We start from the raw sequence: 57,671 nt of genomic DNA, 5'->3' as shown, positions 1-57,671 counted from the left end.
TTAATAACCGCTTCCTTTACTCATAATGCTATCTAGTTTTTAGGTTGCACACGACCAGATTTTCTGTCTTCGCCTCTGCCGATTAAATAACCGCCACCAGCACCAACTAAACCACCGATAATGGCACCTCTACCTTTTTTCTTATCAATTAAGGCACCACCCACGGCACCTGCCGCACCACCGATTACTGTACCTTTTGCGGCATCACTCCAGCCTTTTTTCTTTGCTGTAGGCTGAGTACCACCATAGGAGCTGGAGCTTCCACCTGAACTGCGGCCGGTACTTGCATATGACCTTGTGGATCTTGATGATCTGGCACCTGCAGCTCTTGCTGCAGCCAATTCTGCCTGATGTTTAGCTTCTTTTTCTGCTTCAACCTTGGCTACTTCAGCCCTTTTAAAACTATCCAAACGTAAACTGTCTTTCACGGCTTTTACCGCCAGTTGTTTTTCAGCTTCCTTTTGTTTTAATTCAGCTTCTTCTTTTGCCTTATTGTTACAAGCAAACATTACTGAACTTAATGCGATAACTACAAATATCTTTTTCATAACGTTTTCCTTTAAATGAATCTACTCTGGTACCCTAACCATACAAGCAGGTTTCATTGATGTGTGTGATTTAGTTAATTACCAGTACTTAAGAAAAAATGATGCCAAAAATTTTGCATACACCAATTTACTATACTAAATCAATATACCAGAAGCCAGAAACGGCAGGCTTGGCCTTTGATGCGTGGGCAGCATCATCTTTCTGCACTGGTGCAGGATAAGTTCTGAATACTTTATCTCCAAGGCTAAAACTGATTTTATGGTGAAAGATGGGTCCCTCAAAAGCAAAAGTATGGAACTCTCCATTTTCTCCGCAAGGATCAACGGCTGGCGGAAGTGCATCAATTACGCTACTGGTGATTACTGCTCCACAGATCTTTTCAAGATTGCTTTGTGTACAAACAATGATGGTTTTATAGGTCAGCTGTAAGAATTCTGCAATCAACTCGCTTGTATTTCTCTTCCAGAGTGGAAAGATGGCGTGCAGGCCAACTTCCCTTAGCTTGCTTTCACGGTAAGTACGAAGGTCTTCCAGAAAGATATCGCCATAAATAGCATGTGTAATGCCTTCTCTTTTAAATTTTTTGAGGTGAATTGCCATGGTGGTATCGTAGGTTTCCATATCCGGCATCTCTCCTAAGCGAATTTGATACAGCGGAATACCAATGCTTTTTGCCTGGGCGATCAGCAAAGCTTCCCTCACCCCATGCATGGAAACCCGGTTATATTTTTCGGTTAGTGTAGTCACCAGGTAACGGATTTCGATGGAAGGATCCTGCAAAGCATAATGCAGGGCCAGTGTGCTGTCTTTACCACCACTCCAGTTAAAAATACAGACTTTCTTATCCACCGGCTAATATGGCGTTAAGCATATTCATTCCTGCTACGGCACCTTTCTCAATGGTGACCACATTTTGATAGCGACTTACATCAGGTATTTTAGGATCAATAATGTATTTAGTGGTACCGGCAGGAACAAAATCAATTAATCCGGCTGCTGGATAAACGGCCAGGGATGTTCCAATCAGGACAAAAATATCAGCCTGCCGGCAAATTTCGGCCGCAACTTCAATCATAGGTACAGGCTCGCCAAACCACACCACATGCGGACGCAGCTGAGCCCCGTGTTCGCAAAGTTCGCCCATTTTTATTTCCGCACCCCGAATGGGATACGTAAGGTGGGGTACCCGATCAGACTGAGACCTGGTGATCACGCCATGCAGATGCGTCACTTTGGTCGCACCTGCCCTTTCATGCAGATCATCGATATTTTGGGTAATGATTTCCACATCATAGTGGTGCTCCAAGGCAGCCAATGCCAAATGAGCGGCGTTAGGCTGTGCCGCAAGTACCTGACGCCTACGCTCATTATAAAATTGCTGTACCAGTTCAGGATTTCGCTTCCAGGCTTCGGGCGTAGCTACATCATATATGTTATATCCTTCCCATAGGCCATCACTATCCCGGAAGGTTTTTAATCCGCTTTCTGCACTGATCCCTGCCCCCGTTAACACGACTAATTTCATAAATAAATTTAAACTGGCTGATGAAGAAACACAGCACTGCTGAGGTTAATGAATTTACGGCTGATTTGTTCATTAGGAACAAACAAATCAGGATGAAACATACACGCTAAAGCCTCAATGCCTTCAACCAGCGTACCTATACTGGGTTGGGTAAACATATCAAAATCAGCAAGGTAAACCTGATTTCGTTTTACGGCTTCGAGGTTTTCCCATCCGCTTTTGGAGGTTAATAAATCCATTTCTTCCCGACTTCTGCTGATATCAAAACCACATGGCGCAATAACCAAAACTTCAGGATTATATTTTAAGATCTTATCCCAGGGGGTCACAATAGAATCTCCCGCCGGGTTGGAAAGCATATCCACGCCACCTGCAGCTGCAATCTGAAATGGAATCCAATGTCCGCAATTGTACACAGGCTCAATCCATTCCATCAGCATCACCCTTTTCAGTGGTGCTCTGTTTGCCCTTAAGGTATCCAGAATGGCATCGGTTTTTTGCTGAAGATTAGCCAGGTAATGCAAAGCCACCTCTTCTTTACCAAGCGCTTTGGCAATGGTTATGGCACATTCATAAACGTCTTGCAGGTTGTTCGGTGATAATGGAACCAGCGCAGGTTGCTTGCTGAGTTTCATCACTGCTGTTGCTGTACAAACGGTATCGATATTACACACCTCACAGATATCCTGAGTGAACACAATATCTGGTGCAATGCTTGCTAACAGTTCATCATCTACCCAATACAAACTTTTGCCCTGGGCTTTGGACGCCGAAAAGATCCGGTCGATCTCGATACTGGTATAATTTTTACCTTCCAGGATGCACCGCACAATTTTGGGCTGATCAGCAGCTTCTTTCGGACACTCGAAGGTGACGCCGTAAAGATACTCCTGTAAACCCATATCATAAATCATTTTAGTGGCAGCAGGTAAAAAAGAAACAACTTTCATGGTGCAGTATGTTTAGCGTTAGGATGATGATGGAATTGCTTTTTACAGTTGATCAAAATTCAAAAAGCGAAAAGTAAAGATAAAAAAAATCCTCTTCTGACCGGAATCAAAAGAGGATTTATCAATAAAAATAGGTTTAATTATAACTTTTGCGTTTGTAATCTTAATACCGGGAATTTTGATTTTAATATTTCATAGGCACCAAAAAGAAGCACGCCATAGATTAATGTACCTTCTAAAAACCTGATTTCGAAAGGAATGGCTCTTTCTAAGCATAACCAAAAACCGGCAACATCTTGTGTATAGGATGGGTTTTTAAACCAAACACCAAAATCGGTGACGATCCAGTGAATTAAAGTAATGGCAAGAGTAGAACCTAGTAAGGATACCGCATTTATTTTACGTAATAATACACGGCCAACCAATACCATTAAAGCGAAGGCAATGTACGTCCAGTACCAACCTTCGTAAAGAAATCCATTACTGTATTGTTTAAAAATCGTATTCGCCAAAATGAAATCACTTAAAAATAAACTCAGCAATGGAAATGCAAATGCTTTTACATGGTCTTTAAAGTACGCACCGCCAAACAAAGCCACAGCGCCTATAGAAGAGAAGTTGGCAAACTGAAGTGCGTCAGAATTAAAGGTGATCAGCAAACGCAAGGCCGTAATGACCAATATCATGAGCAATAGGATAACGTTGCGGGGATTAAATTTTAAGTTAGACATTTCGTTTATGGTAAATTAACAATACAAAGTTATATTTTCTTACCGGATATTAAAAGTTACCCCGGTATTAAAGTTGAAACCTAAGGTGTTATAACCGATAATTTCATTGTATTTTTCGTTTAAGATGTTTTTGGCATCAAAGAAAATTTTCACCCTTCTTTTGGCTAAGGCATATTCAGCATAAGCACTCAGTAATTTATAACCCGGTAAATGCTCTACCGCATAGGTGGCGAAATTTCCATCGGTACGGGTGCCAAAATACCTGAAGTTAGCATTTACATACAGGTTTGAAGTGGCCTGAATGCCTGTTGTTAGCCCAAAAGTATGTTTAGGTCTTCTGAACAAGAAGTCTTCAACTTTGCTGTTAATGCTATTGAACTCGTTCCCCTCTACATAGGAATAATAACCATTGATGTCAAGTTTCCAGACCTTCACGGCTGGTTCAATTTCAAAACCTTTAACCTTTTGACTTTCCTGGTTGATGTATTGAGCAGGCGTATAAATAATGGCATCAGTTAAGTCTCTTTTAAAGCCAGCTACACGTAAAGAAAATTGATCATCTGCAAAGCTGAAGTTTGCGCCTGCTTCGTAATTCTGTGATTTTTCAGGTTTCAGGTCTAAATTTGCGCTATACTGCCCGAACAGCATATTAAGCGTTGGAATTTTAAATGCTGTTGAAACGGTTCCGAATAATTTAATTTCTTTGATGATGTTGATGCTCGGGGTAATGGTATAGGTATAGTTTTCGCCATATTGTTCATGTTTATTGTAGCGTCCGCCAACTTCCAGGTTAAAAACACTCAAATCATGTAAAAATAAAGAGCCATACGCGGCAAAAATGTTAGTTTCAGGGCGGTTGGCACCAGAAGTTAAATGCATTTCCCTGTTTTCGATTCCGGCCAACAGATTTAATTTCTCACCCAGCTTCTGGTTGTAAAATAAATCAATCAGGCTGATACTGCCGGAACCCATGCTGGTGTAAGGAAACCCACTAAAGCTGCTTAAAGTATTATTGGAGGTGTTCTGATAGCTGTAGTTCAGGTTAATTTTACCGGAGCCAAAATCGTATTTGGTATTCAGTCCGCCGCTGAAGTTTTTAAGGGTGGTGTTATTTGCGGCTAATCCGTCAGCAAAAGCACCCTCGTCAATTTTGTAATTTCCTCTGTAATAACGTATAAAAGGATTAACGGAGAAGTGTTTATCCAGCTGTATTCCGAAATTGGCACTTACACCATCCGTTTTATAACCATCCTTGTCAAATTCAGTATTGTTTCCTGCAGGGGTAGCCGCTTCTGAGATGCCATCACTTTTTTGGTGTGTATAATTTACATTATAAGTAAACCCGTCAACGGCACCGTTTAAACCAATCGTTCCTTTATAGGTTTCATAACTTCCGGCACTGGCTACGCCATAAACCGTATTCCCTTTGGGGCCACCCTTTTTAGTTACAATATTGATGACTCCGGCAATGGCGTCAGAACCATAAATTGTAGACTGGCCACCTCTTAAAATTTCAATATGATCGATCTGATCAATGGAAAATAAACGTAAATCAAAGGCACCGCCGTTTCCTGAAGGATCATTCTGCACGATACCATCAATCAGCACCACCGCATAGGCACTTCCTGCCCCTCTGAAAAATACCGATTTGTTTAATCCCGGGTTACTTCCTGAACCGGCTACAATGATACCTGCCTGTTCGCTGATTAATTCAGGGAGTGATTTTCCATTGCTGCGGTCTAAAGTTTCGCGACTGATAATGCTGACCACTTTACCTGTTTGTGATTGTTTCTGATCGTTTTTAGTTGCAGAAATAACCACATCCTTTAGTTTTAAGGTGTCCTGGGCATTGGCTTGGCCAATACCAAATTGCACAAGGCCAATGCCTGCCGCAATTAAAAATTTTGTTTTGTTCATTTGATTGTGAGTTTTGCCCACAGCCAACAGATAGAAAAGGAAATGAAAATACGAAACCGTTAAGTACTCCAATCCTAGCTTCAATCCCCGAAAGCTATGAAATTATATACTTGTGGCAGGTCTTCTGACTTACTCCCGGTTATTTAGCCTTCCCATTCAGTTAAAAACAGTGGCATAGAATTAAAAACCGTTACAGAGCTTACAGCTGCGGGACAGTTGCAGAATTACACTGCATTCCCTTTTAATTCCGGCACAAAACGCCGGAAACCAAAAGCGCTGCAAAAGTAGTAAAATAAAGCTATTCGTAAAACAGTAAAATTGAGGCTGATTAATTCTTATAAGTGTTCAATGGTTAGTTCACTATTCGGCCATTAAAATCGATTTCGTTTCAGCTAATTTAGCTTTTTCTTCTTCGCTTACTGTTGGTAAATCAAGGTTCAGTTTTTTCAGCTTGTCTAAAATGATTTCGCTGATGGCTAAGCGGGCAAACCATTTTTTATCAGCCGGAATAATATGCCAGGGCGCACTTTCCGTACTGGTTTCATTAATAGCTTCCTGGTAAGCAGACATGTAATCATCCCAGTGCCCTCTTTCTTTAATATCGCCGGATGAAAATTTCCAGTTCTTAGTCGGATCTTCGATCCTTTCGAGGAAGCGTTGTTTCTGCTCGGCTTTACCTACGTTTAAGAAAAATTTCAAGATGACTGTTCCGTTAGCACAAAGGTGTGACTCGAAATTACGGATACTTTCATAACGTTTTTTCCAGAAGTCTTTATTTACTTTTTTCACCTCTTCCATGCCAGGGATTTTCTCATTCAGGATATACTCCGGATGGACTTTACAAGCCAGTACATTTTCGTAATGAGAGCGGTTATGGATCCCAATCCTACCCCTTTCTGGCAAAGCCAGGTAATGCCGCCATAAAAAGTCATGCTCATATTCTTTAGCGGTAGGTACTTTGAAACTAAATACCTGGCAGCCCTGAGGATTTAGCCCGCTCATGACATGTGCAATGGCACTGTCTTTTCCTGCCGCATCCATGGCCTGAAAAATGATTAAAACGGAGTGTGTGCCGGCTGCATACAGTTTTTCCTGCAGGTGGCTGATTTCAATTTTAGTTTTAACCAGTTCATCTTTTGCCTTTTCTTTATTAAATGTGCCTGTATAATCGGTTTCTACCTTCTTTAAAGAAAATTTTTTATCTCCCTGTACAATTAGCGCTTTAAATTCGTTTTTCATTCTTATGTATGTTTAAGATAATTCAGTGTATCCATTTTTTTAAATATAGAACTAAAAAATAAGTAAATTAAAAACGTTAATTTGCATATAGAGTTTTTTATATTTAACGCCCATAGCATTTATCAAATACCATCTTAGCCAATATGTTTAAAGAGATAAAAAACAAGTACTTACGTTATTCTGCAATATTTGTATTCTTTATAATAATTTTCTTTTCTGCGCTTCAACTTAATTTTTTATGGCTATTTGGTTATTCTCCAAGTACAAAGGATATAAAAATGCCTACCCTGCGTGTAGGATCTGAACTGTATACCGCAGATGGTAAACTCATCGGCAGGTACTTTAAAGAAAACCGGACACCGGTCAATTTCAATGAAATAGCACCCAGTGTGATTAATGCCCTGGTGGCCACGGAAGATGTTCGCTTTTATAAGCATTGGGGGGTAGATGCACAGGCGGTTGGCCGTGCGGTGATCGGCTTAGGCGAAAAAGGTGGTGCCAGTACCATCACCCAGCAGCTGGCAAAAAATCTTTACCGCACCAGGTACAATAAATCGCAGGGGCTGCTTGCAAAAGTCCCGGTTGTCCGGACCGTGATCTTTAAATTGAAAGAATGGATGACTGCCGTTAAGATTGAATCGAATTACTCTAAAAATGATATCATCACCATGTATCTGAATACGGTTTCGTTCGGTAACAATGCTTATGGCATTAAAACTGCCAGCAGGATCTATTTTGATAAGGATGCCAAAGACCTGGGGGTTACGGATGCAGCCATGCTGGTGGGCATGCTGAAGGGGACCACCATGTATAACCCAACTAAAAATCCGGAACGGGCACTGGAACGGAGAAATGTAGTGTTAAGGCAAATGAACAAGTATAAATACTTAAGTAATGATAGCTTAACAGCATTGTCAAAGGAACCGGTTAAACTAAAGGCAGGTGAACTGGAAGATGGCAGTGATGGTGATTCATACCTGAGGGCCGCAGTAGCCAAATACCTGGAAAAATGGTGTACAGACAATGGATATGATTTATATGAGGATGGGTTAAAAATATATACTACCATTGATTCTAAGCTTCAAAAATATGCGGAAGAAGCTGTTGCAGAACAAATGAAAACCCTGCAACGCAGGTTTTATAGTGTTTGGGGAAATGAAGACCCATGGTATGACTCTGAAAAGAATAAAGTAGATTATCCGGAAAGGGCCATGAAAAACTTACCGGTATACAGCATGCTGATGAAGAAATTCTCCAGTCAGCCTGATTCGGTTAAGGCTTATTTCAACAGGAAAAAGCGCATGAAGATTTTCACCTACAAAGGTGATCGCGATACTTCCTTTTCAACTTTGGATTCGATCCGTTATTATGGAAAGATTTTAAATACCGGAATGATGACCATGGAGCCAGCCAGTGGGAAAATTAAAGTGTGGGTGGGTGGCATTGACCATAAATTCTTTAAGTATGATCACGTTAACCAGGCAAAACGCCAGGCCGGATCTACTTTTAAACCCTTTGCATACCTGACTGCTTTAGAGCAAGGCATGAGCCCGTGTGATAAATTTACTGATAAACCGGTTAAAATTAAATACCAGGATAAGGGAGAAACCAAATACTGGGAACCTAAAAATGCCGATTACAGTGTGACTTATCAAGACATGAGCCTGCGCTGGGCCATGGCCAGATCTGTGAATACCATTACGGCCCAGGTGACGGAAAAAGTGGGTTGGGACAATGTGGTTAAGTCTGCACATGAATGCGGCATTGACAGTCACCTGGAATCAGTTCCTTCAGTGAGCTTAGGTTCAAATGATGTAACCGTTTATGAAATGGTAAAGGCATACAGTACTTTTATGAATAAAGGGGTTAAAACTGATCCTATCCTGGTTGAAAAAATTACCGATCAGGATAATAATGTGATTGATGAGTTTAAGCCAAAAACAAAGCGTGTACTCACCGAAGAAATTGCCTGGTTAATGACGTATATGTTTCGTGGTGGTATGGAAGAGCCAAGAGGAACCTCTCAGGCCTTATGGGAGTGGCCAGATTTATTTAAAAAGAACAACCAGATTGGTGGTAAAACAGGTACTTCATCTGATTATGTAGATGCCTGGTATATGGGTTTAACAAAGGATTTGGTTACCGGTGTTTGGGTGGGTTGTGATGAAAGAACTGCACACTTTAAAAACGGAGAACAAGGCGAAGGATCAAGAACAGCCTTGCCAATCTTTGCTAAATTTATGGAAAAGGTATATTTAGATCCATCCAGTGGATATTCTTACGGACCATTTCCAAAAGCAACTGTAGAAATTACCAGAAGTTATAACTGTCCGAGCCCGCAATATGTAAGAGATACCACCTCAGTAGATACTGCCGCGGTAGATTCTACTCAATTTGATGTACCAGAAACGGCTGATCCTGTTAATCCGGTAACGCCTACTGAACAGGAAGTGAAAAAAGAGGAGAAGAAACAAGATCCGGATCCTGCTCAGCCTGTACAAACGGTTCCCTTAACCAGAAAAGAAGAACGTGAATTGAAAAGAAAACAACGCCAGGAAGAAAGAGAAAAGAAAAAAAACGAGAATAATTAAGACCAGCCTTGCCTAATCAAGCCTGATAAGTTGCTGAAATGTTAAATAAGAAATAATATTTTAAAGATTAACTATTTTTGATGCCGGAATTTTGATAGATCAATTTTCTGCATGTTAAACCGACATTCACTAAACATATATATGAAAAAAGGCTCTACTTTAATAAGGAGGTACCTTCCCCTGTTGTTCTTACTTGTAATTTCTTTTTCGGTTCAGGCACAGTATTTCGGGCAAAATAAAGTAAGGTATAAAAAGCTTGATTTCAAGGTTTTGCAGACACCGCATTTTGAAATTTATTATTACATAAAAAATGAAGCCTTACTAAAGAAATTTTCTCAGGAGGCAGAAACCTGGTATAAGATGCATCAGGAAGTATTCAGGGATACTTTCTTAAAGAAAAATCCAATCATCCTGTATAACAATCATTCTGATTTTCAGCAAACGACTGCCCTTCAGGGTGAAATCGGTATTGGTACCGGTGGTGTGACAGAAGCACTTAAAAACAGGGTAATTATGCCGGTAATGGAACTAAACAGTCAAACACGACATGTATTGGGGCATGAACTGGTACACGCTTTTCAATACCATACGCTGCTGGAAAAAGATTCGATCAGTCTTGAAAATGTGGGTCAGACGCCGCTCTGGATGGTTGAAGGAATGGCAGAGTATCTTTCTATCGGGAAAAAGGATGCCTTTACTTCCATGTGGATGCGCGATGCCATGCTGAACCGGGATATCCCTTCATTGAAAGACCTAACCAATTCCAATAAATACTTTCCTTATCGGTATGGTCAGGCATTCTGGACGTATATTGGATCTCAATATGGTGACACGACCATTGTTCCCTTATTTAAGAACACGGCAAAATATGGCTATGAAAATGCCATTCGATATACTTTTGGTTATGATGACAAGACGCTATCCGGCTTATGGAAAAATGCGATTGATGCACACTATAAACCCATGTTAAAGTCGGATAGTTCACAGATCAAAATTACAGGAACCAAAATTATAGATAATAAAAATGCGGGAAATATGAACGTTGCGCCTGCCTTGAGCCCGGATGGAAAATATCTGGCTTTCATGTCTGAAAAAGATCTTTTTGGCATTGATCTGTTTTTGGCTGATGCCAAAACCGGAAGAATAATCAGGAAGCTCAGCAGCCAGATCAGTAACGGCCACATTGACGATTTTAATTTTATTGAATCTGCCGGTGCCTGGTCGCCAGACAGTAAGCAGTTTGCCTTCAGTATTTTCAGTCATGGCAGAAACCAGATGATGATTATTGATGTATCAAACGGAGCAACCACTTCCCAGACATCTATGCAGCAGGTACAACAATTCGGCAATCTTACCTGGTCTCCAAATGGAAAGGATATTGCATTTTCAGGAATGGTAGAAGGACAGAGTGATATTTTCTCTTACAATTTAGATACGAAGCAAATCACTCAGATAACCAATGATGTTTATTCTGATTACGCACCCAATTATTCTCCGGATGGTAAAAAGATTGTATTCTCTTCTGATCGGGCAGCCATTCAAAGCAATAATATCACGGCCGTAAACCCGATCAATTTAGCCATTTACGATATTGAAAATAAAACCGTCAGCAATTTAAATGTATTTCCTGGCGCCAATAACTTAAACGCACAATTTTCAGGAAATAGCCAGAATATCTATTTCTTATCCAACAGAGATGGCTTCAGAAACCTTTATAAATACAATTTCTCTGATAACAGCGTTGATCAGCTTACCGATTATTTTACAGGGATTAGCGGTATTACAGAGTTCTCACCTGCAATTTCCGTTTCCACTACCGATGACATTGTATACAGCTATTACCGCTATCAGCGGTACACACTATACAATGCAAAGTTAAATAGCTTCAAACCCAAAAGAATAGGGAATCAGGATGAAAATTTTGATGCAGCCATACTGCCGCCTATGGAAAATATAGGTGTAAACATTGTAAACTCCAATTTAAACAATTTCGACAGGTTTGAAAAGGTGGTGGCAGATTCTTTAAAAACGGTAGCTTACAAACCAAAATTCAGGTTAGACTATCTGGCCAATAGTGGTGTTGGTGTTTCATCAAGCCGTTTTGGCACCGGCGTTGCAGGTGGAATTGTGGGCATGTTCAGTGATATTTTAGGAACAAATCAAATCGTTGCCAATATCTCTGTTAACGGGCAGATTTATGATGCCGGTGGTTTGGTAGGATACATTAACCAGAAAAGCAGAATTAACTGGGGTGCCGCCATTTCTCACATTCCTTATGTTTCAGGATTTAATTCCGTTAGCTATGAAAAATTGCCGGCAGATAATAACACCACTGTTGATGCGGTAGCACAAAATACCGATATCATCAGAACTTTCGAAGATCAGGTACAGCTTTTTGCGGCATACCCATTCAGTAAAATTCATCGTTTTGAATTAGGTGGCGCATTTTCGCGTTACAGTTACAGGATTGACAGATACAGCAATTATTATAATACAGCAGGTAGCTATATTGGTGCTGACCGGAAAAGGATTTCCAATGAATTGGCTTCACAGGATTATGGTATTCCGTTTAATTCCTTTACGCTTTACCAATTGAATGCAGGCTTTGTTGGCGATAATTCTATTTTCGGTCTTACTGGTCCGTTAGATGGTTTCAGATACCGGGTAAGTGCAGAAAAATATTTTGGGACGTATAATTTCTCGGGCGTAACTGCAGATTTAAGAAAGTACTGGAGATTAAAACCAGTAACCATAGCGGCCAGAACTTATAATACCTTAAGAATTGGCAAAGATGCAGATCGACTTTACCCTATGTATGTGGGTTACCCCTATTTAGTAAGGGGCTATGAATCAAATTCGATTTATAAAACCACTTCCGCTCAATCTTCAGAATCTTTTGATATCAATCAGTTAACAGGTAGCAAAATTGCTGTTTTTAATTTCGAACTCCGGTTACCATTTACAGGACCTAAGAAATTAGCTGCAATACCATCTAAATTCCTTTTCAGCGATTTAAATCTATTCTTTGATGCCGGTTTAGCCTGGACAAATGATACGCAGGTAAAATTTAAAAGCGAACCCACATATGTAACGGAGACTTTAAAAGATGTTAATGGAAATCCGGTTTTAGATAGCAGTGGAAAACAACTTACATTTCAGTCAACCACTGAGCGGGTGCCTGTCATGAGCGTAGGGATCTCTTTACGGGTAAACGTTTTCGGGTATTTTGTACTTGAACCTTATTATGCCATTCCGTTCCAGCGTAAAGATGTAAAAGGCGGCGTATTTGGTTTAACCTTTGCCCCTGGTTGGTAATCTGTATCTGACCTCACTCAAAAGCGTTCCACTTCAATTGGAGCGCTTTTTTTGTGCAGGAAGGATTTGAATTTAAGATAAGCTGGTAAAGGCCAGGTTAATCTGATTGGTTACATTTCTATGCAACAATATGTTTTCAAAGTCTAAGCCTATCGTTAAATCTATCCAATCCGGATTGCAGGATCTGACCAAACGCTCTTTCTGCATTCTGGTGAACCGGCTTATGATTTTGAAACGTGCCAATGCTTGTGCTTCGCTTTTAAATTCTTCAAAGTATACCAAACGTGTTAACTGTTGCCCGTTATCAAAAAACAAATTTGGCATCTGTTTATAGAAATCCAATGTTTTAATTAAATCAGAACTCATGCCTACGTGCATGCTGGTGCGATTTCTGTCGGTAACGATGTAAACAAACTTTTTCATAATCTTCAAAATATTAATTAACTAAACTAATTAGTATACCTTCTTGCAATTCAAAATAATATTACTAACTTTATGAGCATAAAATTACTAACTATTTTAGTAATTCCAAATTTATTTCAAATTTTATTTTTATGTCGAATATTTCAAATAACTTAAAGTATCTCAGAAAGAAAAAGGGCCATACACAGCAGAATTTCGCTGATATTATGGAAATTAAGAGATCACTGATTGGGGCCTATGAGGAAGATAGAGCCGAGCCAAAATACGATTTGCTAAAAAAAATAGCAGAATATTTTGACTTAACCATTGATGAGTTTATTAACGAAAAGATAAGCGACAGCTGGAAACCTAAGCCTAAAAGTTCCGGATCTAATTTAAGGGTGTTGAGTATTTCGGTAGACCAGAATGACAGGGAGAACATTGAACTGGTACCTGTTAAGGCCAGTGCCGGTTACCTTAATGGCTTTTCTGATCCGCAATACATCAGCGATCTTCCAAAGTTTCAGTTGCCCATACCTGCGCTTCGCCAGGGTACATTCAGGGCTTTTGAAATTATGGGCGACAGTATGTTACCCGTTCAGCCCGGTAGTGTAATTATTGGCGAATACCTGGACAACTGGAATGAAGTGAAAACTGGTGAAACCTATGTGATCATCAGCAAAAACGAAGGCGTAGTATATAAAAGAGCCGGAAATCGTTTTAAAGAAAATAAAGATTTGAAACTCATTTCTGATAATAAAGTATATGATGCCTACACGATAGCAGCAGACGATATCCTGGAAATCTGGAAGGCCAAAGCCTATATATCCACTTCCTTACCTGAACCTGCACCAGACCCAACCATGGAAACCTTAACCCAGATGATGGCACAAATGCAAAAATCTATTTCACAGCTGAATAAAAATTAACACTTTTTAACTTATGCCCGATTAAACTGTATGATGCTTTTCAGCTCTATTATACCAACACATAAATAATCAGAACATGAAAAAAGCAATTTTAACCATCGCAATAGCAGTAATGGGTTTTACTGCCGCATTTGCGCAAGACAGTACCAAAAAGATAAGAAGACAAATGCCTACAATGACTGCAGAACAAAGGGCAGAAAAGGTAACTTCCAGGCTGGAAAAACAATTGGCGCTTACGCCTGATCAAAAAACTAAGGTGTATGCCGTAGAATTGGAAAACGCTAAAAAAATGGAGGCCTGGAGAAAAGCCGATCATGGCGATAGGAAAGATAAAATGGCTGAACGTAAAACATCAATGAGTGAACAAAAGGCAAAAATTGATGCCATCTTAACCGCAGATCAAAAAACCAAAATGGAAGCTTTCCGCACAGAGGCAAGAGAAAAAGGTGAAAAGATGCGTAAAGGATTTCGTCGCGGCGACCGCTCCGACAAAGCGCCTGTAGTATCCAATCCGCCTGCTCAAGGATAAAGGCAGCAAAATAATATTCGATAAAAAAAGTACGGAAATTCAATTCCGTACTTTTTTTGTGTCAAATTGAATGGTGAAAGCTAATACGAATGAACCTTTTTAATTTAAATAGCCACTTCTTTTTAAAAAATCTGCCCACACTTGGTATCCCGCAGGCAATAAATGTAAACCATCCTTAGTTAATGCTGCCCTTAGATGCTGATTTTCATCAGTGAAATTTGGATAAAGGTCAACCACGGTAACGTTTTTTGATGTAAACTTTCTGATCTCTTCATTGAGATAAAGAATATGTTCATCCTTACCATAATGATTTTTAAATTTTTCAAATGAACTGTTTACCGGCAACAGGGTATTGAAATAAATTTGTGTTTTTCTTGATCCCTTCCTGATGCTTGCAATCATCTTTTTATAATTTCTCAGAATGATGCTGTCGGGAATATTTCTGGAAATATCGTTTATCCCGATCAAAATAAAAATTTTAGCGGGCTTTCCGTCAATCACATCCTGCAGCCTTTCTAAAACACCGAATGTAATATCACCGGAGATGCCACGGTTTTTAGCTTGTGGTAAATCCAGTAGTTTTGCCCAGTCTGTTCCGGCTGTAATGCTGTTGCCTAAAAAAACAATATCCTTTTTTGACTTTGGATCATCTTTAAACTTTTTTACCAGTTCTACATATTTACCAGGCCGGTAAGTACTGTCCCAGGCAACAGTCTGGGCATTGGCAGCAACCGTTATGAAGAATAATAAACTGAACGCAGTAAAGCATTTACGGAATGGAAATAATTTCATGACAACCTTTTTTTCAAACTTAATTATTTTGCCTGAACTAACACATCCGGATAATCAGAAATAATACCATCAACATCCAGTGCTTTTAATTTTTGAATGTCTTCTGGTTTATTGGCTGTCCATGGAATAATTTTAACGCCATCAGCATGTGCTTTAGTCACCATTTCTGCAGTAACCATTTGCCATACCGGACTCAAAATAAAAGGTTTAAAGCCTAAATCTGCGATGTTTTCTTCGTAAGATTTTTTATTGGCCACGAGAAAGGATGTTTTTATTTTCGGATATTTCTCGTGAATGATTTGAATGGTCCTTTTATCAAAAGACTGGATCACCACAAAAGGCGAAATTTTCTTCTTTTCAATCACATCCATCAATAATTTCACAAACACTTCAGGTGTTGGGTTGGTTAGGCCATCACCTTGCGGACTACACTTGGTTTCGATATTATAAAAAAACTGCCGGCGTTTATTTTTCTTAATATCGTATTGTACTGAGTCAATTAAATCTGCCAGTAAAGGAATATAAGCTTTCACTTTCTGCTGTGTCGGAAACAAATCGTAGTATTTCGTCCCCAAATCAAACTGCTTTAATGCTGCATAATTCATCCCGAAGACCGGATATTTCTTTGCATCAGTGGCAGGGATATCTTGTCCATCAGGAGTAAGCATAAATGCGGGACTCAAATAATCATCATGCGTAACCACCACCTGTCCATCTTTCGTAATGTGTGTATCCATTTCCAAAGTGGTGATGCCTTTTATGTTCAACGTATTGATCATGGCCTTAATTGTATTTTCGGGCATCAGCCCTCTCCCGCCCCGATGTGCCTCTGCACTAAATGCCGGAAATGAGATGATTTTTTGTCCGTAAGAATGTAGCGCAAAAAAGGATACTGCCGTAATTACGATTGCTGACCTAACTAATTTCATTTGCTGTGAATTAATGTTTATTGAATTGTTTAATGTTCTGATAATTTTACAAATGGTGATCAGGCAGTTACTTCCGCTTCGAATTGCTCTCCGAACCGGTCAGTGGCTACTACTTTCACTTTTTGCACTGTAGGATCAAAATGTGCCATAAATAAGTGATCTGTTGAACAAGCTTCCACAAAAGATCTTGGGTTAGGCAGTTTATCACCCTTGTATAACTTCACAGCCAGGGGATCAAATCCATCTTGTTGGGCCAGTGTACCCATTGCTTTCCCATCCAGAAAATATTCTACCTTCCATTCCGGATCATAATTCCATACGTTGGCTATCAACCTTTTCTGGTTGGTTAAAGTCTCCACATAAACAGCAAGCTGTTCTTTTCTATCACGACCAGTAGATTTATAATGCCATTTCAGTTTTGTTCCATCCACTTCATAAACACCATAACCACGGGGTGTTCCATCTTCACAGATTGGCCCCGTCCACCAGCCCCCACAAACGGTACCATGGTTATGCTCGAAAACACCATTTTTAATTACATTTTTATTAAAGTGGGTATGGCCAGACATGATGTGAACATTTGGATAATCCTTAATTACGGCATAAAAATCATCATTGTTTTTTACAGCGTTATGTACCGGGATATGCAGACAGATAATCAATAAGGCATCTTTCGGTACAAATTGCAAATCTTTAGCCAGCCAATCCAATTGTGTTGGGGTGATGTAGCCATCATAATTTCGCTCAGTACCTAAGTACCTGACATCATCCAGCACCACGTAATGTGCCTTGCCCCTGTTGAAAGAATAATAAGTAGGGCCGTAATGTGCTTGAAAAGTCCTGTCGGATGTTTCATCACCACCTTGTCTGTAATCCTGATCATGGTTGCCCAATGCCTGGAAAAAAGGAATCCCAATTTGTGCGATTGCTTCATCATAAGCCGGGAATAAATCAAAATTGTCCCAAACTAAATCACCAACCCCAATACCATGAACAGGTATTTTACCCATTCCCTGAACTACTTTTTTAGTATCAGGAACTGAAGTTTCCATCATTTGCTGCACATCATTTTTATTTTTAACCTGAGGATCAGCCCAGATAATGAAATTGTGCCTGTTATCATTTTGCTTCAGGGCCTTAAGGTCAAAATTCAATTTTCCGGCAGTATCCGGCTTATAATAATGCCTGGCAATACTGCTTTCTGTTTTAAACTCATAGCCAGCCGGCGTACTGATCCAGACAAAGCGGGCCAGATCATTCAATTTAATTTCGTAATGGCCGGTTTTGTCGGTTTGAACAACCTGGTACCCGTCTGAAATGACGGCACCAGCTACGGCTTTGCTTTTACTGGTAACGAAACCGCTTACCACGCCATCAACCGTAAAAAGGGAAGAAGGGAAAGATTTTAGACTAACAAAAAGGGTTGTGGTTAACAGGCTTGTTTTTTGGATGAAAGATCTTCTGTTCATAATAGGAGGATTTAAATTCATCAACCAAGCCACCAATAACGAATGGCTTGATTGAATATATTAATTAACGATAACTGTAAAACCAGTGGCCTGTTGAATTTCTGAAAGTTGTGAGGTCGACTTTAGTTCGACATTTTTGGCTACTCTTCCGGTGCTCCATAAGCCGGTTGTGGCATCATAAATACCACCGAGCATGGTAAAGTTACTGGTAGCCGGAAATGCATACTTACTGGTGTTGGTACCACCGCCGTAAAAGTTGACACGTTTTCTATTCTGGATGACACTGTATTTATCGGTATTGGTGATGCGGTAACCTACCTCGGGTGGTCCGGCTGTATAGACGCTGCCACCCCCACCAAACATGACCACATCTAATGGAACCGAACTTGCACTTACCGTTGTGCCATCAAACACAGCAATACCTGCAACGTTACCACTGTTCGCCAGTAAATTAGTGGTAGCTGTACCAAAATCATCTCCGTTTAATGTAGAATAGGCTTTGGCGGCAATCCAGACAGCATTGCTGATGTCAGTTGATGCGGAGCCCCAAATTTTCTTATTGCTTCCGCCAACGTAACAAAACTGCCCCTTTTTAACTGAACCGGTGGTGATGTTAAACTTATACGTCCGCACGCCGCCCATTGCCCATCCTAAGGTTGGGGCAGCCGTAATCCCGGCATTATTAGACGTTACAATTGACATCGGCGTAACGGCAAAATTTATATCCCTGGTGGCTTTAAACTGTATATATTCATTGTTGGCATCAGATCCATCGGGATCCGTCAGGTATCCGGTCACTACCAATGGCGATACTTTGATGACATCTAGTTCGTAAATATCTTCTAAAGTTCTTGGCCATAACTGCAAACCGTCTGAATTTCTGAAAACAATTCCGGTAAAATCAGCAAAAGGAACCATGGCAGATTTAGCCAGCTGAGCAGTAGCTTCGGTATGAATGGTCGCTTTTCCAAAACCATCATTAATCACTTTGTTTCCTGAAAAGGTATCACCGGTAACCGGCTCGGGTGCTGTTACACCTTTGCTAATCGTGATCAGCGTGCTTTCGTAAAAATCAGGACGGCTGATCAGTGTGGCGGTATTCACTGCCTGCGTTCTTACACTTCTGCCTGAGGAGATTTTTTTAATTTCACCTGCATTAACGCCGGTAAGCTGCAAAATCCCATCAACCCTTTTCATGGTGCTTCCGTCTATTTTAACATGAACCGAATCACCAGGAACATAATTTGCAGAGGCTGTACCAATATTAATGGCGATTCCCCTTAAAGAATCAATACCACTTCCGGTAATCCGGCTATTTTGAACAATCAATAATCCTGCAGGAATATTTCCGCTGGCCTGATCGGAAATGACCACACCCCTGATGCTGCTTGCACCCGATAAGTTGGTGGTATTTAATTGTATTTCTGTATTCTTATAAAGTTTGCGTAAATCAAAGTTCGCAATAAAGGGACTTGGACTCACCGATACATAATCACTGTCGCGCTTGCAGCTCATGAAAGTGCTCCCCAAAAGAAGAAGCGCAGTCATGTAATATATTATTTTTTTCATCTTATTTAAGGATTAGGGTTTTTGCCACCAAACAAGTGTATTGATATCATCAACGCCCTGAGCGGCAACGGCATTTCGATAAGAAGTTGGATTGGTAGATTGTGTTACCAGCGGATAATTTAACCTTGCCGGCATTTTTCCACCGTTGGCCAGACCTGTACCCACCTGTAAAAAAGGATGTTTGGTTCTGCGATATTCCAGCCATTGCTGAAAATCAACCATAAACAGGGCATAATATTTCTGAATGTGGATCAACTGCATCTTACTTGGTGCGTTGCGCACCTGATTTTCCAATGGCAGAGCATTGCTCCAGGCAATATCGGCAGCATTAACATAACTCACCACCTCCGGACTGCTCGCACTGGTAAATCTTTCAGGCATCCAATAATTTACGGCATCAGCTATTCCTTTTAAATAATAGGCTTCACCCGTGCCGCTAATCCAGCCTTTTGCTGCTGCTTCGGCTAAAATAAAATCAACCTCGGCACAATTCATAATGATTCCCGTATAGCGGTCCGTTTGCAAAGTATATGGAGCATTGGTGGCATCAGAATAAAAATAAGATTGTTTTTTGATTGAATTACCTGCATCATACCCACTGGGTACGCCCACATATCCATCTGGTCCGGGTGCAATTCCAAACCTGCTTACATTATTTTTACCCAGTTGGGGATTAATGCGCGGATCGGCCCAAGCACTCAGGTTGCTCAGGAAAAAATCGGTAATGGCCGGTGTTCTGAAATCAACGGCCCTTACATTGATCATAAATGGAGAAGAATAAACGGCTGTACTGCTATTGGTTCCGTTCCATAGAATTTTTGCCGTATGGCTATTATTCTCCATAACCGGATAATTGGCCTTATTGGTATCTGCAATTTCCTTGATTTTAGCAATTACCCGGGCACTTACATCAGACTTTCCTGAAATGCGAAGCAGTAACCTTAAGTAAAGTGAGTTGCCAAATCTGCGCCATTTATTGATATCGCCCTGATAAACCGGATCTGCATTGGCTGAAATCGTTGTGCCTGTGGCTAACAGTTTATTGGCCTCTTCCAATTTATCTAACAAATCCAGGTAAATGTCTTTTTGTTTATCAAAAGCAGGTTCTATTATGCCTTCTTTACCCTTATTGGCTTCAAAATAAGGCACATCACCATAAACATCTGTCAACAGCTGGAAAACCCAGGCCTGTGTGATTAAAGATATCCCTTTATAGGATGCATTCAGAGATTCCGGACGGTTTGCAATGGTATAAATATCCCTCAGGTTGGTTAATTCCAGATACCAATTGTTCCAGGTGTAATCTGCCCAGTTCCGGCGAACATCATACCTGAAAACTTTTCCTTCTGCATCACTGATATCGACCGTAACCTGCATCAACTCATTGTTGAAATTGCGGTTACGCACCATATTGGTTGATAATACATTAACGAGCGCGGGCGCCAGTAACTGCCCTGCTGTAGTATTGGTACGACCGATCGGATCGGTATTGACCTCATTAAAATCTTTCTTGCAGGAAAGGGCTGATAAACAGAGTGCTGATAATAATATATAACTGGTTATTTTATTTTTTGTCTTCATTATCTATAATTTTATAAACCCACCACTAAACGTACACCATAACTTCTGGTAGAAGGCAACTGACCTGTTTCAAAGCCCTGCACAATGTCGCTACCGGATAATGTGCCGAATTCCGGGTCAAATGCCGGCCATGGCGACCATATAAATAAATTTCTGCCATAAGCACCAATGGTAAGTCTGGTAAAACCGATTCTTTTTAAGAAAGCCGGACCAAAGGCATAGGTGATATTTGCTTCCCTGAATTTCAGGTAGTCGGTTCTGAATACACTGCCTTCGGCCTGATCTGAACCATAAAGTGAGGTATAGAAACTTTCCAGGTTGGTGGCCACCACATCATTCTTGCGGTAAGTACCATCTGCATTTTGCACTACCCCATCACCCACAACGCCATTATAACGTCCGGGTAAGGTAAGGTCTAATTTCCCCAGGGAAGCCATTCGTGAAAATGTTAAAGAGTGGGCTACTGCGCCTAACTGAGCATCAAACAAACCATTGATACTGAAATGATCATAAGTAAAGGTAGAGCCAAAACTAAACCTGAATTTAGGCATGGTATTTCCCAGATAAATGAGATCAGAAGTACTGATTTTGGCATTACCTGTAGCAGAATCATAAATAATTTGTCCATCCGGCGATCTCATGTAGCCTCGTCCGTATAAATCACCCATGCTGCCGCCTACATTTGCAACGATTTGTCCGCCGCCTAATGCGCCTGTGCGCAGCACTACTGAACTATCAGCCAGTTCTTCAATCCGGTTTCGGTTAGCTGTAAACGTTCCGGTAAGTTCCCATTTAAATTTCTTGGTTTGAACAGGTGTACCGTTTACCGCAATTTCAATTCCCTTATTCTGCACGCGGCCGACATTGAAAACGGCCACATTATAACCTGTAGACCGGTCGATAATCCGGTTTAAAATCTGGTTTTTGGTATTGCCCAGATAAGCGGCAAAATCAAAATTAAGTCGGTTTTTAAATAAGCGTAATTCCGTACCCAATTCAATAGTGTTTGTTTTCAGTGGTTTCAAATTCGGATTCGGCAACACATTGGGGTTGGTCATGGCATTATCGGGATATATACCATTTGAAGCCAGACCATAATTGTAAGCCGTACGATATGGTGTGGTACCACCACTTCCCACCTGAGAAACCGATGCCCTTAATTTAAAGAAGCTGATCACTTTGGGAAGAGATAACAAATCGGACACGATTAATGAGGTACTGGCCGATGGATAGAAAAAACCCACGTTATCTGTTCTGGATGGCGTAGCTAAAGTACTGCTCCAATCCTGACGGCCTGTCAAATCTAAATACAGGTAATTTTTGAAACTGAAAGATAATGCTGCATAAAAACTGTTTATCCTGTATTTTGCTGTATCGGGTACAGAAACCAGCGGGCTCAAATTGTTATCCAGTTGGTAAATTCCCGGCACAACCAATCCATCTGCACGCAGTTCAGATTTTTTATATTCATTACGCATCTGGCTGCCACCTGCATTGGCATTCAGGTGCAGATTGTTACTGATTTTTTTATCGTACCGCAACAGGAAGTCAAAATTGGTTTCATAGGAGTTAATGTCCTGTACGCGGTAAGATCCCTGGGCAAACTTATTTCCGGCCGCATCCCAGGGGCGTTGCGTTTCGCGGATATCTTTATTGTAATCAATTGAACCCCTTAATAATAAACTCAATTCTTTTGAAATCTTATAAGTAGCCTGAATATTACTCAAAATTCCGTTTCTCCGCTGCTTGTTGATGTATTGCTCGGAGATGGCATAAGGACTTTCAGGATTGGTCGTGGTAATATTTACAAATTGTACATTTTCCTTCCCGGGTGCCCAGTAATCCCTGTACCAATCTGTATTCACGTTGGGTTGGGCAAACATAAACCAATACATCAACGACTGGTTTCCATAACCGGTTGCGGGTAGATTATCACTGTGCCTGTTGTTATAAGCGGCTTTAAACGATACACTAAATCTTTTATTGACATCCGTATTGGCCGAATACGAAACTGAAGTCCGATCCAGTCCGGTGTTGGGTACAATCCACTCATTGTTGCCATGGCTGGCGGAGAACCTCATCCCTACACCTTTATATGATCCATCCAGGCTCAGGGAATTCAACGACTCAAAACCCGTTTGAAAAAAGGCATCTACCGGGTTTTGATAGGCCATCCATGGTGTGCGGGTGGTGCCCCGGGTCTTGGTAGCCGGGTCATATTGGTAAAAACTGGCGCCTGTGCCAAATGGTGCACCCCAGCTTGAACTGGTTCCATTGGTGCTGGGCCCATCTTCTGTTGCACCGTAAGAAAAGTAAGGTACACCAAACTGACCCTGACCAAACTGATTTTGCGCTGCAGGGCTGTTATTCACCTGCTCCCAGGTACTATTTGACGTAAAGGTAATGTTCAACTTCTTATTGGCCCTGCCTGATTTGGTGGTGATAATGATGGCACCATTTGCACCACGCTGCCCGTATAATGCCGAAGCGCCCGGACCTTTCAAAACGGTAACACTTTCAATATCATCAGGATTAAGGTCATTGAGTGCTGAACCAAAATCGGCCGGCATCACATCACCTGATGTTCCATAAACACCTCCTGATGAACCTGCTGTACGCCTGGCAGAACTGCTGGCTACTACCCCATCAATTACAATTAACGCTTCATTGTCTCCGGTAAGGTTATTTTCACCACGTAAAATAATTTTATTAGAAGCTGCCGGACCACTGTTACGCACCAAATTTAAACCAGCTACTTTTCCAGAGAGTGATTCTGTCCAGTTGCTGGAAACGGCATTTGTCAAGGAAGTACTATCCACCTGCGTAACCGAGTAACCCAATGCCTTTTCATCACGTTTGATCCCTAAGGCTGTAACCACCACTTCATTCAGGTTACTGGCTGAAGAAGCTAAACGGATGACTACATTATTTTCGTTGTTGTTAAAAACGCGGCTGACAGTGGTGTAACCGACCATGTTATAGACTACCTTGGTGCCTTTAGCAACATTAATAACGTAGTTTCCTTTTTCATTGGTCACCCCTAAAACCTTTCTGTTATCATCAGTTATGGTAGTACCTACTAAAATCTGTCCGTCCTCATCATCCAGAACCGTTCCTTTTACAATGATGTTGGCAGGGTTAATTTGAGCAGACGCATGGCTAAAGCAGATTAGTTGTAAAACCATGATAGCAGCAAACAGTCTACATCCTGAATGAAAGCGGTTCCTCTTTTTTTCGAATTTGAGACCATTATTCGGATTACATTCCTTAAAATGTGCAAGACATTGCGGCAGGTAAAATTTTCGAGTAAATTTTTTAATCATATTCGTTATATTCGGTTAGTAAGTATCATCTAATTCGATTTACCCCTTCCCAATTCAGGAGCAAAGTAAGCCTGTTCACGTTAAAAATATGTTAACTGCACATTAAGGTATACCAATAGGTCTTGATTAATTTCGAATTGTTTTATTTTAATTACATTATATTTCGAAATATTATCTTTAACGTAAAACGAAAGTAATAACGAATAACAGTAATTACAAACATTGACTGTCAATAACTACCGAAATCGAATGGAATTTTGCATTAAAAATATCGATCAGTAAGAAAAAAGAAAGGTGGTAATCAGAAGAGAAACTAAAAATATCGATGCACAGACATCTTTAAGGAACAATTGTAGGATTAAATTGTAGGCTATTGGAAATTTACAGGCATGATCTGCCTGTTCAAATTAATTCAATAACATTAAGTAACATTTTAATGATATAAAATATCGAAACATAAAGAAACCCAATTTAGTTAACCATTATAACTTAATATATACTTATTGTAAAGTTTTCTTAAAGAATAAGTTCTCTCTAAAACAACCAGCAGGATAATTGGTAAAACGACCCAGGTAAAAATCTGGAGCACATAAAAAATATAGGCAACTAATCCTATTAACCTGAAAGCCTCCAGGTAACAGATCCATCTTCTCTGTTCCAGTAAAGCGCCAATATTGATTAAAGTGATTAAAACGAAGACCAGGATAGCCCATTTGTCTAGAGCACTTAAATAAGGGAAAAACATCGTGGCAAGCGTTAGAGTGGCAACCACCGCAACCAACTGCATATTGAGGTATTTTTTAAATTTAAAAGTAGATCGTTTCTTTTGTTTATCCTGGAAATAGCGGGCTTCCAGAACCGGCCTGATGTTTTGATCCATCAATGCCGGACTTCCGAATAAGGCATTCCATTTTGCTTTAAAGCCATGTGCCAGCCGGTAAGCTGCTGTTATTTCGAGGTAATAATGAAAATGCTGCCACAGAAAACTATAGCTTTTAATGGGGTGCGTTAATCCATATTGAGGTGGTTCTTCTTCCTGCTGAAAAGTACCAAAAAGCTTATCCCAGAAAACAAAAACATCACCATAATTTTTATCCAGATATTTTTCATCAGAAGCATGGTGAACACCATGGAGTGAGGGCGTGATCAACACCTTTTCCAGCCAGCTGATCTTTCCGATGAGTTGTGTATGGGTGAAAAAGGAATAAGCACCATGTGCCAGCAGAATGGTAATGATCATCGACGGCTGAAAGCCAATCAGTGGCAGGACGCACCAGAAAACATTCCTGAAAATGGCCTGAATGGTGGTAATCCGGGCGGCAGCCGTAAAATTAAATTCCTCACTTTGATGATGTACAATATGTGCAGCCCAGAGAATGTTAATTTCATGCCCTAAACGGTGATACCAGTACCAGACAAAATCTGTAGCCAGTAATAAAAGCAACCATATGTACCATTTATTCGGAATCTGAAATAAAGCATAATGCTGATAAACCCATTCATATACCTGGTAAAAGCTGGCTGCAATAAATAAATTCAATAACCGCTCGGCGATACCTACACTGAAATTAGCAACGGAACTTTCATACTTAAATACCTCTTTCCGCTTTCTTTGCTGCGCAACTTTATACTCAATGAACACAAAAACAAAAAAAGCAGGAATGGCAAATGCGAGGTAGTTTACAGTCATGATGATTACATTTCTTGAATATCAATACCGCAAACATATAAATAATCTACTAATTATATAGATTATATAGTTTACTATTTTAAATTAGTTGCCATTCTATTCGTTTAATATTTATTGTTTCTATTAATTTGCAGAAATCAGTTTATATAAAAACATTCATATGGCAGCAGAAAAAAAAGTCGGACAAACCAATATCCTATCCATTGACATCGGCGGAACAAGTATCAAAACAGTTTTACTGGACGAAGATGGAAATATGCTGTCAGAATATATGAAAAGTAAAACGCCTGCGGGTGCAACACCAAAAGATATTGTTTCAGGTATACAGGATCTGATTAAACCCATTCCGAAAACTTATAACCGCGTTTCTATCGGATTTCCGGGATATGTAAAGAACGGGATGGTGAAGACCGCACCAAACCTGGCTAAAAATAAATGGGCAGATGTAGACCTGGCCCAACGCGTAGCTGATGCTTTAAATCAGCCGGTAAGATTGGTAAATGATGCTGATCAGCAGGGATTGGGCGTGGTGGAAGGCAAGGGTTTTGAGATTGTGTTTACTGTAGGTACCGGATTTGGAACCGCATTGCTGTTTGACGGCGAACTGCTACCACACCTGGAACTGGCACACTTCCCGATCAACAAAGATGAAGACTACGACGATTACATCGGCAATAAGGCTTTTGAAGACATTGGTTCAGAACGATGGAACAAACGTTTAAAGAAAATCATCGAAATCTATAAAACTGTTTTTAATTACGATGCGCTTTATATTGGTGGCGGAAATTCAAAACAGATTGATTTTAAACTGGACAGCAACATTACATTGGTAACAAACAGAGATGGTATTAAAGGTGGTGCAAAACTTTGGAAACTAGCTGATAAGTACAATATTTTTACTGTTCATCCAAAAGTGTAAAACTTACACTATGTACTGTTGTTAATTATTACAATCTTTTAACATCAAAATCAACTATATTCATTTGTAAGTTCTAATTTTGAATACTATAAAAAATTAAAAATGTCAGATAACGAGTCAAAAAAATACAAATTGGGGATGATCGGTTTAGGAACCATGGGCCGCAACCTTTTATTAAACATGGCAGATAAGGGTTTCGCCGTAACCGGTTATGATAAGGATCAGAAAATGATTTCCAAGCTGGAAGAAGAAGGGCAGAAACACGAGCTAAAGGGTTTCAATGATATTGAAGCCTTTATTAACAGCTTGCAATCGCCAAGAACACTGATTCTGCTGGTACCCGCCGGCCCCATAGTAGATAGCGTTATTACAGAATTAAAACCCTTGCTCAGTAAAGGTGACATCATCATTGATAGCGGTAACTCACATTTTACCGATACCAACCGCAGGGTTTCTGAATTGGAAAAAGATGGTTTGCATTTCTTCGGAATGGGAATCTCCGGCGGAGAAGAAGGTGCCCGTTTCGGTCCGAGCATGATGCCGGGTGGCGATAAAAAAGCCTACGATGTGGTGAAGGAAGTTTTCGATGCAGTTGCGGCTAAAGTTGGCGCTGATCCATGTGTTACCTATATAGGTCCCGGAGCATCAGGTCACTTTGTCAAAATGGTGCACAACGGCATTGAATATGCCATTATGGAACTCATTGCAGAAGTATATGGTGTATTGAAAAATGGCCTCAATTACTCTAATGAAGAAATTTATAAGGTCTTTAAAAAATGGAATGAAGGCAGGCTGCAGTCTTTTCTGCTGGAAATTACAGCTGAAATCTTCTTGTTTAAAGATACCGATACCCAAAACGACCTGCTGGATCAGATTAAGGATGAAGCCCGTTCTAAAGGTACAGGAAAATGGACTTCAGAAGTTTCAATGGAATTACAATTACCTATCCCGACCATTAATGAGGCCGTTTCTAACCGCGATTTGTCCAAATTTAAAAAATTAAGGGTATCACTGGAAGAGGCTTTTGGCAAAAAAGAAAGCCAGATTAATCTTACCGTTGATGAATTGGAAGATGCTTTTTATTTCTCTATGATCAGTGCTTATGCACAAGGCATGCATTTATTGGTTCAGGCCTCTACAGAATATGAGTATGATTTACAGTTACAGGAAATCGCTAAAATCTGGCGTGGTGGATGTATCATCAGGGCTAAGTTTCTGGAAGATATTTATCAGGCCTATGATAAAGATAACGCACTTGAACATTTATTCGGCGATGGCGGAATCCAGAACATCATTAAAGATACACTGACAGGAACCCGTAAAACCATTTCAGCATGCATCAACGCAGGTATTGGTATCCCGGCATTTGCCTCAACACTGACTTATTTTGATACCATTACAACGGCAAGGATGCCTTCTAACCTTATACAGGCACAACGGGACTTTTTTGGCGCACATACTTTCGAGCGTATTGATCAGGAAGGTGTTTTCCATGCCGACTGGAATAAATTATCATAAATTTTAATTACAAGAAGTCAAACATAAAATGAAGACTAAAGCCGCATTAAGCCCAACGATATTTGTCATATTTGGTGGTACAGGTGATTTAAATAAAAGAAAATTAGCTCCTGCCTTATATAATTTATTTATAGAAGGTTACATGCCTGAAAAGTTTGCCATTATTGGTACCGGCAGAACTGAATTTACAGATGATAGCTATAAAGCTGCTCTGGAAGATGCAGTAAATGAATTTTCTCGCTCCGGAAAGGTAAAAAAAGACAAATGGGATAACTTTGGAAATACCATCCACTACTGCCCTACTGATTTTGCTCAACCAAAGACTTTTGAAAACTTAAAGGATGCCGTTGAAAAATACCAAAAGGAATACGGACCAGATACACAGATTATTTTCTACCTGGCTGTAGCACCTAATTTCTTTCCGGTTATTGCAGAATATCTGCACAAATATAAGCTGACGGAAGATGAAGACAATAGCCGGATTGTGATCGAAAAACCATTTGGTCATGATTTAGAATCTGCAAAAGAGTTAAATGCGCTATTAAGAACTATTTTTACCGAAAAACAGATCTATCGCATCGATCACTACCTTGGGAAAGAAACTGTTCAGAATATGATGGCCTTCCGTTTTGCCAATTCTTTATTTGAACCGCTTTGGAACAGGACATACATTGACCATGTACAGATTTCTGTAACCGAACAATTAGGTGTTCAGGATCGTGGTGGTTATTATGAAGGTTCGGGTGCGCTGCGTGATATGATTCAGAATCATTTATTACAATTGCTTTGTTTAATTGGAATGGAAGCACCGATCAACTTTGATGCGGATGAAATCAGAAACCGTAAGGTAGAAGTTTTAAAAGCCATGCGTCCGTTCTCTGCTGAAGATATCCGTTTTCATACCGTTCGGGGCCAATACAGCAAAGGCTGGGTAGAAGGAAAAGAAGTACCTGGCTACCGCCAGGAAAAAGGTGTAGATCCACATTCTAATACAGAAACTTTCGCCGCAGTAAAATTCCACATTGACAACTGGAGATGGCAGGGCATTCCGTTCTATTTAAGAACCGGAAAACGCTTAAATCAAACCTCTTCATTGATTACCATTCAGTTCAGGGATGTACCCCATCAGATCTTTTCTTCTGGTGTAACCGAAAACTGGCAACAAAACCGCCTGGTGATCAGCATTCAGCCAGAGATGAGCATCAGGTTACAGGTTCAGGCAAAAAGGCCTGGTTTGGATATGGTTTTAAATCCGGTTGATATGGTGTTTGACTATAAAGGCACTTATGATGGCGACACCCCCGAGGCTTACGAAACCTTGCTTTTGGATGCCATGATGGGTGACCAAACCCTATTTATGCGTGGCGATCAGGTAGAAGCGGCATGGGAATTGGTGATGCCGATTTTAAATACCTGGGAAAGTAAAAAATCAATTAATTTTCCTAATTATCCGGCAGACAGCTGGGGACCTGAAGAAGCCGAGGCCTTAATTGCCCGCGATGGTTTCCACTGGTTTAACCTGCCCTTAAAGAATAAAGAATAATATTTTTATCTCGTCCTTGCCAGGTATGATGCCTCTGTACATTGAATAGCATCATACCTCGCAAGGACGTCTATTTTAAAATAATGAACCTACTGATATACAAAACTCTCGAAGAATTAAATCAGGATTTAGCAGATTACGTGATCAAAATCGCCGAAATGTCAATTGAAGAAAACGATCGCTTTAATTTTGTTTTAACCGGTGGAAGTTCGCCGAAGGCACTTTACCACCTTCTGGCTACGGAATGTGAACATCGAATTGACTGGGAGAAGGTTTATTTCTTTTTTGGTGATGAGCGAAATGTTCCTTCAACAGATGAGAATTACAACGGCCTGATGGCAAAGAAGACTTTGCTTGATCCACTTGGAATTAAGGAAGACCATATTTTTTATGTAAATACCACACTGGCACCTGAAAAGGCAGCCATTGAATATAAAAAATCAATTGACAAGCACTTTAACGGAGAAGATCCGGCATTCGACCTTATCCTTTTAGGAATGGGTGATGATGCGCATACGGCATCCATTTTTCCTCATACCACTTTAGTGAAAGATCAGGAAGTTGATGTGGCCGCCGTGTTTGTTGAAAAATTAAATACCTACCGCATCAGTTTCACTGCTCCTTTAATTAATAAGGCAGATAATGTGGCTTTCTTGGTTTTTGGAGAAAATAAGGCAGAAGCTTTAAAACATGTGATTAATGATGAGGAGAAAAATTTCGATCTGTATCCTTCACAGTTAATTGATCCGATTGATGGGAAACTGACCTGGTTTACCGACGAAGCTGCAACCAGATTACTGGAAGAGTAATAACCATTTAATACTATTAACCCATAAGGTTTTGAAGACCTTATGGGTTGGTTTATTTATACTTGGCGTAAGTTGAACTTAAAGCGCCGGCTTTAAATTCTCTTCAATTAATAACTTAATAATTCCATCGGCCATTCCCACCTTTGGAACATAGAGTTGCTTGATGCCTGTCCATTTCATCAGCGTTAAATAAATCTCACTCGCAGGGATAATCACATCAGCACGGTCAGGATTAAGGTGCAGGGTATTAATTCTTTCCTTTAAGGAATAACTGGTAAGTTTATTATAAAGCGCATTCAGCTTTTGCAGTGAAAGTGGTGCATGGTCTTTCTCCTCGCTCATCCTGAAAAGCTTATTGATATTGCCGCCGGTGCCAATTCCGGCAAGATGCTTATGGCCCTTGGTATGTTCTTTCACCCATTCCTTCATTTCTTCCCAGGTTTCTTCCTTATCCTGGTTATCCAGCATTCGGATGGTACCAATATCAAAAGATCTGGAGATCTGCGGTGTTCCCTTCACAAAAACAGAAAGTTCTGTACTACCCCCGCCCACATCAATATACAGATACGTTTTGCTGTCATCAAGGTCTGCCTCAATGTGGTTGGCGTAAATGATATTGGCTTCCCGCTGCCCTTCTATAATCTCCAAGTTAATTTCAGTTTTTTCTTTGATCCATTTAACAATTTCTGCACCGTTTTTGGCCTCTCGCATAGCTGAAGTAGCGCATGCCAGGTATTCAGATACGTGATAAACATCCATCAGGTTTTTGAAAGCTGCCATGGTTTTGATCAGGTCTCCGGTTTTTTTTTCTGAAATCTGTTTATCCAGAAAGGCGTCATCACCTAAACGAAGTGGCACACGGATTAAGGTGTTTTTTTTGTATTTGAATTCGCCATCGTGTTTGCTGATATCAGCAATGAGTAGCCTTACCGCGTTAGAACCGATATCTATAGCTGCGTATCTTAACATTATGATTGGTGCTTGGTTTTTAAGTAGTTATAAGTATCAACTTGTGCCCTGATTTTTTTACTCAATCTGTTTTTATGATACTTGTTATTGTTTAATGCATTAATTTGACGTGCCTTGGTATTGTCCTGCAGTTGCAAATCAATAATATCCTGAATTTCTTGTTTCACATCAGGATCCAGAACCGGAAAGCCAACTTCTACCCGATGCTCGAAATTCCTGCTCATCAGGTCGGCAGATGATAAATACATATCATTTTTACCGTTGTTACTGAAAATATATACGCGGGCATGTTCCAGAAATTTATCAATGATGCTAATGGCCGTAATGTTTTCGCTAAAGCCTTTCACCCCTGGTACCAGACAGCAAATTCCGCGGATAATCAGTTGTATTTTTACGCCTGCATTGCTGGCATCGTAAAGTTTGGAAATAATGCCCTCATCAGCCAGGCTGTTCACCTTGAGCATGATGTATGCAATTTTTCCGGCCTTTGCATTTCTGATCTCCCGGTTAATAAAATTCACCAGTTTAGATCTGCTTTCCATTGGAGATACAATTAAATGTTTATACCCCTTTATTACCGTGCGTTTGCTTAAAGCGTCAAACAACTTAACCAGATCATTGGTAATTTCTTTACGCGCAGTGAAAATACTGTGGTCGCAATACAATCCGGCTGTTTTTTCATTGAAATTACCCGTTGCCAGATTGGCGTAATAAACCGGTTTTTCTTTTTCAATCCTTTTCACCAGACAGATTTTAGAATGTACTTTATAATCTGTTAAGCCATAGTTCACCTTAACGCCCTCTTCCATTAAACGGGTTGTCCAGAAAATATTGGCCTGTTCATCAAAACGGGCTTTTAATTCCAGTAATACCGATACAGCCTTTCCGTTTTTTGCGGCATTGATCAGGGCATTAATTACTTTTGAATTTTCAGCCAGGCGGTATAAAGTAATCTGAATTTCGGTAACCTTCGGATCTATGGCCGCTTCACGGAGGAAAAGAATAATGTAGTCATAAGACTGGTATGGAAGATTAACCAGGTAATCGCGTTGCGCAACTTTATTGAACATACTCTGTGTGCGATGCAATTCATGCACCTTAAGTGGTACATTAGGCGCATATTCCAGTTCCTTTTTCCCCACATTGGGGAAAGCAATAAAATCACCGAACTTATGGTACCTGTTGCCGGGAATCAAACTTTCGGCTTCCAGCTTCAGCTTATTCACCAGAACCGTCAGCATATTGAGTGGCATGGCCGAATCATAGAGCAAGCGCATAGGTTTACCCTTTTTCCGTTTTTCCAGGCTACTTTTTAAATCTTCAATAAATTTATCGTTAATGTTTTTGTCGATATCCAATTCGGCATCCCTGGTGAGCTGAATGGAATAAGCCTCCAGGTTATCATACGTAAATACATAAAAAATATCATCCAGGCAGTACCTGATAATGTCCTCAGCCAGAATAATAAATTTCAGATCGTTGGTTTCAGGCAGTACCAGAAACCGGGGTAAATTAGGTGGAATCTCAATTAGGGCATACTTCTCTCTGATCTTGGTATCTTTTTTGGAAAGCTTGACAAAGAAATACAGATACCGGTCTTTCAGTTCCGGGAAAGGTTTGTCCATATCCAGCATAATGGGAACCACGTTCGACAGGATTTTATCACGAAAGTGATTCTTTACAAATTCACCCCGGCTTACGTTTAGCTGGGTATCGTTTAAGATAAAGATTCTGTTTTGTGCGAGCTCATTGATCAAAGTTGCCTGAAAAAGCTGATCGAATTTCCGCTCCTGTTTCACCACAATATTTTTGATTTCATTCAGGATTTTACGCGGATTAAAACCCAGAAGTGCTTTAGCTTTATCATTCAGATTGGTTAAGCGGGTCATTGTAGCTACCCTTACCCGGTAAAATTCTTCCAGATTGGATGAAAAGATGGATAAAAACTTTATTCTTTCGATAAGCGGCACAGTTTCATCGGCAGCTTCCTGTAATACGCGGTCATTAAAGTAAAGCCAGCTAATTTCACGATTTAAAAATGGTATCTTCTTCTTGCTCATTTAAAAAAATAAAAATCCCTGCCGAAACAGGGATGTTCAAAACTGCATATTAATTTGTTAAGTCCATGTTAATTCACACACAGGTTAACGTTAATTCATTATTTTTTTACCGGAGCCTTTACCACTTTTTTAACTACAGGTTCAACCTTCTCTTTTGCCTCACTTACTACATCTTTAGCCGTAACGGTTGCTTTTCTTGTTGATTTTTTAACGGTGCCTGCTGCCTGCTCTGTAGCTTCAGCAACCGCTTCTTTAGCCGATTCAATTTTTGGCTGAACAACTTTCGCTATATTCTTTACCGTAGGTTTCACTGCTTTAACTGGTTTAGCAATGGCCTTTTCTGCTTTTTCTTCTGTAGCGATGGCTGCAACCTTAACACTTTGTACCACTGGTTTGGCTTTGGCGACAGCTTTTTTAACCACTTTCGCTACACTTTTTTCTGCTTTATTTGCTGCCTTTGTTACCGGTGTCTTAATTTCGGCTGCTGTTTCTTTAGATGAATGAAGGATGCCATCAATTTTATGCCCAACATCGGCTTTAATTACCGTAAATTTTTTGGTTAATTTTTTTGCCACACGTTTGCTTGCTTTGGCCACTTCGGTACTAATCTCTGATGCATCATGGCCGAGGCTCATAATCACCTCTAAAAATTGAGCGGTTAACGATTGTTCTAATTGTTTCTTTGCATCTTTTTTAGTTACTTTTTGAGACTTTGCTTTAGTGGTTTTCATATTATTTTTCGTTTTTTTGTGAAACCGATTTATTTCTTTTTAAATCTACTAATTTTTTACTTTAAAGCTAAAACCATGCCTTCTTTTGATATTGTAAGTAAAGTTGATGCGCAGACTCTTGACAATGCCATAAACAATGCTAAAAAAGAAATATTGAACCGTTTTGATTTCAACGGTTCAAAAAGTACTGTCGATCTGGATAAAAAAACGAATATTGTAACCATTGTGACCGAAGATGATATGCGGTTAAAAGCGATAGAAGGTTCAATTATTTCCAGGATGATGAAGCAGAATCTTGACCCTAAAAGTATGGATTTTGGTAAGGAAACCATCGCTTCCGGCAATATGATCCGAAAAGAAATTACCATTAAGGAAGGCTTAGATAAGGAAGCCGCCAAAAAGGTAGTGGCGAAGATTAAAGCTAGTGGCTTAAAGGTACAGCCATCCATCATGGATGATCAGGTTAGGGTTACAGCAAAAAAGATAGATGACCTCCAGGCCGTAATTAGTTTATGCAGGTCTGAAGATTTCGATCAGCCTTTACAGTTTATCAATATGAGGAACTAATTTTAAACTGAGTACGTTTTCCGCTAATATCTGCGGGATAAATTGTGCTGATTAACGATCGTCATCGCGAAGCTGAAGCAATCTTACACGAAGAGACCGTAAAAAAGATTGCTTCGTTAGCTGAAAAGCCTTCCTCAGGAATGACGACGATTAAAGGTATCTTCGTACAGTATGGCTCTAGCCGACTGATTCTTTATTAATTTTTTTTTGAAAGAGATTGCTTCAGGCCATTGCCAATCCAAAAGAGGATTCATCTAGTGTGATCATTTTTGTAAGAAGGTTCCGCTACCGATCCTGTACCAGCATAGCAAACCTTTTCCTGCAACGCTTGTTAAGTTAAATATCAAAAACAAATAGATTAACATGAAAAAGATATTTATTTTATCAACGATAGTTGCAGCGTCCATGAGTTTTCAGGCTTGCCAAACCGCAGACAAGAAATCTTCTACCACAAAAGACAGCGTTAGCGGTGATACCACTATGGTTAATGGGAATCATGTTGCCGGATCGGAAGTGGTAGAATCCGGTATTGATGAGGCTGGTGCGAATTTCTTGAGAAAAGCCGCAGTGGGTGGTATTATGGAAGTGGAGGCCGCCAAAATTGCACAAAAAAATGCTTCAAGCCAGGAGGTAAAGGATTTCGCTGCGAAAATGCTGGAAGACCACACTAAAACCAATAAAGAACTAAAAGAATTTGCGGTTAAGAAAAAAGTAATCACACCTGATGCCTTACCTGCAGATGATCAGATTCATCTTGATGAGATGAAAAAAATTAAAGGTGCAGCATTTGATAAACATTATATGGGCATGATGGTTACCGATCATGAGAAAACCATTGCCTTATTTAAAGAAGGTATTTCCAATAAAGATTCTGGCCTGAAAACCTGGGCAACTAAAACACTGGCCACTATTGAACAACATGATGAGATGGCTAAAAAGATTGCCTTAGGTTTAAAATAACATTTGCCAAATGGCATGTATCAGAAAAATCCCAATTTACTTGGGATTTTTTTTTAATTATAAAGTTTGCAAAAAATCATTTTTAGCATAATTTATGTGAAAGAAAAAAATTAAAATTATCTTTCACCGTTTAAATCAAAAAAACACAAATGAATAAGAATAGAATTTTTAATGTGCTGTTAACTGGTGCATTTGTTATTGCGGTTCCTTTATTTGCCAGTGCGCAGAAGGCAAACTGGCAAAATCTTGATCTGAAAACCGATTCAACATTTGGAATCAGTACAGAGAAAGCGTATAAAGAATTGCTTAAAGGTAAAAAATCAACAAAAGTTATTGTTGCCGTAAATGATGGTGGTGTTGATGCAATGCATGAAGATCTAAAGCGCATCATGTGGGTAAATGCCAAAGAGATTGCCGGAAATGGTAAGGATGATGATAAGAATGGCTACATAGATGATATTCATGGCTGGAACTTTATCGGAGGTCCGAAAGAGTCTGTGAATTTTGAGACATTGGAACTCACCCGTTTAGTTCGCCGTGATCAGGCACGTTTTGCCAATACCACCGATGCTAACGTTGCAGAAAAAGATAAAAAAGACTGGGAAGCCTTTAAATCCATGAGGGCTGATCTGGAAAAACAACTGGCTGAAGCAAAACAAGGCCTGGCAGGGATTTCTGGTTTCAAAAATGCTCTGGATGGAGTGGTGAAGAAAATTGGCAAGGAAAACCCAACTGCCGAAGATTTCAAAAACTTCAAGCCTGCCAATGATATTGAAACACGTATCCAGGGAGTGATGCTACAGCAACTGGCAAGCGGCAGCTTTAAAGATTTTTATGAGAACCAGATTCAGGAAGGTGTGGATTATTACACCCGTCAGGCTAAATACAACCTGAATTTAGATTACAACCCAAGAGCGATTGTCGGTGATAATCCCGATAACCCTAAAGAAAAGTTCTATGGTAATAATGATGTAACCGGACCTGATGCCATGCACGGATCACACGTGGCCGGTATTATTGCGGCTGACAGAACCAATAATATCGGGATCATGGGTGTTGCCGATAATGTAGCCATTATGGGCGTAAGATGTACACCCAATGGTGATGAGCGTGATAAAGATGTAGCCAATGGGATCCGCTATGCAGTAGATAATGGTGCCAAGGTGATCAACATGAGTTTCGGCAAAGCTTATAGCTGGGATAAAGCTATTGTAAATGATGCGATGAAATATGCGGCTTCAAAAGATGTGTTGATTGTACAGGCTGCAGGTAATGAAAATAAAGACATCGATACGGAGAACAACTTCCCTAACCACAAGGATTTAGATGAGAAAACCATTGCCTCATGGATAACGGTTGGTGCATCTGGCCCGAAGGATGATGAAACATTAAAAGCAAGTTTCTCTAATTTTGGTAAAACGCAGGTGGATGTGTTTGCACCCGGCGTTAAAATCCATTCTACCGTTCCCGGGTCTAAATACAAGGATTTGGACGGAACCAGTATGGCCTCTCCTGTGGTTGCTGGTTTAGCCGGATTAATTCGTTCTTACTATCCAAAATTATCTGCTGCGCAGGTAAAGGAAATCATTGTAAAATCAGTAACGAAGGTTAACCACAATGTATCATACAAAAAAAGTGATGATGAAAATGCAGAAAATGTTTCTGTCCCTTTCTCTGATCTATGTATCAGTGGCGGTGTAGTAAATGCTTATGAAGCACTTAAATTAGCGGCAACATATAGTGGAAAATCATCTGCAAAATAAGTTCATCGCATAATAAAAGGGGCGGATTTTCTATTGAAATCCGCCCCTTTTTTCTTGAGGTTGCCCAATCAGAGCGGCACAACCATCAGTTACATTTAAGTTGAAGCCAGAATTTTATCAGGCGTAATCGGTAAGTTTCTGATTCTTTTCCCGGTGGCATTGAATACGGCATTGGCCACAGCGGCAGAAAAACCAATCAGTGCAATTTCACCCATTCCCTTAGCTCCCATCGGATTAATGTAAGGATCAGGTTTGTTTATAAAATGAACTTCAATTTCGGGAATATCTGCATTCACCGGCACATGATAGTCTGCAAAGTTATTGTTAATATACCTTCCATAGCGGTGATCAATAACGGATTCTTCAGTTAAAGCCATTCCAATCCCACCCACAGCACCGCCCACCATTTGGCTACGGGCTGTTTTCGGACTTACAATGGTTCCGGAATCGCCAACAGACACAATTTTATCCACTTTCACTACTCCGGTTAAGCCATGTACTTTTACTTTAACGAAATGAATGGAGAATGAATACATCGAATAAGCTTCCCTTTCTTTTCCTGCCTGGCTTTGCTTGGTCATTTCAACAGATGGCAAATTATTCTTTTTCAATACCTCCACAAAATTTGAGGTGGCATCCATATTCGCGTTAGCAGCTAACTCCGCTATAGTAGATTTCAACGCTACACAAACATCATTCACGGCTGAACCTACAGTAGAAAGCGTAGCAGAACCACCCTGACTTGGTGCGGGAGGCAGAGAAGAGTCGCCCAGTTCAAAAGTAATTCTATCGGCCGTAATATTCATTAATTTGCTGGCAATCAATGTCATGCCGGTTCCTGTACCAGGCCCGATATCGCTGGTTGCGCTTTGCAGTACTAAGGAGCCATCAGCTTTTAAAATTCCTTTCACGCTGGCTCTTCCCCTGTTGGCGTTAAAAACGCCTATACTTACACCATAACCTGTTTTCCATTGGCCTTCAATCAGGCTTCCAGGTTTATTTTTTCTTTCGTTCCAGCCAATTTTCTGTGCACCGATGCGATAGGCTTCCTTAATATTTTTATCGGAGAAGGGCAGATTTCTTTGCTGATCCCGCTCCGGATCATTTTTAATCCTGAATTCCAGCGGGTCCATATCCAGTGCATGTGCCATTTCATCTATTGCACTCTCCAATGCAAATGCACCTGTGGCTTCTCCAGGTCCGCGCATCCAGATGGGCACACCCAAATCCACCGGCACAACCGTGTACTGGGTATTCACATTATCGCACTGATACATAAATTTCGCCATATTCACCACCCCTTCAGTGAAATTCTCGTAAACGGAAGTTTCACCAAAAGCACGGTGTGTAATTCCTGTGAGCGTTCCGTCTTTTTTAGCCCCCAGACCGATCGTTTGAATGGCTGCAGGGCGATTCCCTACCATCGTAAACATCTGCATTCTGGTCAGCATCAGTTTAACAGGCTTCCCAAGATGTTTGGAGGCCATTATGGTTGCGATTTCTACCGGCCAGGTCCTCAATGCCATACCGAAGCCCCCACCTACAAATTCTGAATTCACCCGGATATTTTCATTAGGGATTTTAAAAACGTTGGCAATAGTGCCCTGAGTGGCCTTTACGCCCTGGGTTTTCGCATAAACGGTCAACTGATTGTTTGGTTGCCAATCGGCAATCATGCCATGCAATTCCATCGGGTTATGCGTTTCGATAGGCAAATGATATTTTTCCTCAATTTTAACTTCAGCAGTTTTATAGGCATCCTCTACACCACGTTTATAATCAGGCTGTCCCTGCAGTTTTTTGGCTTTAGCATCAGCCACAGCTTTATCAAAATCAGTATTAAATTGTTCTTTTGTATAGGTTGCCTCAACCAGTGATGCGGCGTAAGTAGCTCTTTCAAAAGTATTGGCAACCACCATGGCAATAGGTTGTCCGTTATAAAAGATTTTATCTGTATAAAAGATCTTCAGCGGAGAACCGCCATCTTGCTCATAACCTGGTGCCGATGGCTTATTTAAATGAGAAAGTACTGCCATTACCCCTGGGGCCTTCTCAGCAGCTTTTGTATTAAGCGTTGTGATCTTACCCTTGGTGATCGTACTGGTGACAAGTACACCATAGGTGAGCCCTGGAAGCGCGTACTCTGCAAAATATTTAGCTTTTCCCGTTACTTTGAATATTCCGTCGACACGGTCATTTTCATCTTTCAAAATTCTTTTTTCCATGATTAAGCCTTTGATGTTGCTACGGTTAACGCTTCTATAATTGAATTGGGTGTCATCCTGATTTTGAAATCATTTTCACCAAAGCCTTTTGCATCTTTCATCGCCAGTTTTGCGGCTTCTTCAAAATTGGTAACAGAAGCTTCTTTACCTTTGAGGAAGTTTTCTGATGCTGTTAAACGCCAGGGTTTATGTGCCACTCCGCCCATTGAAAGCCTCACTTCAGTAATTTTATGATCGGCTGAAATTTCTAATGCCGCTGCAACTGAAACCAGTGCAAAGGCGTATGATGCCCGGTCTCTCACCTTCAGGTAGTGGAAATTTTTAGCCAGTTGGTTAACTGGAATCTCCAATCTGATGATCATTTCATCAGCCTTTAAGTTATTGTCCAGCTGTGGCGTATCTCCTGCCAGGCGATGAAAATATTGAAATAATATTTTACGCTCTCCTTTCGGATTAGCCAGTACAACTATCGCATCTAAAGCAATTAGTGCCACGCACATATCACTTGGATGAACAGCAATGCATTTTTCTGATGTTCCAAAAATAGCATGCATCCTGTTGAAACCACCTATAGCCCCACAGCCCGAACCCGGCTGGCGTTTATTGCAGGGCATTTCAGTATCATAGAAATAGCCACAGCGGGTTCGCTGCATCATGTTTCCGCCAACAGTGGCCACATTACGCAACTGAGCAGATGCACCTGCATTTAATGCCATGGCCAGCAAGGGAAGTTTTTCTTTGATTAGCGGATGCTCCGCAACAGCCGTATTAGAGGCCAGTGCACCAATAATAATGGTATCACCCACCAGTTCGATTTGTTTCAGCGGTACATGGTTAATATCGATCAGTTTTTCTGGTGTAGCTACTCCACGTTTCATCAGATCAATGAGATTGGTACCACCAGCCAGGAACTTCGCATTTTTATCCTTTGATATTAAGCTCAGTGCAGATTTTGAAGTCGTTGTTCTTAAGTATTGAAAGTTAATCATATTTTGTTTTCTCCTTTCGATACTTCAACAATGGCATCAACGATATTAGGGTAAGCACCACACCTGCAAATATTTCCACTCATATATTCACTGATTTCTGAACGTGAATTTGTATGTCCTTCATTTACGCAGGCCACCGCCGACATAATCTGCCCGGGCGTACAATAGCCGCACTGGAAACCATCATGTTTAATAAAAGCAGCCTGCATCGGATGAAGTTCATCGCCATTAGCCAGGCCTTCAATGGTTGTGATTTTTTTACCTTCATTCATCACCGCAAGGCTTAAGCACGAATTGACCCGTTCTCCGTCCACATGCACCGTACAGGCTCCGCACTGGCCATGATCACAACCCTTCTTGGTACCGGTGAGATGTAGTTCTTCACGAAGATAATCCAGCAATGTAACCCGGGGCTCAACAGAAGCCTGGTAAGTTTGATTATTTACCGTAAGATTTAAGGGAATTCTTTCAAAAAGTTCGGCAAAACGTTCATCAGCCTGGCCTTCTGCCGCTTTTAAAGCTATTGTTGGAGTAAGGGCCACGGCAGTGATCAATGAGCTTTTTTTAAGAAAATCCCTCCTGCTGTTGCCCTGATTATTTTTAGAATCAGATGATTGCATAAAATATGTTTTGTAAAAATGGTGCAGTTTTAAATATCGGGAATATTAATCTTAAAATTACCCTCATCAGGAATTTAGAATAATTCTATCCGGTAATATTTATGTTTCGATGCGTCTTTGAATGTTCTGATCTTAATCCTGTTAAATATTAGATTGAAATCAACAGCCTTTCACCTGATGCTTAAAATTCAGAAAAAACTATTTGTTAAATGATTTCATAAAATCTGATACCATTTTCTATTTTTACCCAATGGAAGAGATGAAAGCACTGCCTGATTTATCTGCAGCAGAACAACGCGTATTAGGTTCACTGATTGAAAAAAGCAGAACCACTCCTGATTATTATCCCATGACATTAAACAGCCTGACTGCGGCCTGTAACCAAAAAAGCGCCAGAAACCCTGTGGTGAATTATGATGAAGAAACCATTACGCTGACCTTGAATTCACTTAAAATAAAAGGTTTAATTTCTACTGTAACAGGAGGTTCAAGCAGAACAATTAAATATAAACATAACCTTGGAATTGTATATCCGCTGGTGCCGGCTGCGCTTTCTATCCTGTGCCTGTTGATGTTGCGCGGACCACTGACACCTGGGGAAATAAACAGCAATGCTGCCAGGCTTTATGAATTTGACAGTATTGAGGAAGTTTTGGAGCAGTTGCAAAAACTCTCAGAAGAAACGCAGCCATTTGTTAAACAACTGCCTAAAAGAACCGGTCAGAAAGAAGCACGGTTTGTACATTTACTGGGAGACCAAGCCGAACCCCAGGAGACTGAACAGGCAGCTCCTCAAGCAACAATTTTCCAGTCCAATGAAGAACTGGAAAATCGTATTTCAAAACTAGAGCAAGAACTCGAAGAATTAAAAGAACTGGTTAACCTTTTAATGGATAAATAATTATCCTTCGTATTTTTTGAAAATTGTACTCGCCACATGACCACCGAAACCAAAGGTATTGTTAAGTACATAGTTGATCTCTTTTTTAATGGGTTCTGCAAGAACAATATTCAGACCTTGGGGGATTTTCTCATCCAGTTTTTCGGTATTGATTGTTGGCGGAATGATTCCATCCCTGATGGCCAATATACTGATCAGGCTTTCAACGGCACCTGCTGCACCCAGTAAATGGCCTGTCATTGATTTGGTGGCACCGATGATCACAGGTAAATTTCCGAATACTGTTTTTACCGCATTTAATTCACTAAGATCACCCAAACCTGTAGATGTGGCATGAGCATTAATATAATCAATCTTATCCGCTGTGATGCCTGCATCATGTAAAGCTTTTTTCATGCCCAATGAAGCACCTAAACCATCGGGAGGTGTTCCGGTTAAATGGTAAGCGTCGGCGGCCATTCCTCCGCCTACAATTTCAGCATAAATATGAGCACCACGATTGATGGCATGATCCAGCTCTTCCAGAATTAATGCTCCGGCACCTTCTCCCATTACAAAACCATCGCGTGTTTCGTCAAATGGTCTTGATGCCGTTTCAGGACTGTCATTTCTTTTAGAAAGTGCCTGTGCGGCATTAAAACCACCAACAGAAGCTTCAGTTATAGCTGCTTCTGAACCTCCGGCAACCATGATATTGGCTTTACCTAAGCGAATCGTATCAAAAGCACTGATAATAGCCGTATTGGAGGAGGCGCAAGCCGAAACCGTGCAATAATTTGGCCCGCGGAGTTTATGACGGATAGAAACCACTCCTGCAGCAATATCAACAATCATTTTCGGGATAAAGTACGGATTAAATCTTGGTGTCTTATCGCCCTGGTGAAATTCGGCCAGCTGTTGCTCGAAGGTAGAAATCCCTCCATTTCCGGTAGCCCAGATAACCCCGACTTCTGCAAGCTGATCATCTGTCATGATAGTAAAATCCAATCCTGCATCGGCAATGGCCTGATCAGTTGAGGCAACTGCATACTGCGTAAATAAATCGTACTTTTTAATTTCCTTCTTTTCAATAAATGAAGTGGGGTCAAAGTCCTTTACCTCAGCAGCAAAATGGGTTTTAAACTTGCTGGTGTCAAACTTAGTGATCGGACCCACTCCGCTTTTGCCAGCTAAAATATTTTTCCAAAAGCTATCTATCGTATTTCCAAGTGGGGTTATGGCCCCTAATCCAGTTACAACTACTCGTTTCATTCTATTTTTTTTAATTTTCTCCTGTGTACAGGTAAGGCATCAATCTAAAATTTCAATGCAATGGTTTTTACTTAACGCCGCAAAGGTGCCAATTCCTGTGCTTATTTATGGTATGTAAAGCGTAAAACTTCTTAACCGCCTGAAGCAACTGATCTTTTAGTATCCAATCATACTTTTCTACTCGTATTCATACATCTAAAGCCGCTAAAGGTGATTGCCTGAACAACTCATAAATTTTGCAGTATCTCCAACACGAATTTCAAACTCATCTTTTTCGAGTGCACTTATAAACGCATCAGCAACTATAGTGGGTTTGATGCCATGGTGACGATTCTAAATGGTACAGATCATGAATACTGCGGTTATTAGTTTGAATTTTGTAACTTTGTCACATGAGTACAATTGAAAGCCTTGAACAATTCTATCAGAATAAATTTGATTTCCTCCCTGATAATCTGCAGAAAGATATGGGCCATTTCAATGTCTTTAAACTGGAAGACTGTCTTGGGGATGATAAACCACCTATGAATTATAGTCGGAGAGATTTTTATAAAATTGCATTGAACAGGGGGCATAACATTTATCATTATGCTGATAAAAGCGTAGAGATTAACGGCACGGCTTTAATGTTTTTTAATCCGCAGGTACCTTACACCTGGGAGCTCGCAAGCGGAAACATTGCTGACGTACGTGGTTACTTCTGCATTTTTACTGAGGCTTTTTTTAACGAAAAAATGCGTGGCCATATTGGAGATTTACCCATGTTCGCTTTGGGTGGAAAGCCGGCTTATGTATTAGATCAGCAACAGGATCAACTGATTTCATCTGTTTTTGAGAAAATGCTGGAAGAGATCAATAGTGATTATATCTACAAATATGACCTGTTGAGAAATTATACCACCGAAATCACACACTTTGCACTTAAAAGCAATCCTTCAGAAGCCTTATATAAACATCCCGATGCCAACTCACGGATTACGGCTGTTTTTACCGAACTTCTGGAGCGGCAATTTCCGATTGAAAATACTTCGCAGCGGCTTACCATGCGTTCTGCAAAAGACTATGCCAGGCAACTTTCTGTTCATGTGAATCACCTGAACAGGGCAATTAAGGAAACTACCGGACGTACAACCACACACTATATTTCAGAGCGTTTACTTAGCGAAGCAAAGGCACTACTTAAACATACCGACTGGAATATCGCCGAAATAGGCTATTGCCTTGGTTTTGAAGAACCTACTCATTTTAATAACTTTTTCAAAAAATTAACCAACCATACCCCTACATCCTTCCGGATTGTTTGAATTTCGTAATCATCAGTTTGAATCCTGTAATACCATCATGTCATTCTTGCTGTAATTTTGTCTTAACAAAAAGGATAAAATTATGGGAATTAAAAAAGTTTGGTTTGTAACAGGTGCATCTAAAGGATTAGGACTAAGTTTAGTGAACCAGTTATTAAAGGCGGGTCAATCCGTTGCGGCAACTTCCAGAAATGTAAACGACCTGATTGCTGCAGTACACTCAAATGCTGAAAAATTTCTCCCGTTGTCAGTAAATCTGGGAGATGAGCAAAGTGTTGAACAGGCTATAAAAGCTACGGTTAAACACTTTGGAAGAATTGACATTGTCATCAACAATGCCGGCTATGGCATTGGCGGCAGTATTGAGGAACTTACGGATGAAGAAACCAGAAACAGCTTTGATGTAAATGTTTTCGGAACCTTCAATGTCATCAGAAAAGTAAGTCCTTATCTAAGAGTGCAACGATCCGGTCATATTATTAATATTGCTTCCATTGCAGGCATTGCGGGTGCCACCGGCTGGGCAGTTTATTCAGCAGCAAAAGCAGCGGTAATTGCTCTTTCAGAAGTATTGGCTGAAGACCTGAAAGCATTCGGTGTAAATGTTACCGTTGTGGCACCAGGTGCTTTCAGAACAAGTTTTCTCACATCCGAATCACTGGTATTGACAAAAAATCCGATTGCCGACTATGAAGATGTTCGTGCCGTGCATTCCAGATATTTAAAAATGGATGGTGAACAGGTCGGTGATCCTGAAAAAGCCGCTGCAGCAATGATATCACTGGCAAGTATGCCAACCCCGCCTGTTCATTTACTTTTAGGGAATGATGCTTTGCAACGGGCAACTACAAAAACTGACGCACTGATAAAAGAATATCAGGATTGGAAGGCAATAACAATTTCAACTGATTTTGATTAATCAGCAACCATCACCATTTATAAAAATTTAAACACAAAACTCATGGAAAATAAAAAAGTATGGTTTGTTACAGGTGCTTCAAAAGGACTTGGACTTACATTAGTAAAAAAATTATTAAGCCGCGGTGAACACGTTGCTGCAACTTCCAGAAACATCGCTGATCTGGAAAAAGCTGTCGGAAATCATGAACACTTTCTGCCTCTTTCAGTTAACCTGATTCAAGAAAGCAGCGTGGAGGAAGCCATAAGCCAGACCATTAGCAAATTCGGACAACTGGATGTAGTGGTTAACAATGCCGGCTATGGAATGCTTGGCGCATTGGAAGAGTTAAGCGACCAGGAAGCCCGTGAGAACTTTGATGTAAATGTTTTCGGCTCTCTAAATGTGATCAGAAAGGCATTGCCACAATTAAGAAAACAAAAATCAGGGCATATATTCAACATCTCCTCTATTGGTGGCTTCTCAGGCAATTTTCCTGGTTTTGGAATTTACTGTGCGACTAAATTTGCCGTGTCAGGATTTACAGAATCACTTGCGGCAGAGGTTAAATCATTAGGCATTAAAGCCACGGTGGTTGAACCGGGTTATTTCAGGACCGAGTTCCTGACGTCAGGCTCACTGGCAGTTCCGGCAAATCCGATTGATGCTTATAAGGAAGTTCGTGAATCGCAAGCTGCGCACCAAAATGACATCAATAACCAGCAACCCGGCGACCCGTCCAAAGCCTGCGAGGTAATCATTGCAGCTGCAGATAGCGAAAACCCACCTTTACATTTATTTTTAGGCCCCGATGCTTATGCCGTTGCAAATACCAAGATTGCCGACCTACAGAAAGATATGGAAGACTGGTATTCGCTGGCAACCGCAACTAATTTTGATGAGGTCAAAGTATAAACCAACACCATTTTAATTCATGATCAGGAAGGGACAGTCATATCGCTTCCTGATTTTTTCAACTTTCTTAATTTAAGTTTGCCAGCTTGCTTTTTAATTCCGCTTCTGTAAATGTCTGTTCGCAGAAACGCCTGACTTTTTGATTTACAAATAAAGTTGCGGGTATGGCACCTGACCATTTTTCATCAATCCTTTTGATATACTGTTGCTGATCTGGCTCATTTAGAAGGAAAACTTCTGCCTGAATATTATTTTTTTGCACAAATGGAATTACCGCTCTTTCTAATTTTGATTTAAAATCCAGACTGACCAGGAGTACCTGCACTGGTTTCTTTAAATTGGCCAGCCGTAACTTTTCAAAGTGAGGCAATTCATCAACACAAGGTGCGCACCAGGTCGCCCAGAAATTAATGACATAAGTGGTATCCTTTCCGTTGCTGAGGCGTTTATCTAAATCATCTAATGTCAGCAAATTTACCTGAGCATCAGCTGAATAGGTGATGATTAATAAACAAAAGATAATAATAATGCGCATGTTTTGTATTAAGCTATTGGAGCCAGGTTATTCACATGGCGTAATCAGAATTGATTAAGACAATATTTAGTTTACTGAGCCTGATTTCACCAGAACTCTTTGATAAGCCGGTAAATTTAAATCATCTACAATTACCCCGCGGTTTGTACTCGCGTGTACAAAAAAGCCATTATTTAAATACACGCCAACATGATCAACATTATTTCCGCCAAAGGAGAAAAACACCAAATCGCCTTCCTTTAAATTGTCAATGCTTTTATGTTTAATTACACTGGCCTGGTCTCGTGATACCCGTGGCAGCGTTACCCCGTAGATTTCTTTCTCCAGTAAAAATGCAAAACCTGAACAATCAACACCACTTTTATCCAACCCGCCAAAACGATATTTTACGCCTGTCCAATCGGTTATAAATCTATAGAGTTGCTTACTTTTTAAATTGGCCATCGCATCGGCAGCTTTTGATGCTTTGGTATCACTTTTAACGGTATATTTTCTCGAGCCGCAAGCTGTTATGATTAAGGAGAACATTAAAATTAACCAGAAAGAGTACTTCGTTTTCATCATATCGTTGTTATCTGCTATTCGACAAGTAAACGCTAAACATGCAAAATTTAGTCTGTAGTTTCCACTAACTTAATTTTTTATCAGCCTTTGTATCTCATCCAGTTTCAACAAAGCCTCTACTGGTGTTAATGCATTTACATCCAAATTATTGAGTGTATCTCTGATTTTAACCAGAACAGGATCGTCAATCGCGAACATTTGTAACTGATAAGCCTGGTTCTGTACTTTTTTAATACTGTCTTTAATGCTCTGTCCCTCTGTCCTATCGATTTCTAATTTCTTTAAAATCTCATTTGCCCGGCCAATTAATTTAGGAGGCATCCCAGCCATTTTAGCTACGTGAATACCGAAACTATGCTCACTTCCCCCTGGAATTAACTTCCTCAAAAAGATCACCTTATTAGTCATTTCCTTTACAGAAACATTAAAGTTTTTAATGCGTGGCATGGTATTCGCCAGCTCATTTAATTCATGATAATGGGTGGCAAAAAGCGTTTTTGGCCTCGCTGTTGGGTGTTGATGTAAAAATTCTGCAATGGCCCAGGCGATGGAAATTCCATCATACGTACTGGTTCCACGCCCGATTTCATCCAGCAAAATTAAACTGTCGTCCGAAATATTATTCAGGATACTTGCGGTTTCATTCATTTCGACCATGAATGTACTTTCGCCCGACGAAATATTATCAGAAGCACCCACACGGGTGAAAATTTTATCAACGATTCCTACCTCCGCATCTTTTGCAGGTACAAATGAACCCATTTGTGCCATTAACACAATTAATGCCGTTTGACGGAGAATTGCTGATTTACCGGCCATATTGGGACCGGTAATCATGATGATTTGCTGTGAATCTGTATCCAGGTAAACATCATTGGTAATATATTCCTGTCCGACAGGGAGTTGCTTCTCAATCACCGGGTGGCGTCCACCTTTAATATCCAGCACTTTATGATCAGTTACCTTCGGCTTATTATAATGATTTTTTTCAGCCAGCTGGGCGAAGCATAACAAACAATCTAATTGCGCAATCAGAAATGAATCGAGTTGAATAGGTTTTATATAACCCGCAGTTTCGTACATCAATTCGTTATACAAGCGAATTTCAATCGCCTGAATCTTTTCTTCGGCTCCCAGAATCTGATCTTCATATTCCTTCAGTTCAGGCGTAATGTAACGTTCAGCATTAACCAGGGTTTGTTTACGGATCCAGCCTTCCGGAACTTTATCTTTGTGCGTGTGAGTAACTTCCAGGTAGTAACCAAAAACGTTATTGAAGGCAATTTTCAGAGATGGGATTCCCGTCGCTTCGGCCTCACGTTTTTGAATCTGAACCAGGTAATCCTTACCGCCAAAAGCAATTTTGCGCAAACGGTCGAGGTCTTCATCTATTCCATCCGCAATCACATTGCCCTTAATTAAAACAGCAGGAGGTTCTGGCTGTAACTCTTTTTCAATACGATCACGAATGGCCAGGCAAGGGTTTAACTGATCGGCAATTTTAATTAGAAAAGGATTTTTTGAATCTGCAGCAAGCTTTTTAACAGATTCGATATGGTAAAGTGCCCTTTTTAAGGCTACCAGTTCTCTTGGTCCGACGCGCTGTAAACCTACTTTGGAAATCAGCCGTTCCAAATCACCAATTTGTTTGATGTGGGTAAGAAATTCTTCCTGTAATACTGTATTGGCCACGAAGTAATCCACCATCCCCAGGCGTTCCTGAATAGGTTTCAGTTCTTTCAGGGGCATAATGATCCATTTCTGCAATAAACGGGCGCCCATTGGCGTGCAGGTATGATCAAGGATATCAAATAAAGTTACCGCATTGTCGTTTGGTGAATTTACCAGTTCCAGGTTACGAATGGTAAACCTGTCCAGCCACATATAGCGGTCTTCTTCGATCCTGCTGATGGAAGTGATGTGCTGCAGGTTACGGTGTTCTGTTTCACCCAGGTAATGGAGTACGACACCAGCGGCCACAATGCCGCTTTGAAGCCTGTCTACACCAAACCCCTTTAAGGAAGTAACATCGAAATGCTTCATTAAAGTTTCATTCCCGTAATCAGCAGTAAAAGGCCAGTCGTCTAAACCGAAAGTGTAAAAACGGTCTCCAAAATTCTCGGTGAATGTTTGCCTTTTAGATTTTTGAAAAATGACCTCAGTGGGTTTAAAACCCTGCAAAAGCTTATCAATATAATCGCTGTTACCCTGCGCTATTAAAAATTCACCCGTAGAAATATCCAGAAATGAAACACCCAGTTGTGTCTTATCAAAGAAAACACAGGCCAGGAAATTATTTGATTTCTGATTTACAATATTATCACCATAAGCTACCCCAGGTGTAACCAATTCAGTTACACCACGCTTAACAATGGTTTTTGTCGTTTTAGGATCTTCCAACTGATCGCAGATGGCCACCCGCTGACCAGCCCTGACCAATTTAGACAAATAGTTATCCAGAGAATGGTGCGGGAAACCGGCAAGTTCGAGCGCGCCACCATTTGGTCCGGTACCTCTCCTGGTTAAAACAATGCCTAAGATCTGAGCAGTTTTTATGGCATCCTCGCCAAAGGTTTCGTAAAAATCTCCAACCCTGAACAATAATAATGCACCCGGATACTTCGCTTTAATGGCGTTGTATTGTTGCATTAACGGGGTTTCTTTATTCGTGTCTTTAGCCAAAACTGAAATTAATTTGCAAAAGCCATAAAGATAGCATGATTCTGCAATGCAAGGGTGTTTTGTTGAAAAATTGAATAAATGTTTGGAATGTTTAAACGGAAAATATGTAGTATGCCATTATGATGTAGAAACTAAAGCAATGATCACTGAAAGGATTAAAAAAGTAAATCTGAAAACCAACCTGTTACAATTATACGGAAGCTATTTAAAACGTTTTGTTGTGCCGTTTGTTAGAACAATATGATTTAACCTAAAATTAACATTATGACAATTCAACTGAACACCGACAAAAACTTAACCATACACCAGGAATACGAAGAAAAAATTAAAGGTGCCATTACTGATGGTTTAGGCCGTTTTGATGATTTACTTACCCGGATCGAAGTACACTTGTCTGATGAAAACGGAAGTAAAGACGGATTAGATGATAAGCGTTGTCTCCTTGAAGCGAAAATAGTTGGTAAAGAACCCATCGCAGTAACCAATCTCGGTAACACTTATGATTTAGCACTTAACGGGGCTATCAGTAAATTAAAAAGTAAGCTGGAAACCATCGCTGGAAAGCTGAAAGCACACTAACATATAAAAGGCAATTTATTTGCCTTTTTTTATGCCTTAACTTTTTCAAGTTCATTAATATACTGCAGAAACATTTTTAATGCTTTTGTCCTGTCTTCTGTTACTTCAAACTGCAATTTATGATATAAGTAATCTTTCAAATCGAAGTTTGATATTTCTGGTAAATCGCTTAAAACGTCATCCCGATGTTCCAGGCCAAATTTTAGTGCTGCATTAAACTCAGTTTTAAATTCTGCTGAAATTTCCTTGTTGGCTACCCAGGCTGCATACATAAAAGGCAAACCGGTAAAATTTTTCCACTCTTCGCCCATATCATAGGCAAAAGCGTAATGGCCCTTCTTTCCAAAAGTCCTATCGCCAATCAACACCAGGGCATCTGTTTTAACGGACTGATCTGTAACAAATTCAACCTCTTTCTTCCAGTGAAATTTCAGCAAAACCTTCGCCAGGTTATTGGAAGTTCTGGAATGTACATCCATTTTTAGTGTTTTGATTTCATGTACCGGAACATCACTGAAAATAAATACAGAATTTACGGCACCATCACTTCCGATGCAATAGTCAGCAACAATGTTGGCATGAGGTACCAATGGAATTGCAGCGACCGGCATTAAACCGATATCTACCTGACCACTAATTACTTTAGCAGCACAATCTGAAGGGATATCTAAACTTAAATCGATTTTATTGATGATATCCGAATGTTCTAATCCGTATATAAAAGCTTTCGTGTTGGTATAGGCAACAGCTGATATTTTAATTTTATTCAAAGTAATATGTTAATGTTTTTGCCAAGCATTTAGCAAGTTATCCAATGACCAAATCATCCAGATGAATGGCGTTATTAAACTCAAGAACTGAAAATTTTCCATCCTCAAAGCCCATTTTGTACAAAACGGTATTCTGATGAGGAAATTCGGTCATTTGACTTAAAGGCTTTCCAAGCAATAAACATAAAAAAACACGCATCGCACGACCATGCATACAAAGCAAAACTGTTTTTTCGGCTGGCCGGCTGGATAGGATTTCCATGGGGTGCTTAAGCCGCTCATATACATCCTGAACACTTTCACCACCTTCAAAATGCGCCGTATAATCACCATTTTCCCATGTTCCAAGCATATTTCGAAAAGCTTCACGGGCGGCCTCGCTGTTGGGCTGACCTTCCCAAATGCCCCAGGCCAGTTCATCCAGTCCCGAAAGTTTTTCCCATGGCAAACCTGAATCAATAAATTTTTGTACGGTTTGCCAGGTACGTTTCAAATCAGAGGTGTATATTTTATCAAAAGAAATGTTTTTATATTGCTGATAGAAAGCTTCTGCCTGTGCCCGGCCCATATCATTCAGATCAGAATTTATACCCCTGCCTTGTACTATTCCCTGCTTGTTAAGTTCCGTTTCACCGTGTCTGATGATATAAATTTGCTTCATTTACTAATTGAATTAAAGAATGGCAGAATTTTGGACCGCGAAATATTCACACATTCAAAACTCATTCATTCAAAATTAATTTACTACAGGTAACTTATAATATTGCGGTTTCTTTTCCTCTTCAAAAACAACATGTTCGAAATCGGTAACCACGTTATATAAAGTATCGCGTTCTACCGCTTTCCGCCCTACCTGTTTAATCAGGTTAACCAGCTCTTTGGTACTCATTGCCGGGGTTTGTTCTTCCGCTCCGGCCATAGAATAGATTTTAGTGGTATCATCTAAGGTACCATCAATGTCATCCACACCATAATTAAGTGATAATTGAGCAGTTTCCCTGCTGATCATGGCCCAGTAAGCTTTGATATGATCGAAGTTATCCAGGTAAATCCGGGCAATGGCATAATTTCTTAAATCCTCAATTACAGAAGATTCAGGCACATTGCTCATCTGATTGTGCTGGTTCCTGAATTTCAGCGGAATGAAGGTTTGAAAACCACCTGTTTTATCCTGCAATTCACGAAGTTTCTCCATATGGTCAACCCGGTGTTCAAACTTTTCAATGTGTCCATAAAGCATGGTGGCGTTACTCCTCATGCCTAATTTATGCCATTCTTCATGTATCGAGAGCCACTGTTCTCCGGTACATTTATCTTTGGCAATCTGCTCACGGATTTCAGGATGAAAGATCTCAGCACCGCCGCCTGGCATAGACTGTAATCCAGCATCTTTCATCATTTTCATGCCGGTGGCATAATCTATTTTCGCTTTCTTAAAGATATAATGATATTCAACCGGTGTTAAAGCTTTGACATGTAAATCCGGACGGTGTGTTCTAATCGCTGTAAATAAGGCCGAATAAAAGGCAACATCATATTGCGGCAAAACGCCGCCCACAATATGCACTTCGGTTACTGGCTCGTCATCATATTTTTTTACGATATCGAGCATTTGCTCCATCGTTAACGCCCAGCCTTCTTCCTTTTGCTTAATTAATCGCGAATAAGAACAGAATTTGCAATCGTAAACACAAAGATTAGTGGGTTCCAAATGGAAATTGCGGTTAAAATAGGTTTTATCGCCATGTCTTTCCTCGCGGATAAAATTGGCTAAAACACCAAGATAACCCAATTCTGCATGTTCGTAAAGGTAAACGCCTTCATCGAACGTAATTCGTTCCTGGTGAAGTACTTTATGTGCTATGTTTTGTAATTCAGTTGATAATGAAGTATCAGCTAATATTTTTTCAACTTGTTCAGTTGTATTCATTCCTGATTATTTTGAACAAAAATACAATATTGAGGCGATTTGAAAATCATTTTCTTGTAACAAACGGACATTATTGGTTTAATAGCTCTTTAGTTCATCAGTCATTTGTCAGGGTGCCTAAACCAAACGCCTAAATTTTAATTTAAAAATGAAAGAAAATTTGCATTTTACTGAGTTCTGACTAATAAATCAATAATTAATGAACCATTGAACCAATAAAAAAAAGCACCTCCTTTCGGAAGTGCTCTCAATTTATGTTTTTCGCAGGTAATTAGTGTTTAATTTGTTGCCGGTGAAAAGGTTAAAACAATGTTCGCTGTTTTGCCACCAAATTCGATTGGTGATTTCATCACCATATTACCTTTTGAAAGTTGTGTCAGCACCAAACGATAACCTTCTGTTACATTTTTAGCTTTATCGCCTTCAAATATTTTTTTGAATTGAAATGTTTCTTCTGAAGGTGTTGCAGACCAGAAAATGGTTTGCATTACCTGACCACAGGTACTTGATGCTGGTAGCGTGTAAGAACCATTTCCACTATTGGTTAATTTCCAGGTACTTCCCTGAAAACATTTGTAAGATTTTTCTCCGAACAAACCCTGAACAGCCTGATCAGGAAGACCTTCCAGCGATACATTGTTTAACACCCATGTACCGGTAATGGTACCTCTACCGCCATTGATACCTGTTGAAGCATTTTTTGTGGAAGAACAACTTTGTAACATCATCAAAGTAGAACATGCTATCGCAATAGCTATAAATAATCTTTTCATTTTAGTTTTTTTAAATTTGTGAAAACAGATACATAAATCCTGCCAAAACAATTATCAAGTTTAATTTAGCGTTAAATTGTTAAATTGCCTCACGGTTAAAGTACCCTAATAAAAATCATGATGAAACCAGAAACCCTTGCTATTCACGCTTCTAATCTTCTTAAAAATTCAACTGGAGATGTTACGCCACCCATCAATCTTTCTACTACTTTTTTTCGTGATGAAAACGGCGGCTATCCGGGTGGTCATATGTATAGCCGGGTAAGTAATCCAAACCGGTCTGCTTTAGAAAACACTGTGGCTAAGTTAGAATATGGTGAAGATGCAGCTGCTTTTTCTTCGGGAAATTACTGTGGTATGGCCTTATTTCAGGCTTTAAAACCGGGCAGTCACATTATTGCACCGGATGATATGTATTGGGGCATTAAAAAACAACTGCTGACCATTTATCATGAGATTCTGGAATTTGATTTTGTTGATCAAACTGATTTGGATCTCATTCAATCCGCTATTAAACCAAACACAAGAATGATCTGGATGGAAACACCATCCAATCCATTACTGAAGGTTACAGATATTGCAGAAATTTCAAAAATAGCAAAAGCAAATCACCTTACATTGGTTTGCGACAGTACTTTTGCCTCTCCGGTTTTACAAAATCCGATTTTATTAGGGGCTGATATCGTAATGCATAGCAGTACAAAGTACCTCGGCGGACATAGTGATATTCTGGGTGGCATTTTGGTTACAGGCAGGAAAGATGCATTATGGGAGAGAATCAAAAACATCCAGCAAACGGGCGGTGCCGTTCCCTCTCCTTTTGATTGTTATTTATTATGCCGAAGCATCAAAACCCTGTCATATCGCATGAAAGGGCATTGCGAAAACGGAAAGAAAGTGGCAGATTATCTGGTTAGTCACCCAAGAGTAGAAGCGGTTTATTTTCCGGGATTAGAGACTCATCCGCAACATCAAATTGCTAAGAAACAAATGAAAGACTTTGGCGGCATGATGTCTTTTTTAGTTAAGGGCGACGTGGACGCAACCAGTAAAGTAGTGAATCAAGTGAAATTATTTGCGCAAGCTACCAGTCTGGGCGGTGTGGAGAGCTTAATCGAGCACCGCTACTCTGTTGAAGGACCAGACAGTAAAACACCAAAAAATCTGTTAAGAATTTCTGTTGGATTGGAGCATGTTGACGATATTATAGCCGATTTAGCACAGGCGCTGGCCTAAATTCTACAGTTCTATAAGGTTTTAAACCTTATAGAACTAAAAACCTATTTTGGGTTACAAACAGTAACCAACTTCTTCGCATAGTCTGCGTTTAAAGGCTCATTGGTTTGTGCTAAACGTTGAGCACCTGTATTTGCAGGGCAGGCGATATCACCAGCTGCATCATAAACCAATTTTGTTCCCGAAGCAAGCAATTCTTTTGGCACATATACCTGTACGCGTGTGGTAGAATAGCCCGAAGGAAAATAACGTACATAATATCCATCAGGATGTTTGGTCCAGATACCGCTGGGCACATCTGCTCTTTGCGGGGCCATACCTGCAATAATTGCATACCGTTCCAGATCAGCATAGGTATAATTTCCTGAAGAAACGAGCTGGCGAATATTGTTTTCAGCTTCAAAAACTGCCTTTAAACCAGATGGCAACTGGTCTTTGGCTTTTTCCATTACATCAAAGGGCAGCACACCTAATGCGCCGCCTTCTAACATGGTGATCTGTTTTGGCGTCAATAATTTTAATGCGGTAACTTTTACCTGTCCGCTGTAACTTGTAAATTTAGTGCGTGCTATGATGGTCCATAATAAAGCCTGAATATCATGTTGTTCTACTTCAGGGTGCTTTTCTGCACTTTTAATGATCGCAATCACAACATCTTCTTTTGAGCCCAATACCGGAGCAAACATATAGCCATCTCCTTTTGACGGGGCGAAGGTACCAGCCATCAAGCAATAACTTTTATTCGTCATTTCATAAAGTCCTTCACAAAGCAGGTATCCTCCTTCCGGATTCTTTGGTAAGAGATATAGTGGTTGTGCCTTGAGTATGGCCTTAAAATCTGGCATCATTTCTCCCTCGCGGTTTACGTCTTCAAAACTTGTGGTAATGGCACCGGGTTGTTTCAGAAATTTATCCACACCTAAAGCCTTAGCCCCCTGTGCAGTTCCAACTTTTAATAATTTGTCTTTTAATCCGCCGAATTGTGCGTTAACTGTGGTAAAACTTGCCATGGTGAGTGAAAGGGCCAGACAAATCATTTTAGCGTTTTTCATATAGATGAGATAGGTTATACAAACATAAAATTTTAATGTTAAATAAACTTACCTGAACAATCGTTTTGTGATTACAACATGTAATTGGATTTATTTAATAAAAAATCAGAATTAAATTTTGTTGTTTTAAAATTATTTCAGACATTTGAAATATTATTTGGTAGATCACTAAATAAAAGTCAATCTGAATCGGATTGATTTATAAAGAAGTGGCGAGAGACTGGCTCCGTGACCCACTGGCAACCCTCAGAAAGAGAAGGTGCCAATTCCTGACCGGATAACATGGAGTTAACCGGTGATATAAATTTAAACTGATGAATACTTTAAATCTTCTATCTCACGACGGCACTAGTCTGAAACAACAAACAGCAAATGTTTCCATTAAACTGCTGGTGTGCTCTAATGTGATGTATATGTCCCGTATGTGCTGTTGCATACGGTAATTTAAAAATCTTCCTCTCTTGTTTCTTTTCAAATTGGAAGGTCCCGGTTAACCGGGATACGCCCTGCAGGATAATTTACTTTTCTGATTTGTCCGTTCATTCCACTCATTACTTTAACCTTAATTATTAGAAAAT

General features: G+C 40.2%; 48 protein-coding genes and 2 riboswitches (1 of these 50 running past the window's edge). Of the genes, 18 read left to right on the top strand and 30 right to left on the bottom strand.

Annotation, left to right across the window (positions count from 1 at the left end; genetic code table 11):
• A protein-coding gene (locus OQX64_RS05900; RefSeq protein WP_265818024.1) for a hypothetical protein crosses the window boundary here: on the top strand, window positions 1-4 show its 3' end. Its footprint begins 167 nt before the window's first position; the window shows 4 of its 171 coding nt (coding positions 168-171); its start codon lies off the left edge, out of view; the stop codon is at window positions 2-4.
• Between the two features lie 28 nt (window positions 5-32).
• On the opposite strand, the gene OQX64_RS05895 is transcribed toward OQX64_RS05900, so the two are convergent.
• The 7 genes from OQX64_RS05895 to OQX64_RS05865 form a co-directional block, all read right to left on the bottom strand.
• Window positions 33-548, bottom strand: a complete 516-nt coding sequence (locus tag OQX64_RS05895) for a YMGG-like glycine zipper-containing protein (RefSeq protein WP_265818023.1) — start codon at window positions 546-548, stop codon at window positions 33-35.
• Between the two features lie 130 nt (window positions 549-678).
• Window positions 679-1,398, bottom strand: coding sequence for a diphthine--ammonia ligase (locus tag OQX64_RS05890; RefSeq protein WP_265818022.1), 720 nt, complete (start codon window positions 1,396-1,398; stop codon window positions 679-681).
• Window positions 1,391-2,074 (bottom strand): SIR2 family NAD-dependent protein deacylase, encoded by a 684-nt coding sequence (locus OQX64_RS05885; protein ID WP_265818021.1) that lies wholly within the window; start codon window positions 2,072-2,074, stop codon window positions 1,391-1,393. The genes OQX64_RS05890 and OQX64_RS05885 overlap by 8 nt, the downstream gene beginning before the upstream one ends.
• Window positions 2,075-2,082: 8 nt before the next feature.
• Window positions 2,083-3,024: an ABC transporter substrate-binding protein gene (locus tag OQX64_RS05880; protein WP_265818020.1), complete on the bottom strand. Its 942-nt coding sequence runs from the start codon at window positions 3,022-3,024 to the stop codon at window positions 2,083-2,085.
• 140 nt (window positions 3,025-3,164) lie between these two features.
• A complete protein-coding gene (locus OQX64_RS05875; protein ID WP_088301641.1) occupies window positions 3,165-3,755 on the bottom strand; it encodes a DUF6580 family putative transport protein in 591 nt (196 codons plus the stop codon).
• Window positions 3,756-3,794: 39 nt separating this feature from the next.
• The gene (locus tag OQX64_RS05870) at window positions 3,795-5,672 is read right to left on the bottom strand and encodes a TonB-dependent receptor plug domain-containing protein (protein WP_265818019.1); all 1,878 of its coding nucleotides are present in this window, start codon (window positions 5,670-5,672) and stop codon (window positions 3,795-3,797) included.
• Window positions 5,673-5,768: 96 nt separating this feature from the next.
• A riboswitch (cobalamin riboswitch) is annotated at window positions 5,769-5,959 on the bottom strand.
• Between the two features lie 73 nt (window positions 5,960-6,032).
• Window positions 6,033-6,911 (bottom strand): polyphosphate kinase 2 family protein, encoded by an 879-nt coding sequence (locus OQX64_RS05865; RefSeq protein ID WP_265818018.1) that lies wholly within the window; start codon window positions 6,909-6,911, stop codon window positions 6,033-6,035.
• Window positions 6,912-7,054: 143 nt separating this feature from the next.
• Here OQX64_RS05865 and OQX64_RS05860 point away from each other — a divergent pair, with 143 nt between their 5' ends.
• Complete coding sequence (locus OQX64_RS05860; protein WP_265818017.1) at window positions 7,055-9,502, top strand: transglycosylase domain-containing protein; 2,448 nt, start codon at window positions 7,055-7,057, stop codon at window positions 9,500-9,502.
• Between the two features lie 141 nt (window positions 9,503-9,643).
• A complete protein-coding gene (locus OQX64_RS05855; RefSeq protein ID WP_265818016.1) occupies window positions 9,644-12,817 on the top strand; it encodes a peptidase MA family metallohydrolase in 3,174 nt (1,057 codons plus the stop codon).
• 72 nt (window positions 12,818-12,889) lie between these two features.
• Here the strand turns inward: OQX64_RS05855 and OQX64_RS05850 are convergent, their stop codons facing one another.
• Window positions 12,890-13,240 (bottom strand): GIY-YIG nuclease family protein, encoded by a 351-nt coding sequence (locus tag OQX64_RS05850; RefSeq protein ID WP_029285173.1) that lies wholly within the window; start codon window positions 13,238-13,240, stop codon window positions 12,890-12,892.
• Window positions 13,241-13,371: 131 nt separating this feature from the next.
• Between OQX64_RS05850 and OQX64_RS05845 the strand changes: the two genes are divergently transcribed.
• Both OQX64_RS05845 and OQX64_RS05840 read left to right on the top strand, forming a co-directional pair.
• Window positions 13,372-14,148, top strand: a complete 777-nt coding sequence (locus OQX64_RS05845; protein ID WP_088301635.1) for an XRE family transcriptional regulator — start codon at window positions 13,372-13,374, stop codon at window positions 14,146-14,148.
• A gap of 76 nt (window positions 14,149-14,224) precedes the next feature.
• Window positions 14,225-14,677 (top strand): hypothetical protein, encoded by a 453-nt coding sequence (locus OQX64_RS05840; RefSeq protein WP_265818015.1) that lies wholly within the window; start codon window positions 14,225-14,227, stop codon window positions 14,675-14,677.
• Window positions 14,678-14,776: 99 nt separating this feature from the next.
• On the opposite strand, the gene OQX64_RS05835 is transcribed toward OQX64_RS05840, so the two are convergent.
• The 7 genes from OQX64_RS05835 to OQX64_RS05805 all read right to left on the bottom strand — a co-directional run bounded on the left by OQX64_RS05835 (window position 14,777) and on the right by OQX64_RS05805 (window position 26,030).
• Window positions 14,777-15,469 carry a GDSL-type esterase/lipase family protein gene (locus OQX64_RS05835; RefSeq protein ID WP_088301633.1) on the bottom strand — a complete coding sequence of 231 codons (693 nt, stop codon included), beginning with the start codon at window positions 15,467-15,469 and terminating at the stop codon, window positions 14,777-14,779.
• A gap of 23 nt (window positions 15,470-15,492) precedes the next feature.
• Window positions 15,493-16,398: a glycerophosphodiester phosphodiesterase family protein gene (locus OQX64_RS05830; RefSeq protein WP_265818014.1), complete on the bottom strand. Its 906-nt coding sequence runs from the start codon at window positions 16,396-16,398 to the stop codon at window positions 15,493-15,495.
• A 59-nt stretch (window positions 16,399-16,457) separates the two neighbouring features.
• Window positions 16,458-17,867, bottom strand: a complete 1,410-nt coding sequence (locus OQX64_RS05825; protein ID WP_265818013.1) for a calcineurin-like phosphoesterase family protein — start codon at window positions 17,865-17,867, stop codon at window positions 16,458-16,460.
• 60 nt (window positions 17,868-17,927) lie between these two features.
• A complete protein-coding gene (locus OQX64_RS05820; protein ID WP_265818012.1) occupies window positions 17,928-19,436 on the bottom strand; it encodes a DUF5689 domain-containing protein in 1,509 nt (502 codons plus the stop codon).
• Between the two features lie 12 nt (window positions 19,437-19,448).
• On the bottom strand, window positions 19,449-21,017 hold the full coding sequence (locus OQX64_RS05815; RefSeq protein WP_265818011.1) for a SusD/RagB family nutrient-binding outer membrane lipoprotein: 1,569 nt from the start codon (window positions 21,015-21,017) through the stop codon (window positions 19,449-19,451).
• A gap of 11 nt (window positions 21,018-21,028) precedes the next feature.
• The gene (locus OQX64_RS05810; protein WP_265818010.1) at window positions 21,029-24,202 is read right to left on the bottom strand and encodes a SusC/RagA family TonB-linked outer membrane protein; all 3,174 of its coding nucleotides are present in this window, start codon (window positions 24,200-24,202) and stop codon (window positions 21,029-21,031) included.
• 613 nt (window positions 24,203-24,815) lie between these two features.
• Window positions 24,816-26,030, bottom strand: coding sequence for a sterol desaturase family protein (locus tag OQX64_RS05805; protein WP_265818009.1), 1,215 nt, complete (start codon window positions 26,028-26,030; stop codon window positions 24,816-24,818).
• A 160-nt stretch (window positions 26,031-26,190) separates the two neighbouring features.
• On the opposite strand from OQX64_RS05805, the gene OQX64_RS05800 reads away from it, so the two are divergent.
• The 4 genes from OQX64_RS05800 (at window position 26,191) to pgl (ending at window position 30,819) form a co-directional block, all read left to right on the top strand.
• Entirely contained in the window at window positions 26,191-26,949 is a 759-nt protein-coding gene (locus OQX64_RS05800; RefSeq protein ID WP_088301627.1) for an ROK family protein, read from the top strand.
• A gap of 102 nt (window positions 26,950-27,051) precedes the next feature.
• Window positions 27,052-28,467 (top strand): NADP-dependent phosphogluconate dehydrogenase, encoded by a 1,416-nt coding sequence (gene gndA, locus OQX64_RS05795; RefSeq protein ID WP_088301626.1) that lies wholly within the window; start codon window positions 27,052-27,054, stop codon window positions 28,465-28,467.
• 28 nt (window positions 28,468-28,495) lie between these two features.
• Entirely contained in the window at window positions 28,496-30,010 is a 1,515-nt protein-coding gene (zwf, locus tag OQX64_RS05790) for a glucose-6-phosphate dehydrogenase (RefSeq protein ID WP_088301625.1), read from the top strand.
• An 83-nt stretch (window positions 30,011-30,093) separates the two neighbouring features.
• Complete coding sequence (gene pgl / locus OQX64_RS05785) at window positions 30,094-30,819, top strand: 6-phosphogluconolactonase (protein ID WP_088301624.1); 726 nt, start codon at window positions 30,094-30,096, stop codon at window positions 30,817-30,819.
• Window positions 30,820-30,897: 78 nt separating this feature from the next.
• Here the strand turns inward: pgl and OQX64_RS05780 are convergent, their stop codons facing one another.
• From OQX64_RS05780 to OQX64_RS05770, 3 genes are all read right to left on the bottom strand, one after another.
• Window positions 30,898-31,788, bottom strand: a complete 891-nt coding sequence (locus tag OQX64_RS05780) for an exopolyphosphatase (protein WP_088301623.1) — start codon at window positions 31,786-31,788, stop codon at window positions 30,898-30,900.
• Window positions 31,788-33,848, bottom strand: a complete 2,061-nt coding sequence (gene ppk1, locus OQX64_RS05775; RefSeq protein WP_265818008.1) for a polyphosphate kinase 1 — start codon at window positions 33,846-33,848, stop codon at window positions 31,788-31,790. Before ppk1 ends, OQX64_RS05780 begins: the two co-directional genes overlap by 1 nt.
• 98 nt (window positions 33,849-33,946) lie before the next feature.
• Window positions 33,947-34,579 carry a hypothetical protein gene (locus OQX64_RS05770; protein WP_265818007.1) on the bottom strand — a complete coding sequence of 211 codons (633 nt, stop codon included), beginning with the start codon at window positions 34,577-34,579 and terminating at the stop codon, window positions 33,947-33,949.
• Window positions 34,580-34,654: 75 nt separating this feature from the next.
• Here OQX64_RS05770 and OQX64_RS05765 point away from each other — a divergent pair, with 75 nt between their 5' ends.
• The 3 genes from OQX64_RS05765 to OQX64_RS05755 all read left to right on the top strand — a co-directional run bounded on the left by OQX64_RS05765 (window position 34,655) and on the right by OQX64_RS05755 (window position 37,869).
• Complete coding sequence (locus tag OQX64_RS05765; RefSeq protein WP_088301825.1) at window positions 34,655-35,146, top strand: YajQ family cyclic di-GMP-binding protein; 492 nt, start codon at window positions 34,655-34,657, stop codon at window positions 35,144-35,146.
• A gap of 363 nt (window positions 35,147-35,509) precedes the next feature.
• Window positions 35,510-36,106 (top strand): DUF4142 domain-containing protein, encoded by a 597-nt coding sequence (locus OQX64_RS05760; protein WP_265818006.1) that lies wholly within the window; start codon window positions 35,510-35,512, stop codon window positions 36,104-36,106.
• Between the two features lie 149 nt (window positions 36,107-36,255).
• Entirely contained in the window at window positions 36,256-37,869 is a 1,614-nt protein-coding gene (locus OQX64_RS05755) for a S8 family peptidase (protein WP_088301619.1), read from the top strand.
• A gap of 95 nt (window positions 37,870-37,964) precedes the next feature.
• Here the strand turns inward: OQX64_RS05755 and OQX64_RS05750 are convergent, their stop codons facing one another.
• The 3 genes from OQX64_RS05750 to OQX64_RS05740 are packed head-to-tail and all read right to left on the bottom strand — an operon-like array spanning window position 37,965 to window position 41,703.
• Window positions 37,965-40,094, bottom strand: a complete 2,130-nt coding sequence (locus OQX64_RS05750) for a xanthine dehydrogenase family protein molybdopterin-binding subunit (RefSeq protein ID WP_265818005.1) — start codon at window positions 40,092-40,094, stop codon at window positions 37,965-37,967.
• Window positions 40,095-40,096: 2 nt separating this feature from the next.
• Entirely contained in the window at window positions 40,097-41,083 is a 987-nt protein-coding gene (locus tag OQX64_RS05745) for an FAD binding domain-containing protein (protein ID WP_265818004.1), read from the bottom strand.
• A complete protein-coding gene (locus OQX64_RS05740; RefSeq protein ID WP_265818003.1) occupies window positions 41,080-41,703 on the bottom strand; it encodes a (2Fe-2S)-binding protein in 624 nt (207 codons plus the stop codon). The genes OQX64_RS05745 and OQX64_RS05740 overlap by 4 nt, the downstream gene beginning before the upstream one ends.
• Window positions 41,704-41,953: 250 nt before the next feature.
• Here OQX64_RS05740 and OQX64_RS05735 point away from each other — a divergent pair, with 250 nt between their 5' ends.
• A complete protein-coding gene (locus OQX64_RS05735) occupies window positions 41,954-42,604 on the top strand; it encodes a YceH family protein (protein ID WP_265818002.1) in 651 nt (216 codons plus the stop codon).
• Here OQX64_RS05735 and fabF read toward each other — a convergent pair whose 3' ends face one another.
• On the bottom strand, window positions 42,605-43,855 hold the full coding sequence (gene fabF / locus OQX64_RS05730) for a beta-ketoacyl-ACP synthase II (protein WP_265818001.1): 1,251 nt from the start codon (window positions 43,853-43,855) through the stop codon (window positions 42,605-42,607).
• A 392-nt stretch (window positions 43,856-44,247) separates the two neighbouring features.
• On the opposite strand from fabF, the gene OQX64_RS05725 reads away from it, so the two are divergent.
• The 3 genes from OQX64_RS05725 (at window position 44,248) to OQX64_RS05715 (ending at window position 46,972) form a co-directional block, all read left to right on the top strand.
• Window positions 44,248-45,159: a helix-turn-helix domain-containing protein gene (locus OQX64_RS05725; RefSeq protein ID WP_265818000.1), complete on the top strand. Its 912-nt coding sequence runs from the start codon at window positions 44,248-44,250 to the stop codon at window positions 45,157-45,159.
• Between the two features lie 82 nt (window positions 45,160-45,241).
• A complete protein-coding gene (locus OQX64_RS05720) occupies window positions 45,242-46,078 on the top strand; it encodes an SDR family NAD(P)-dependent oxidoreductase (protein WP_265817999.1) in 837 nt (278 codons plus the stop codon).
• A 42-nt stretch (window positions 46,079-46,120) separates the two neighbouring features.
• The gene (locus OQX64_RS05715; RefSeq protein WP_265817998.1) at window positions 46,121-46,972 is read left to right on the top strand and encodes an SDR family oxidoreductase; all 852 of its coding nucleotides are present in this window, start codon (window positions 46,121-46,123) and stop codon (window positions 46,970-46,972) included.
• 67 nt (window positions 46,973-47,039) lie between these two features.
• Here OQX64_RS05715 and OQX64_RS05710 read toward each other — a convergent pair whose 3' ends face one another.
• The 3 genes from OQX64_RS05710 to mutS form a co-directional block, all read right to left on the bottom strand.
• Window positions 47,040-47,507 carry a TlpA disulfide reductase family protein gene (locus tag OQX64_RS05710; protein WP_265817997.1) on the bottom strand — a complete coding sequence of 156 codons (468 nt, stop codon included), beginning with the start codon at window positions 47,505-47,507 and terminating at the stop codon, window positions 47,040-47,042.
• A gap of 66 nt (window positions 47,508-47,573) precedes the next feature.
• Window positions 47,574-48,071: a C40 family peptidase gene (locus tag OQX64_RS05705; protein WP_265817996.1), complete on the bottom strand. Its 498-nt coding sequence runs from the start codon at window positions 48,069-48,071 to the stop codon at window positions 47,574-47,576.
• Between the two features lie 69 nt (window positions 48,072-48,140).
• Window positions 48,141-50,720: a DNA mismatch repair protein MutS gene (gene mutS / locus OQX64_RS05700; RefSeq protein ID WP_172406525.1), complete on the bottom strand. Its 2,580-nt coding sequence runs from the start codon at window positions 50,718-50,720 to the stop codon at window positions 48,141-48,143.
• 297 nt (window positions 50,721-51,017) lie between these two features.
• On the opposite strand from mutS, the gene OQX64_RS05695 reads away from it, so the two are divergent.
• The gene (locus tag OQX64_RS05695) at window positions 51,018-51,332 is read left to right on the top strand and encodes an HPF/RaiA family ribosome-associated protein (protein ID WP_088301606.1); all 315 of its coding nucleotides are present in this window, start codon (window positions 51,018-51,020) and stop codon (window positions 51,330-51,332) included.
• Window positions 51,333-51,361: 29 nt separating this feature from the next.
• Here OQX64_RS05695 and OQX64_RS05690 read toward each other — a convergent pair whose 3' ends face one another.
• The 4 genes from OQX64_RS05690 to OQX64_RS05675 all read right to left on the bottom strand — a co-directional run bounded on the left by OQX64_RS05690 (window position 51,362) and on the right by OQX64_RS05675 (window position 54,805).
• Window positions 51,362-52,102, bottom strand: coding sequence for a menaquinone biosynthetic enzyme MqnA/MqnD family protein (locus tag OQX64_RS05690; protein ID WP_265817995.1), 741 nt, complete (start codon window positions 52,100-52,102; stop codon window positions 51,362-51,364).
• 37 nt (window positions 52,103-52,139) lie between these two features.
• Window positions 52,140-52,763, bottom strand: a complete 624-nt coding sequence (locus OQX64_RS05685) for a histidine phosphatase family protein (protein WP_088301604.1) — start codon at window positions 52,761-52,763, stop codon at window positions 52,140-52,142.
• 75 nt (window positions 52,764-52,838) lie between these two features.
• The gene (mqnE, locus tag OQX64_RS05680; protein ID WP_265817994.1) at window positions 52,839-54,032 is read right to left on the bottom strand and encodes an aminofutalosine synthase MqnE; all 1,194 of its coding nucleotides are present in this window, start codon (window positions 54,030-54,032) and stop codon (window positions 52,839-52,841) included.
• A gap of 278 nt (window positions 54,033-54,310) precedes the next feature.
• Window positions 54,311-54,805: a lipocalin family protein gene (locus tag OQX64_RS05675; RefSeq protein ID WP_253249023.1), complete on the bottom strand. Its 495-nt coding sequence runs from the start codon at window positions 54,803-54,805 to the stop codon at window positions 54,311-54,313.
• A 120-nt stretch (window positions 54,806-54,925) separates the two neighbouring features.
• Between OQX64_RS05675 and OQX64_RS05670 the strand changes: the two genes are divergently transcribed.
• Complete coding sequence (locus tag OQX64_RS05670) at window positions 54,926-56,041, top strand: trans-sulfuration enzyme family protein (protein WP_265818295.1); 1,116 nt, start codon at window positions 54,926-54,928, stop codon at window positions 56,039-56,041.
• A gap of 44 nt (window positions 56,042-56,085) precedes the next feature.
• Here the strand turns inward: OQX64_RS05670 and OQX64_RS05665 are convergent, their stop codons facing one another.
• Complete coding sequence (locus tag OQX64_RS05665) at window positions 56,086-57,093, bottom strand: hypothetical protein (protein ID WP_265817993.1); 1,008 nt, start codon at window positions 57,091-57,093, stop codon at window positions 56,086-56,088.
• Between the two features lie 196 nt (window positions 57,094-57,289).
• A riboswitch (SAM riboswitch) is annotated at window positions 57,290-57,400 on the top strand.
• The last annotated feature ends 271 nt before the right edge of the window (window positions 57,401-57,671 follow it).

It is taken from the genome of Pedobacter sp. GR22-10 (assembly GCF_026239715.1).
Classification (GTDB): domain Bacteria; phylum Bacteroidota; class Bacteroidia; order Sphingobacteriales; family Sphingobacteriaceae; genus Pedobacter.
This window is presented reverse-complemented; position numbering and strand designations above follow the sequence as displayed.

Bases quoted from the DNA above. Each gene is read 5' to 3' on its own strand.
- OQX64_RS05895 (WP_265818023.1), bottom strand. From the start codon at position 548: ATGAAAAAGATATTTGTAGTTATCGCATTAAGTTCAGTAATGTTTGCT.
- OQX64_RS05885 (WP_265818021.1), bottom strand. From the start codon at position 2,074: ATGAAATTAGTCGTGTTAACGGGGGCAGGGATCAGTGCAGAAAGCGGA.
- OQX64_RS05880 (WP_265818020.1), bottom strand. From the start codon at position 3,024: ATGAAAGTTGTTTCTTTTTTACCTGCTGCCACTAAAATGATTTATGAT.
- OQX64_RS05875 (WP_088301641.1), bottom strand. From the start codon at position 3,755: ATGTCTAACTTAAAATTTAATCCCCGCAACGTTATCCTATTGCTCATG.
- OQX64_RS05870 (WP_265818019.1), bottom strand. From the start codon at position 5,672: ATGAACAAAACAAAATTTTTAATTGCGGCAGGCATTGGCCTTGTGCAA.
- OQX64_RS05865 (WP_265818018.1), bottom strand. From the start codon at position 6,911: ATGAAAAACGAATTTAAAGCGCTAATTGTACAGGGAGATAAAAAATTT.
- OQX64_RS05860 (WP_265818017.1), top strand. From the start codon at position 7,055: ATGTTTAAAGAGATAAAAAACAAGTACTTACGTTATTCTGCAATATTT.
- OQX64_RS05855 (WP_265818016.1), top strand. From the start codon at position 9,644: ATGAAAAAAGGCTCTACTTTAATAAGGAGGTACCTTCCCCTGTTGTTC.
- OQX64_RS05850 (WP_029285173.1), bottom strand. From the start codon at position 13,240: ATGAAAAAGTTTGTTTACATCGTTACCGACAGAAATCGCACCAGCATG.
- OQX64_RS05845 (WP_088301635.1), top strand. From the start codon at position 13,372: ATGTCGAATATTTCAAATAACTTAAAGTATCTCAGAAAGAAAAAGGGC.
- OQX64_RS05840 (WP_265818015.1), top strand. From the start codon at position 14,225: ATGAAAAAAGCAATTTTAACCATCGCAATAGCAGTAATGGGTTTTACT.
- OQX64_RS05835 (WP_088301633.1), bottom strand. From the start codon at position 15,469: ATGAAATTATTTCCATTCCGTAAATGCTTTACTGCGTTCAGTTTATTA.
- OQX64_RS05830 (WP_265818014.1), bottom strand. From the start codon at position 16,398: ATGAAATTAGTTAGGTCAGCAATCGTAATTACGGCAGTATCCTTTTTT.
- OQX64_RS05825 (WP_265818013.1), bottom strand. From the start codon at position 17,867: ATGAACAGAAGATCTTTCATCCAAAAAACAAGCCTGTTAACCACAACC.
- OQX64_RS05820 (WP_265818012.1), bottom strand. From the start codon at position 19,436: ATGAAAAAAATAATATATTACATGACTGCGCTTCTTCTTTTGGGGAGC.
- OQX64_RS05815 (WP_265818011.1), bottom strand. From the start codon at position 21,017: ATGAAGACAAAAAATAAAATAACCAGTTATATATTATTATCAGCACTC.
- OQX64_RS05810 (WP_265818010.1), bottom strand. From the start codon at position 24,202: ATGGTTTTACAACTAATCTGCTTTAGCCATGCGTCTGCTCAAATTAAC.
- OQX64_RS05805 (WP_265818009.1), bottom strand. From the start codon at position 26,030: ATGACTGTAAACTACCTCGCATTTGCCATTCCTGCTTTTTTTGTTTTT.
- OQX64_RS05800 (WP_088301627.1), top strand. From the start codon at position 26,191: ATGGCAGCAGAAAAAAAAGTCGGACAAACCAATATCCTATCCATTGAC.
- gndA (WP_088301626.1), top strand. From the start codon at position 27,052: ATGTCAGATAACGAGTCAAAAAAATACAAATTGGGGATGATCGGTTTA.
- zwf (WP_088301625.1), top strand. From the start codon at position 28,496: ATGAAGACTAAAGCCGCATTAAGCCCAACGATATTTGTCATATTTGGT.
- pgl (WP_088301624.1), top strand. From the start codon at position 30,094: ATGAACCTACTGATATACAAAACTCTCGAAGAATTAAATCAGGATTTA.
- OQX64_RS05780 (WP_088301623.1), bottom strand. From the start codon at position 31,788: ATGTTAAGATACGCAGCTATAGATATCGGTTCTAACGCGGTAAGGCTA.
- ppk1 (WP_265818008.1), bottom strand. From the start codon at position 33,848: ATGAGCAAGAAGAAGATACCATTTTTAAATCGTGAAATTAGCTGGCTT.
- OQX64_RS05770 (WP_265818007.1), bottom strand. From the start codon at position 34,579: ATGAAAACCACTAAAGCAAAGTCTCAAAAAGTAACTAAAAAAGATGCA.
- OQX64_RS05765 (WP_088301825.1), top strand. From the start codon at position 34,655: ATGCCTTCTTTTGATATTGTAAGTAAAGTTGATGCGCAGACTCTTGAC.
- OQX64_RS05760 (WP_265818006.1), top strand. From the start codon at position 35,510: ATGAAAAAGATATTTATTTTATCAACGATAGTTGCAGCGTCCATGAGT.
- OQX64_RS05755 (WP_088301619.1), top strand. From the start codon at position 36,256: ATGAATAAGAATAGAATTTTTAATGTGCTGTTAACTGGTGCATTTGTT.
- OQX64_RS05750 (WP_265818005.1), bottom strand. From the start codon at position 40,094: ATGGAAAAAAGAATTTTGAAAGATGAAAATGACCGTGTCGACGGAATA.
- OQX64_RS05745 (WP_265818004.1), bottom strand. From the start codon at position 41,083: ATGATTAACTTTCAATACTTAAGAACAACGACTTCAAAATCTGCACTG.
- OQX64_RS05740 (WP_265818003.1), bottom strand. From the start codon at position 41,703: ATGCAATCATCTGATTCTAAAAATAATCAGGGCAACAGCAGGAGGGAT.
- OQX64_RS05735 (WP_265818002.1), top strand. From the start codon at position 41,954: ATGGAAGAGATGAAAGCACTGCCTGATTTATCTGCAGCAGAACAACGC.
- fabF (WP_265818001.1), bottom strand. From the start codon at position 43,855: ATGAAACGAGTAGTTGTAACTGGATTAGGGGCCATAACCCCACTTGGA.
- OQX64_RS05725 (WP_265818000.1), top strand. From the start codon at position 44,248: ATGAGTACAATTGAAAGCCTTGAACAATTCTATCAGAATAAATTTGAT.
- OQX64_RS05720 (WP_265817999.1), top strand. From the start codon at position 45,242: ATGGGAATTAAAAAAGTTTGGTTTGTAACAGGTGCATCTAAAGGATTA.
- OQX64_RS05715 (WP_265817998.1), top strand. From the start codon at position 46,121: ATGGAAAATAAAAAAGTATGGTTTGTTACAGGTGCTTCAAAAGGACTT.
- OQX64_RS05710 (WP_265817997.1), bottom strand. From the start codon at position 47,507: ATGCGCATTATTATTATCTTTTGTTTATTAATCATCACCTATTCAGCT.
- OQX64_RS05705 (WP_265817996.1), bottom strand. From the start codon at position 48,071: ATGATGAAAACGAAGTACTCTTTCTGGTTAATTTTAATGTTCTCCTTA.
- mutS (WP_172406525.1), bottom strand. From the start codon at position 50,720: ATGCAACAATACAACGCCATTAAAGCGAAGTATCCGGGTGCATTATTA.
- OQX64_RS05695 (WP_088301606.1), top strand. From the start codon at position 51,018: ATGACAATTCAACTGAACACCGACAAAAACTTAACCATACACCAGGAA.
- OQX64_RS05685 (WP_088301604.1), bottom strand. From the start codon at position 52,763: ATGAAGCAAATTTATATCATCAGACACGGTGAAACGGAACTTAACAAG.
- mqnE (WP_265817994.1), bottom strand. From the start codon at position 54,032: ATGAATACAACTGAACAAGTTGAAAAAATATTAGCTGATACTTCATTA.
- OQX64_RS05675 (WP_253249023.1), bottom strand. From the start codon at position 54,805: ATGAAAAGATTATTTATAGCTATTGCGATAGCATGTTCTACTTTGATG.
- OQX64_RS05670 (WP_265818295.1), top strand. From the start codon at position 54,926: ATGAAACCAGAAACCCTTGCTATTCACGCTTCTAATCTTCTTAAAAAT.
- OQX64_RS05665 (WP_265817993.1), bottom strand. From the start codon at position 57,093: ATGAAAAACGCTAAAATGATTTGTCTGGCCCTTTCACTCACCATGGCA.